Below are 43297 nucleotides of genomic sequence, written 5' to 3'. Positions count from 1 at the left end.
AACCACCACCCGCCCAGGCGAGAGGGACGCGCTGCGGGAGGGGCGGTGGAGGGGGTGGCCCGGAGAGGGGCGTTGCGGGTGATTTTCAGACTGCCGACGGCGCCCAAAACCCCACCCACAGAGTCGGCAGTCGGAAAATCATCCAGCCCCCGGAGCGGCCACCCCCGGAACCGCCCCGGCCACCCACCCTCCCGAGAGCCACCCCCGAACACCAACCCCCACCCCACCCCCGAAAACACCGACGGGGCGGCGACCGAAAACGGCCACCGCCCCACCGAAAATCCCGACCGACCGATCAGACCGCCGGAACCGGGAACGTCGGGTACTCGACACCCGAGATGTACTGCACGACCCGCACGACCTGGCACGAGTAACCGAACTCGTTGTCGTACCACAGGTACAGGATCGCGTTGTCGCCGTCGACCTTGGTCGCGCCGGCGTCCACGATCGAGGCGTGCCGCGAGCCGATGAAGTCGCTGGAGACCGCGTCGGGCGAGTCGATGAAGTCGATCTGGCGCTTCAGCGGCGAGGTCAGCGAGACGTTCCGCAGGTAGTCGAGGACCTCCTCGCGGTTGGTCTCCCGCTTCAGCTGCAGGTTGAGGATCGCGATGGACACGTCCGGCACCGGCACGCGGATCGAGCTGCCGGTGATCTTCGCCTTGAGGTCCGGCAGGGCCTTGGCGACGGCCGAGGCGGCACCGGTCTCGGTGATCACCATGTTCAGCGGCGCCGAGCGGCCGCGGCGGTCGGCCTTGTGGTAGTTGTCCAGCAGGTTCTGGTCGTTGGTGAACGAGTGGACGGTCTCCACGTGGCCGCGCACGACGCCGTACTCGTCCTCCATCGCCTTCAGCGGCGGGACGATGGCGTTGGTGGTGCAGGAGGCGCAGGAGATGATCTGCTCGTCCGGCTTGATCATGTCGTGGTTGACGCCGTGCACGATGTTCGGCACGTCGCCCTTGCCCGGGGCGGTCAGCACGACCTTGGCGATGCCGGGGCGCAGGTGCTTGGACAGGCCCTCGCGGTCACGCCACTTGCCGGTGTTGTCGATCAGGATCGCGTCCTTGATCCCGTACTCCGTGTAGTCGACCTCGCTCGGGTCGTTGGAGTAGATCACCGTGATCTCGTTGCCGTTGACGACGATCTTGTTGTTCGCCTCGTCGACGGTGATCGTGCCCTGGAACTGGCCGTGGATCGAGTCCCGGCGCAGCAGCGAGGCGCGCTTGACCAGGTCGTCGCCGCCGCCGTTGCGCACGACGATGGCCTTCAGCCGCAGGCCGTTGCCGGAGGCCTTCTCGATCAGCAGCCGGGCGACCAGGCGGCCGATCCGGCCGAACCCGTACAGCACGACGTCCTGCGCGGACCGGCGCTCCAGCTTGTTCGCACCGGTGGCACCGGCGACGGCCCGGGCGGTGAACTCCTCCACCGACAGGCCGTGGTCGTCCGCCCGGTAGGTCGAGGCGAGCATCCCGAGGTCGATCTGCGAGGGGCCGAGGTCCAGGGTGGTCAGCGCCTGCAGGAACGGCATGGTCTCGGTGACCGAGAGCTCCTCGCCCGCGATCTGCCGGGCGAAGCGGTGCGTCTTGAGGATGCTGACCACCGACTTGTTCACCAGGGAACGGCTGTGGAGCAGGACGGTCACGTCCTTCTCCCGGTGCAGCCGCCCGATGATCGGGATCATCGACTCCGCGATCTCCTCGCGGTTCTTCCAGTCCGTGAACACGTCGTCGTTGACAGTCACAAGTCCATCTTTCGAGCTGAGGGTGTTGCCCACATGGTAGCTTCGCCCGCCCGCACCCCAACGGCCAGGTCCCACCTTCCCCCACTTCCCCCACCCCTTCCACCTGCGCATCTCCCCACCCCACCGCCCCCGAGGGTGATCACCGCCACCCCGGAAACCCTCCGGCGGCAAGGGGATCCGGACCTTCGCCGTCAGCCCGGAACGACGACGGCGAACGCAACTTCGAGTGATCGCCGGGACCAGTACAGTGCCCCGCCAGCCGCTCCCACCGCCCCGCGCCGAGGATTTGCCGGGGGCCGGGTGGGGTGGGGTAATGAGAGACGGCCGGTGTTTCAACCTGCGTGAGAGACCCGGGAGCTTGCCATGAGCGGTGGGCCGGAACCGATCAGTGCCGAGGGCCTGCGGGCGCTTCGCGAGGAGTTGGCGCAGTTGCGGGCGGAGCGGGGGGAGGTGGCCGCGACGCTGCGCGGGGACGATCCGGTGGGTGATCCGGCGGATGCCGCCGACGAGCTGCAGCGGGCCTCCGACGTGACGAGGCTGGACCGACGGATCGCCGAGCTGGAGGGGCGGCTGCGGGAGGCCGAGGTGGCCGGGGCGCCGTCGACGGAGGTGATCGGGGTGGGCTCGACCGTCACCGTGCGGTTCTCGGACGGCGAGGAGGAGACCGTCGAGATCTCCGAGGTGGCGGAGGAACGGGAGATGACCCTGGTGACCTACGACAGCCCGCTGGGGAAGGCGCTGCTGGGCCGCCACGCCGGGGAGACGGTGACCTACGAGACGCCGGGTGGTGCGGCGAGCGCGGTCGTGCTGGCGGTGGGCAGCGGCGGGTAGGTCACGGTGCGTCGCCGCCACGAGGGAGGATTCATCCGTACCGAATCCGGACCGACCCCCCGAGGAGCCGACGACGATGGGCCGAGTGACCGTTCCGCGCAGGATACTGCGACTGCGCCAGGGCACCCCCTCGCACCGCCCCGACGCCCTGGCCGCCGAGGAGCCGATGGAGATCCGGGTCGGCGGCCGCCCGCTGACCGTGACCATGCGCACCCCCGGCAGCGACTTCGACCTGGCGGCCGGGTTCCTGGTGAGCGAGGGCGTGCTGCACGCCGCCGACCACCTGGCCGGGATCCGCTACTGCGCCGGGGCCACCGCCGACGGCGGCAACACCTACAACGTGGTGGACGTGGTGCTCGCCGCCGGTGTGCCCGCCCCGGACGCCTCGCTGGAGCGCAACTTCTACACCACCTCCTCCTGCGGCCTGTGCGGCAAGGCCAGCCTGGACGCGGTGCGCACCACCGCGCCGTGGAGCGTCGCCGAGGACGGGCTGCGGGTCACCCCCGAGCTGCTGTCCGCGCTGCCCGACCGGCTGCGCGCCGCCCAGAAGGTCTTCGACAGCACCGGCGGCCTGCACGCGGCCGGACTGTTCGACGCCGAGGGCCGGCTGCTCTGCCTGCGCGAGGACGTGGGCCGGCACAACGCGGTGGACAAGGTGGTCGGCCACGCGCTGCGCGAGGGCCTGCTCCCGGCGCGCGGCACGGTGCTGATGGTCAGCGGCCGGGCCTCCTTCGAGCTGGTCCAGAAGGCCGTGATGGCCGGCATCCCGATGCTCGCCGCCGTCTCCGCGCCCTCCTCCCTGGCGGCGGACCTGGCCGAGGAGAGCGGCCTGACCCTGGTCGGCTTCCTGCGCGGCGACTCGATGAACGTCTACACCCGCACGGACCGGATCGACACCGCTCGGGAGGAAGTCGCTCGGGAGGAGAACGCCTAGTCGAGAACCTAGTCGGAGGGCTGGGGCGTCCAGCGGTGCAGACCCTTGCGGTCGTAGTAGCGGGTCATCCCGAAGCCGAAGGCCAGGGCGAGCACCACGCCGACGGCGATCATGATCCAGCCGCGGGCCAGCCCGGCGTCGGCGCGCGCGTCGAAGAAGAGGATCGCCCGGATGCCGTCGCTGAGCTGGCGCATCGGCTCGAAGGCGCCGAGGAAGCGGTAGAACCCGGGCACCGCCTGCAGCGGGACGGTCGCCCCGGAGGACGGCAGGGCCAGCGCGATGAAGACGAACATGGACACCAGCTGCCCGATCCCGCCGAACGCGGCGTTGATCGCCTGCACCCCGAGGCCGACCGCGAGGCTGGCGCAGTAGGCGAACACCCACAGCACCGCCTGGTGCGGGGCGTCCATGCCGAGGACGCCGACCGCGCAGGCCATCACCAGCGAGGTGGTGAGCAGCATGATCCCGGCGGTCATCACCATCTTGAGCAGCAGGGTCTGGGTGCGGTTGATCGGGACGGTCGGGCGGCGGGTGTGCCAGGGGCCGATCTCGCTGTCGCTGTAGCCGAGCGCGCCGTCGACGCCGTTGTGGATGATGTTGCCGCCGATGAAGCCGCTCAGGACGGACAGCAGGGTGTAGTAGAAGGCGCTCAGGCCGAGCCCGCTGTGGCTGCCGATCGGGCCGGTCCGGGTGGTGACGGCGAACGGGTCGGCGAGCAGCAGTCGGGCGGTGGCGCCGCCGTCCGGGCCGGCGGCGTTCGAGGCCGGTACGGCGGCCAGCAGCTGCTTGCCGGCCGCGAGCGAGGCCTGGTGGGCGGCGCCCTGGGCGATCTGCGCGGCCATCGAGGCGCCGAGGCTGCCCAGGCCCGGGTTGGTGAGGATGGTCAGGCTGGGTCGCTCGGTGGCCCCGCCGGTGGCCAGCCTGGTGATGGCGGTGGTGAAGTCCTTGGGGACCAACAGCGCGGCGTACACCTTGCCGGAGGAGATCAGGTCGTGCGCGCCCGCGTCGTCGGTCTGCCGCCAGTGGACGGTGTCGTCGGGCGTGCCGGCCACCATCGCACGGGTCAGCTGGGTGCCGAAGTTCACCGGCTGGCCGGGCGGCGGAGCTCCCTGGTCGGCGTTCACCAGGGCGATCGGCAGCCGGTGCAGGTGGCCGTTCGGGTTGACGATGCCGCCCATGTAGAGCAGCGAGAGCACCACGGCCACCAGGGCGCACAGGATGCTCGGGAAGATCCACAGTTTCGGGTGCCGGGCGAGCGCCAGCGCACTCGCCTGCCGGGGAGCCTCCTGGGAGCCCGTGGTCGCCATGCCACCCCTCGGTTTCGGGCACGGGCCGGTGCCGTGCCGCTGCGGGTACGGCGGGAAGTCGTTCCGTGGCCGCGTCCCGGCCAAACCCGCGTCACCCGGGCGGCGCCACACGACCGGCACACATCCGGGAGGGTAAAGGTTGGTGCGTCGGCCGGGAGGAGGCGAGAGACATGGATTGCAGTAGTCCGGGCCACAGTAGCCCCGGCCCCCGCCTGTCCTCGTACGCCCCTACACCTCCGGCACGTGGTAACAACCTTCCCTGCACGTCGATCTGACGATACGTCAACACCGAAGCGGGGCGGCAGGAGTACCGGCTGGAGGAGGCCCAGCCGGGGACAGTGCCGCGGTAGACCGAACCGCCCTCCGGGCCCCTCGACCGTTCGCGGCACGGCGTTCGGCCATGATCGCTAAGCTTCCCCGAGGTGGAGACGACGGGCGAGGACTGGGGAGGGCGGCTTGCGGGACGGGTGGATCAGGGTGCCGGTCGGTGGCGACGCCGAGCGGTGGGCGACGCGGGGCGGGTGCCGGCGGGTGCTGCTGATCGTGCACAACGTGACGTCGGCGACCCGGCTGCTCGACGTGGTCGGCCTGTTCCGGGACGACCTGCGCGTGCAGCTCCTGGCCACCTGTCCGGGGACGTCTCCGTTCCGCTCCGGAACGTCCGAGCTGCTGGCGGCGCTCGGTGTTCCCGTGCTGCCCTGGGAGCAGGCATTGGACGTCGAGGCGGACCTGGCGATCTCGGCCAGCTTCGGCGGTCAACTCCAGGCGGTCAAGGGCAGGTTGGTCGTGCTCTCGCACGGCGTTGGCTACAATAAGAGGCTGGCCACACCGGACACCGGACACCGGACACCGGACACCGGACACCGGACACCGGGCGCCCGTTGCCCTCGGTGCCCTCGCCGCCGGCCCCGTGTTCGGGCTCTCGCCCGAGTGGGCGCTCGCCGAGGACGGCACCCCCGTCGCCGACGCCATGGTGCTCTCCCACCCCATCCAGCTCGACCGGCTCCGCGAGTCCTGCCCGGAGGCGGCGGGCACGGCGGTGCTCGGCGGTGACCCGTGCTTCGACCGGATCCTGGCAGCACACCCCCGCCGCGAGGCGTTCCGCCGGGCACTGGGAGTCCGACCGGGCCAGCGCCTCGTCCTGCTGAACTCGACCTGGAACCCCACCTCGCTGTTCGGCGACGGCGGCCCCGAGGACGTGTTGCCGCTGCTGCTGTCGCGGCTGCCCGAGCTGCCGGTGGACGAGTACCGGGTCGCCGCCGTGCTGCACCCCAACGTCTGGCACGGCCACGGCCCCGGGCAGATCCGGCTGTGGCTGGACGGCGCCGTCCGGGCCGGTCTGACCCCGGTCGATCCGGTGACGGACTGGCGGCAGGCGCTGATCGCCGCCGACGCCGTCGTGGGCGACTTCGGCTCGGTCAGCTACTATGCCGCCGCGATCGGCACCCCGGTACTGGTCGCCGCGCCCGGCCTCACCGTCGTCGAACAGTCCTCGCAGGTCGCCGAGTTCGTCCGCGAGGCGCCCAGGCTGGACCCGTACGCGCCGCTGCGCCCCCAGCTCGACGCCGTCCTCGCGGACGGCCGCGTCCCGTCCGGCCCGGCGGTCCTCACCACGTCCTGCCCCGGCGAGGCGGCCGAGCGCCTGCGGGCGCTGTTCCACGGGCTGATCGGCATCCCGGAACCGGCCACGCCCGCGCTGCTGGACCCGCTCCCGCTGCCCGCCCACCAGCCGGGCCGGGGCACGGCGCCGCTGCGGGTGCTCACCGAAGTGGACGACGGGACGGTGACGCTACGCCGGTTCGCCGCCGCCCGGTACGAGCCGGACGGGCCCGGCGACGGGCACCTGGCGGTGCACGAGGACACCCTCGATCCCGGCGCGCTGAACCTGGCCGACCTGATCCTCCAGCACACCCCGCCGGACCGGCCCGAGGACCCCCGGCTGGGCCCGCCCCGACAGTGGGCCGCCGAGGTGCTGGGCCGTCACCGCTCCTGCGCGCTGGCCGCCCTGGTCACCGGTCCCGACACCTGCACGGCCTTCGAACGCACCGGACTCGCCTGGGAGTTGACCGTCCACGGCCTCGACCCCGCCGCGGCCGCCTCCGCCCTGCTGGCCTGGCGGGCGGCGCACGGTCGCGCGTCGCCCGTCGAGCTGACGGTACGCAGTGGTGGTGCCGCCCACCGGGTGACGGTCACTCCGTCCCGTTGACGCACAGCGAGCGCAGCACCGCCAGCGGCGCGAGGTGGAACCGTGCGCCCTGCCGCTCCAGCAGGGTGCCCGCCTCGTCGAGCAGTGGCAGCGCCCGGGCGCCGTGCCCCTGCTCGATCAGCGCCTGCGCCAGGTCGGTGAGCGCCCGGGCGGTGTTGTATCCCTCGCCGGTGCCGCGGAAGAACGCCACCGCCTCCTCCAGCGCGGCCCGCGCCTGGTCGAAGCGCCCGAGACCGCGCAGCGCCCGGCCCCGGTGTCGGCTCAACAGGGCACGGGCGCGCGGCAGATCGGCGCTGCCGTCGCCCTCCGGGCCGACCCCGCCGAGCAGGCCGAGCGCCCCGTCGAAGCAGTCCAGGGCCTCGGCGTAGCGCCACTGCCGCAGCCGCAGCAGTCCGAGCGACTCGACGGCGGTGGCCTGGCCGCGCAGGTGCCCGTCCTTCTCCTCGGCCTCCGCCGCCAGCAACAGGTGCCGCTCGGCCTCCTGGTACTCCTGCAACTCGACGAGGGCGAGGGCGAGTTGGCCGTGCATCCGGCCGGCCACCCGCGGGGCCGTCCCGGCTGCGGTGGCGGCCCGGGCACCGGCCCGCAGGGCGGGCAGCAGTTCGTCGTGCCGGCCGGCCTTGAGCTGGACGGCCCAGAGCGCCTCGACCAGTTGGCAGACCAGCTCCGGCGCGGCGAACTCCTCGGCGGTACGGACGGCTTCGACCAGGTTGGGCAGTTCCGCGCCGAGCGCGGCGAGCGCCTGCGCCTCGTCCGGGTGGCCGTTCGGGCCGAGCACGGCGTACAGCGGGCCGAGGTGCCAACGCTGCGGCAGCGCGGTGTAGTCGGCGGCGACGGCGAGGCGCAGCAGCGTCTCGACGGTACGGGAGACGGCGGCGGCGCACGCGGCGAGCCCGTCCTCGCGGACGGCCAGGGCCTCGGCGTGCCGGCGGACCACCGGGCGGTAGTGGTACCGGCCGTCGACCGCGGTCTCCAGCAGGCCGGCGTCGGCGAGTTCGGTGAGCGCGGCGGCCGCGTCCGGCTCGGCGAGCCCGGTGGCGGCCGCGGCGACCCGCGCGGTCAGCCCGGGCCAGGGGCGCAGCGAGCAGCGGCGGTAGGCGAGGGCGGCGTCCGGCGGGAGTCGTCGGTAGCGGTCCTCGGCGGCGGCCTCGGCCGGATCGGCCGGTCGCCCGACGCCCCCGGGTCCCGCGAGCGCGGCTCCGGGTCCCGCGAGCGCGGCCTCGGCGAGGCCGGGGGCGGCGGTACGCAGGGCGAACGGGTAGCCGGCGCAGCGTTCCAGGACGCCGGGCAGGGCGGCCCGGGCGGCGGTGACGGCGTGCTTCCCCGCGACCTCGGTGAGCAGCCGGCGGGCGTCCTTGTCGGCGAGCGGGCCGACCGGGATGTTCACGGCGTCCAGTCCGGCCAGCGGGCGGCGGGCGGTGATCACCGTGAAGACCCCGGCGGCGGAGGTGAGCAACGGCCGGAGCTGGGCGGCGGAGTGGGCGTGGTCGAGGACGACCAGCAGGCGGCGGGTGGCCAGCAGCGCGCCGAACAGGTCGGCGCGGTCCTCGACGGTGGCGGGCACGTGCTCGGCGGGCACGCCGAGGCGGTGCAGGAAGCGGCGCAGCACCGTCGCCGGATCGGCGGCGTCCTGCGGCCCGGCGGCGCGCAGGTCCGCGTAGAGCTGACCGTCCGGGAAACGGGCGGCCTCGCGGCTGCCCCAGTGGATCGCGACCGCGCTGGTGCCGATGCCGTCCGGTCCGTGCAGCAGGGCCTGCCGGGGACGGCCGTCCGGCTTGCGGCCGCCCTCCTTGTCGAGCGCGGCGAGCGGGCCCTTGCGATCGGTGAAGTAACGGGTGGAGGCGGGCAGCAGGCGCGGCACCGCGTCCGCCCCGCCGGGGTCGCCCGGGTGGCCGGACGAGTTGCCGAACGGGAGGCCGGAGGGGACTCCGCTCATCCAGGCGGCCAACGCCCGGGCCTGCGCCGGGTCGTTGCGGGCCCCCTCCACCAGCAGCCGGGCGACGGCCTCGCGCTCAGTGGCCCCGGCGGGTGCCAGGATCTGCCGCCCGGTCGCCCGCTGCACCAGCCCGCCGAACGCCTCCCAGGCCCACTTGCCGGCCTCCCCGGCCATCGACGAACTGACCGCCCCCAACACACCCGAGACCGCCGAGATCGACAGCGGATCGACCATGCCCCACCCCCAGCACCACGCGCGGCAGGCTCCGCCCTCCGCCAACGTCTCCTGACCCGCCCAACGGTAGCGTCTCGGATCAGCTGTGCGGGTCCGGTGCGAACGGTTGGCTCCGCTCAGCCCGCCTGGCCGGCCACGGGACGGTGGCGCACCCCCCGAACGGCGCGGGCGAAGGGCTGCCCTGCCATCGCGGCCACGGGAGCCGCACCGCCGTCACCGTCACCGTGGCCGTGGCCGCGTCCCGGCAGGTCGTTCGCGATCACGGCGGCCTCGGTCAGCAGGCCACGCCCCTCCGTGGCCCGGTAGAAGATCCGGGTGCCCTCCCGACGGGCCACCACCAGGCCGGCCGCCCGAAACTTCGCGAGGTGCTGCGAGGTCGCGGCCCCATGCGCCCCCAGCAGCTCGGCCAGCTCGCTGACCGGCAGCTCCCCGCCGGCTCAGCGCCCACAGCAACCGGTACCGCGACGGGGGTCCGCCACCGCCTTCAACACCGCCACCGCCCGCTCCGCCGCCTCGGTGTCCCAGGCCTCTTCCTCAGCACCACCCGTAGACCGATCGTACCGACGGTCCCCCGGCCCGCCCCGCGCCGGGAACTCCCCACGCCAACCGGTCCGACCGGGCACACGACGGCCCGGCCGCGGCTACCCACCACGGCACCACTCCAAGTGCCCCACCAACACGGTCAGAAGGCCAGAGACACCCACCCGGAACCAGGCACCGAGCCCCACACAGGAAGTCGGCCGACTTCCCACGCCGACCAAGCCCCGCCCAGGCACACGACGGTGGGCCGACCGACGCCCGCATCCTGGGGCCAGCAGGCGGGCAGCCCCGAGGGCCACCACCGGCAGGACGGGCACGGCCGCCCAACGGGCACGCGCCGGGCCGGAGCCGGGCCCGCACAGGAAGTCGGACCGGCCGACTTCCTACGTCGAGCGGGTCCCGTCCAGGTAGGCGAGGACGGCGAGGACGCGGCGGTTGCCGTCGTCGGAGGCGCCGAGGCCGGGTTTGGCGAAGATGTTGGAGGTGTGCTTGCTGACCGCGCCCTCGCTGAAGTGGAGGCGTTGGGCGATGGCGGCGTTGGAGCGGCCTTCGGCCATCATCGTGAGGACCTCGCGTTCGCGCGGGGTGAGCATGGCGAGGGGCTCGTCGTAGGCGTTGCGGGCGAGGAGGCGGGTGATGACCTGGGGGTCCATGACGGTGCCGGCCGGCAGCAACGGTGTGGACGGCGTCGACGAACTGGTCGGCCTTGGAGACCCGGCCCTTGAGCAGGTAGCCGACGCCGCCGGCACCGTCGGCGATGATCGCGCGCACGCCCTGGTGCCGGTGGGCTGCGCGGGGCAGCCGGGTCCGGCCCGTTGGTGCGGTCCCTCCGGACGCTGGCCGGCACGACCCGAAGGCCGTACCGGGGAGGGAGCCTCACGTCGCCTGGGCGTGAGGCGGTTGCTTCGCGGCCGGGTGGGGCCGGTCTTCGACCGGTCCGTCCGGCAGGTCTTCGGGGCGGCCGTGATGACGGCCTTGGCCTCCATCGTGTCCACCACCGTGCGGATCACCATGGTGCCGCCGGCGCGGTCGGAGGCGGTCTTGGTCTGGTGGGCGAGGCCGCGTGCGGCGATTCGCCGCCAGGCACCCTGGTCGCGATCGCCCTGTCACCCGCACTCCCTGCTGGGGCAGATGGCCCATTTCCAGCCCGGTGCGGTGGGCGGGTCGGGGGCCTTGCGATGCCGCAGCGGCGTCAGGCAGCAGGGGCAGTGCCTGGAGGTGTTGCGCGGCGCCACGGTGACCACGGCGATGCCGGCTTCGGCGGCGAGGTGCCGCATGCGCTCGAGGATCTGCCCGCGCACGGTCTGCGACATGCGGGTGTTGTGGGTGCCGCCCATGCCCCCAGCCTCCATCGACCGCAGGTCTTCCAATCGTCCGGAGACCGCCGGGCAGCACGGCGGCAGTGCCTCCGCCCTTCCGGTCCGAGGCCGCACCGAGGGGTGTGCGCACAACGCTCCGGATCCGCGCGGAACGCGCTCACGATCGGGGTGAGGTCTCGGGAACCGGCCGCGAACACCGCGGTGCCCCGCCTCCCTGTGGGAAGGCGGGGCACCGCCGGTCAGGTCCGACCACTCAACACTGAGGGGGCGGGCCGACCTGGTTCATGTTGAGCTCCAGACGCTCCTCGGCCTGGTGACCTCCCCTCTGTACGGCTACCAGGTAATGGCCCCGGAGGTCCTGCGGAATGACGACGGTGTAGATGGTGCGCGTCACGCCGCCGACGCTGGTCGAGTACGCCGTCCGGACCGGAAAGTCCCGGCCTCGGCAGACCAGGTGATCGACCGACTCACCGGTCGCAATGAGCGTCACCGCCCAGAACGCCTGCCCGTGGTCGCTGAACTGCGCGCCGCCCATAAAGACGTCGACCCCGGGCACGTGCTTCGGCGGGATCGATGCGAGCGCCGCACACGTGATACTCGGACCGGCCACCGCCGCAGTGCATATCTCGCCGGTCTTCTCCGTTCGCCAAATCAGCTCCGGCCCGTAGCCGCGGTCGTACTCGGCCAGCGAGAACTCACCGCCGACCGGCATCCTTCCGGCTTCCTCGACCGACCGGACGACCTGGCGCCTGATGTCCTCCGGAAACGTCCGGCTCGAAGTGGCCCGTCCAGCATCCTCCGCAGCCGGCGTCGCCACCATAGACGAGACGGAGGAACCCTTGGCGGAGGAGGAACCATCTCCTGTGGCGTCCGATGCCCCCCTGCCCCCGGGCACCCCACTGCACGCGCAGGCGCCGAGCACCAGGCCCAGGACAACGGCTGCGAACCGCACGGTGATTCCCCTCACTTCGTACGTCATCCTCTCTCCGACGGAACATCGACGCCCTGCGACCGCGACAAGGCCGTCCCGACACTCCTACCTGTCGACGGCTTCGGCCGGCGTGTTTCGTCGGTCCTCGTCTTGGTCTCTTCTCCCCTCACTCGTAGTTGTACTCGACGCTCGCCTCGGCAGTCGTCTTGGACAAACCGAGCAAGTACTCGAAGAACTTCAACAACTGGGCCTTCGTGGCGCCGAGCAACGACAGCATCAACCCCACGGCCTGGTACTCCGCCTACGACCGCACCAGCCGCACCAGCGCCGTGATCGGCCAGTGGACCCACCTGACCGGTACCTTCAACGCCGACAGCTCGATCATCACGCTCTACGTCAACAGGGCAGCCGTCGGCACCGCGCCGATGCCCAGCGGCTGGAAGCCGGCCCCCGGCAGCCTGAACGTCGGGGGCGTCACCTACAACAAGCTCGCCCCCGGTGACCTCCTCAACGGCGCGATCAGCGACGTCCGGGCCTATCCGTACGCGCTGACCGACCAGCAGGCCAACACACTCGCCACCACCGACTCGGCGATCCACATCCGCAGCGCGGTCGACCCCGGCAAGTGCCTGGACAACTGGGGCGGCGCAGCCGGCTCCCAGCTCCGGATCTACGACTGCTGGAACGGCGACAGCCAGCACTTCATGATGACCGAGGACAACCAGATCAAGATCCCGCTGTCCGGGCGCTGCCTGGGCACCGCGGTCGCCACGGCCGTCAACGGCACCGCGGTCGTCGCCCAGGACTGCGGCAACCCCGCCGCCCAGACCTGGGTCCGCCGATACGACAACTCGCTCTACAACCCGGCGTCCTGCCTCTGCCTCGACCTCCACGGCTGGAACACCACCAACGGCCAGGGCCTGGACGTCTGGCAATGCGCCGACCAGGCCAACCACCACTGGATCTTCGAAGCCCAGCAGACGACGTAACGACTGCAGCACCCCGGAGCGACAGTCCGGCCCTTCGTCGAGCCCTCCGCTCGACGAAGGGCCGCTTGCTTTCAAGACCCCGTCGGATCGCCCCGGATTTCCGCCGGTGCAACCCGCTGTGATCATCACGCCTCTCCGAGTAAGGTCCAGCCACGACGACGCGCCCCCGGGACCGAGGAGTGTGACCGTGCCCGACCACGAGCGGCAGGCAGGCCAGTTCGAGCACCTCCGGCCGCGGATACGGGCTCTCGCCCACCCGCTGCTGGGCTCGCGCGCCGAAGCCGAGGACGCCGTGCGGGAGGTCTGGGCCAGGCTCGACCGGATCAATCCGGAGGAGGTGGCGGACCTGGCCGCCTGGCTGACCGTGGTGACCGGGCGGGTCTGCCTGGAGCTGCTGAGCGCCCGGACGGGGCGACCGGGGCTGCCGCCGCGCCTGCCCGACGTGGTCGTCGAGGCCGAACCGTCCAGCGGGGCCGCGGGTGGTGCCCCGGTCGGTCTCACCCTGCTGGTCGCGCTGGACGACCTGGCCCCCGCCGAGCGGATCGCCTACGTGCTGCAGGACCTGTTCCAGCTGCACGTCGACCAGGTCGCGACCGCCCTCGAGCGGACCACGGCGGACACCCGCAAGCTCACCGAGCAGGCCCGCCGCCGGGTGCAGGAGGCGCGCGCGGCGGACGGCGAGGGCAGCCCGGCCGCCCGCCGCAGGCTGGTCGACGCCTTCTGCGCGGCGGCCCTGGACGGCGACCCGGCGGCGCTGGCGGCCGTGCTGGAACCGGGAGCTGAACTGCACGTGGACGGCCGGCCACCGGTCCGCGGCGCCCAAGAGGTGGCGGAGCGCGCCGCCGTGACGCTCTGCCAGGGCGGACCGTCGTTCACCGGGGTGCTGGTCAACGGCACCCCCGGCGCCCTGGTCACCCAGGGCGGCGTGCCGACCGCGGTGCTGGGCTTCGCGGTCCGGGCGGCCCGGATCAGCCGGGTCCACCTGCTGCTGGACCCGGAGCGGCTGGCCGCGATCGACGTCCACGCCCTCTGGTCCTGAGAGGTTCGCGGACGGGCGGCCCTGTCGGCTCGTCAGCGGCAGGGGCGACCGGACGGGCGCAGGGCGCCGTGGCCGGCCGGCGACGCTGGTCCGCGACGAGCACCGGATCCAGGGCGGCCGGCTGCGCGTCGGAGCGGCGGTGGGAGCCGCTGCAGTGGCGCCTCCCGGCCGGAGGTCGGGGGCTGCGCGCCCCTAACGCGCCGTCCAGCGGCGGCCGGCGGCGAGGACGGCGCCGGCGCAGGTGCTGCCCAGGAGGGCGCCGGCCAGGACGTCGCCCGGGTAGTGGACGCCGGTGTGGACCCGGGAGTAGCCGACCGCGCAGGCGAGGAGGGTGAGCGGGGTGGCGGTGACGGGCAGGAGCGTGCCCACCGCCGTGGCCAGGGCGAAGGCCGAGGCGGTGTGGCCGGAGGGGAAGGAGGCCGAGATCGGCATCGGCACGTGGCGGTTCACCACTACCAGGGCGGCTTCGCGGTCCGGGCGCGGGCGGCGGACGAGGTGTTTGCCGAGGACGTTCGCGGTGAAGGAGGCGACGGCGACGGAGGCGGCGCCGGCCTGTCCGGCGCGGCGCCAGCGGCCGGGGGCGAGGGTGAGCGCCGCCGCGATGGACAGGTTGATCTTCGAGTGGTCGGCGGCCCTGGACAGCGCCCGCAGGCCCGCGTCGAGGGCGGGCGTGTCGGTCGCCGCGACGGCGGCGTAGACCGCGCCGTCGAGCGCCGCGAGGTCTCGCACGACGTGGCCGGTCATCAGCGGCCGCCGGTTCGGGAGGAGGCCGTGCGGCCCAGGGCGAGGCGGGCGACGTCGCGCCAGTCCAGCCGGTGGGCGTGGGCCTGTTGGGCCGGGTTCGCGCCGGGTCGGTCGCGCGGGACGCGGACCCGCAGGGCTCGGTGCAGCAGGGTGCAGATGACGGGGGTCGGCAGGGTCAGCGCCTCGCCGTCGACGGCGACCGGGATCTCGGGGACGTCGGCTTCCACCGTGACCCGGCGCGCCGACAGCAGTCGCAGTCCAGCGGCCCGGTCGCCGCGCAGCACGAGTTCGGCGGCCTGGGCGGCGCCGTCGACGCGGATGCCGAGGACGCCCAGCACGCCGCCGTCCAGGCGCGGGCGGCGGCCGAGGTCGACCGGGTCGGGCGCGGCGTACGGGTTGTTGCTGACGAGCAGGGCCTGCGGGGCGTCGATGCGGTGGTCGTCGGCGCGGGCGGTCAGCTTGGCGCCGCTCTCGCCCAGCAGCAGGTCGGGGAGGGTGTCCAGGGCGGTGGCGGTCTTGGCGTCGCGGTACTGCGGGCTCTGCACGATCTGCGCGTACGCGCCGAAGGAGACGGTGTTGACGAAGGTCCGGTCACCCACCCGGCCCAGGTCGACGGCGAGTTCGACGCCGTCGCGCAGGGCGTCCAGGCAGCTCGCGGGGTCGGCGCGGTCGAGGCCGAGGTCCATCGCGAAGTGGTTGCGGGTGCCGGCGGAGACGACCAGGAACGGCAGGTCGTGTTCGGCGGCGACGGCCGCGACCAGGGCCTGGGTGCCGTCGCCGCCGGCCACGCCGAGCAGGTCGGCGCCCTCGGTGACGGCCCGGCGGGCGAGTTCGGCGACGTCCTGCCGCCCGGAGGTGTCCAGCAGCACCACCCGGGCGCCCAGGTCCTCGGCGCGCCGGACCAGGTCGAAGCGTTCGACCTTCCCGCCGCCGGAACTCGGGTTCATGATCAGTACGGGCCGTCGCGGCGGCGGGACCTCCCGCACCGGCATCGGCCGGGGCGGGCGGGCCGCCCGCAGCGCGGCGCGGGCGCAGGCGAGTCCGGCCAGCCACAGGGCCAGGCCGATCGCCGCGAACAGCAGCACCTCGGCGGCGTAGGCCAGCACGATGACGGCGACGGGCGCGCTGACGGCCAGCGCCGCGCCGGCGATCCGCAGCAGGGCCCGACGGGTGATCGCCCACCAGGCGCCGGCGGCCATCAGCGCCAGCCCGACGAACTGGGCGAGCAGCACCAGCAGCCCGTGCGGGCCGGTGAAGGCGACGACCGCCACGGCCGCCAGCGCGCACAGCAGTGCGAGCCGCGCGAGCCGGCGCGGCCGGCGCCCGTCCACCACTTCGCCCATCGGCCAGCCCTCGTCCGCTCGGCCCCTCCGGTTTCGGTCACCGTAACCGGACGGGCCGTCCGGGGCGCGCCGGACGGGTATCCCGGGCTACGCACCGCGCCCGGCGCGGGCGGGCCGGACGGGTCGGCCCGTCGCGCCCGAACGTCCAGAACGATTCCGCGGCGACTGCGCCGCCGGGGCCGATCAATGAGTCCGAGCGACCCTCTCCGGAAGTCGCAGACGCATGCGAAGCACCGGCGTCAGCAATGGTCAGCCCCGGATCGCGCGCGATAGCGGCGGGGCGACCACGCCGAGGCCGCCGGACACCCGTGCCACGCGACGACCCCTGACCTCGGACAGACCCTAGCCCGCCGCCCGGCCGGCCAGCTCGACCAGCTCGGCCAGCTCCGCCGGGGCCAGGCTGCCGGGCTCGCGGCGTTCCCGCGCCCAGCGGTTCACCAGCTCCTGGAACAGCTCGTTCACCGGCGTCGGCACCCCGCAGCGGCGGCCGAGCAGCACGATCTCCCCGTTCAGGTAGTCGACCTCGGCGGATCCGCCGCCCCGCTTGAGGCTCTGCCAGGTCGAGCCGTGCCCCGCCCCGGCGCCGGGCGCCAGCTCGTCGACCGCGCCGCGGCGCAGTTCGGCCAGTTCGGCGGGGGCCGCGTACGCGATGCCCGAGCGCTCCAGCACCGCGACGGCCTCGGTCCGGGCCCGGACGGCCAGTTCGCCGGACTCGGCACCGGGCCGCTGCCCGCACAGCGCGTCGACGGCGTTGGCCAGGTTGTCGACCAGCTTGCCGTACTTCCAGCGCAGTACGTCCTCGGCGACCTCGGCCCGGAAGTCGGCCGCGGTCAGGTCCGCGGCGATGTCCCGGACGGTGTCGTCGGCGCCGCCCGGGTAGCGGCCCAGGACCAGCAGGCCGGTGCGCGGCCCGCGCCAGGTGCGCACCTCGCCGGGGGTGAGGTAGGCGGCCGGCAGAACCACCATGGCGCCGTAGACCCGGCGGAAGTGGCGCAGCGCCAGCCGCTCGTTCTCCACCCCGTTCTGCAGGCAGACCAGCGGCAGCCGGGTGCCGGCCCGGCCGCCGTCCGGCCCGACCGGCTGGTCGGCCCAGGCGCCCAGCGCGGCCGCGGTGTCCTGGGTCTTGACGGCCAGCAGCAGTACGTCGCCGTCGCGCAGTTCGACCTCCTGCGGCCCGGCCGCGACCGGGATCGGGAGGGTGTCCGTCCCGGCCGGGCCGTGCACGGTCAGTCCGCGCTCGCGCAGCGCCGCGCCGTGGTCGCCGCGCGCCACCAGGACGACGCGGTGCCCGGCCCGGTGCAGCCGCGCGCCGACCACGCCGCCGACCGCCCCGGCGCCGATCACGATGTACCGCTTGTCCACTGATCCTCCCAGTTGATCCCGTCCGCGCACCACGCGGCCAACTCCTCGGCGTACGCCGCGATTTCGCCCGCGTCCCGGCCAATGGTCACATAGCCGCCGAGGTGGTCACCGGACTTCTCGCCACCGCGGCGGCGGTGGCCGTTCACGCCCTTGATCCGTTCCTCGACCGCGAACGGCGGCGGGCCGCTGGGAGCGGGGCGCGAAGGGACGTCGAACGGCCCGGCCAGGACAGTATCAGTACTCATACTCAGCTTATGACCCTGCTTCACATCAGGGTTCCCCTTGACGCCCGCCGCGCCGGAGCCGTAGTGTCACCCCGCCATGTATCAGGACCCTGACATCATCCAGGGTTCGCACTCCACGCAGAACTCATCGACATCGGAGTCATCGCCCCATGAAGAGCTACCCACGCACCACGCTCGCCGCGGTGTGCGTTGCCGGCGGGCTGCTCCCCGCCTCGCTCACCGGCGCTTCGGTGGCGCTGCCGAAGATCGCCACCGACCTCGGCGCCGGCCTCGGGCCGCTCCAGTGGGTGGTCAACGGCTACAACCTGACCTTCGCCAGCTTCATGCTCGCCTGCGGCGCCATCGCCGACCTGGTCGGCCGCCGCCGGATGCTGGGCATCGGCATCACACTCTTCGGCCTGTGCTCCCTGGTCAGCGGCCTCAGCAGCGACATCCACCTGCTGGACGGCGCCCGCCTGCTGGCCGGTGCGGCCGCCGCCGCGGTGCTCACCGCCGGCAGCGCCCTGCTCGCCACCGCCTTCTCCGGCCCCGCCCAGGCCAAGGCCTTCGGCATCCTCGGCTCGTCCTTCGGCGTCGGCCTCGCCCTCGGCCCCTCCACCTCCGGCCTGCTGGTCTCCTCCTTCGGCTGGCGCTCGGTCTTCCTGCTGCACGCCGCGATCGACCTGGCGCTGCTGCTCGCCCTGCCGCGCATCGCCGAGTCCCGGGACCCGGGCGCCCGCGGCGTCGACTGGGGCGGCACCGTCACCTTCACCACCAGCCTCGCGCTGGTCACCCTCGCCATGGTCGAAGGCCCCCAGCAGGGCTGGACCAGCCCCGTCGTGCTCGGCCTGCTGGCCGGCTCCGTGCTGCTGCTCGCACTCTTCGTGCTGGTCGAACTGCGCCAGGAGCGCCCGATGTTCGACCTCGCCCTGTTCACCCAGGGCCGCTTCGTGGCGATCTGCTTCGTACCGGTCGCGCTCGCCTTCGGCTTCGTCTGCCTGCTGGTCTTCCTGCCCTCGTACTTCATCGGCGCCAACCGCTTCACCAGCTCCGCAGCCGGCGCCGTGATGCTGCTGCTCACCGCCCCCGTGCTGGTCCTCCCGATCATCGCCGGGCACCTCTCCCGCAGGATCCCGGTCCGCACCCTGCTGGCCGCCAGCCTGCTGCTGGTCGCCGGCGGCGCCGCCTGGCTCACCACCATCCACCCGGGCATCGGCGTGACCGGCCTGGTCGGCCCGTTCCTGACCATCGGCACCGGCGTCGGCATCTCCTTCGGCCTGCTGGACGGCGCCGCGATCGGCTCCGTCCCGCCGGAGCGCGCCGGCATGGCCGCGGGCATGTTCAACACGATGCGCCTGGCCAGCGAGGCGATCGCCATCGCCGGCATGGGCTCCGTCCTGGTCAGCCTGGTCAGCTCCCGCCTCTCCGGGGACCTCGACTCCTACGGCAGCGGCTTCACCGGCAACCCGGACGGGCTCGCCGCCAAGGTCGCCCAGGGCAACCTGGCCGACCCGGAGTCCGGCGTCACCGCGGCCGGCCGCGAGGCCTTCCTCGCCGACGGCTACACCGACGCGCTGCGCACCGTGCTGTGGATCCTGGCCGGCGTGGCCGCGCTCAGCGCCCCGCTGATCGCGATGATGCTCCGCGACCGCAAGGCTCCCGCCGCCGCGGCCGCCACGGAGACCGCGGCGACCGGGGAGACCACGGAGAGCCGCGAGCCCGTCGGCGCCGGGCGCTGACACCCCGACGCACCCGTACCCCCGCCCCCACCCCTTCGAAAGGGCAAGCTCGTGTACAGCCGCCAACTCGGGCCCACCGGCCTCGCCGTCGGGGCCGTCGGCCTCGGCTGCATGGGAATGAACTGGGTGTACACCTCCCAGCTGCAGAGCGCCCGGGAGTCGATCGACGCCATCCGGCACGCCGTCGACCTCGGCATCACCCTGCTCGACACCGCCGACCTCTACGGCCCGTTCACCAACGAGGAGTTGCTCGGCGAGGCGCTCCAGGGCGGCCTGCGCGAGCACGTGGTGCTCGCCACCAAGGGCGGCCTCAAGGCCGGTCCGGAGTCCCGCCTCGGCTCGGTGCGGGTGACCGCCGACGGCCGACCCGCGAGCACGTCGTGCCGATCCCCGGCAGCACCCGCCGGCTCCACATCGAGCAGAACGCCGCGGCCGCCGAGGTACGACTGAACAGCGTCGACCTGGCCGAGCTGGACTCCCTCCCGGCCCCGGTCGGGACCCGCTACTGATCGGCACCGCAGGCGAGTTCCCCAGAGGCGTTCGTGCCTAGCGACTGATCAGCCCACTGATGTACCTTAAAGTCCGAATAGTCCGCAGCGGGGGCAGTCAGGGATGCGATCACTGTGACCGACAACAGTTCCGACCAGCCGGCCTCGGCGCGGCTCGATTTCCACGACCGCCTCGGCCACGCCATCAAGCGGGCCGAGCAGGCGCTGATCGGCGAGAAGAGCCGGGTGCTGCGCACCGTCGACCTGACGGTGCCGCAGTACGTGACCCTCCTGTGCCTCCAGCGGTCGTCCGGGATGTCCGGGGCCCAGCTGGCCCGGGAGTGCATGGTCACGCCGCAGACCATGACGACGATCCTGACCAACCTCGAGAACAAGGGCCTGATCACCCGCGAGACCTCGAGCGTGCACCAGAAGGTCCTCGTGGCCAAGCTCACCCGGACCGGCCGCGCGCTGGCCAAGAAGGCCGACGCACTGGCCCGCGGCGTGGAGCAACGGCTCGCCGACGCCTTCGACGAGAGCGAACAGGCCCAGCTGCGCGAGCTGTTGGAGCGCTCGGTGGCGGCGCTGCGCAAGACCGACTGACCAGCGCGGCAGCGGCACGAGACCGGGCGGAAGGCCTTCCCCCGGACACCCGGTCACCACCCGGGGCGCCCAGGGGGCGGCCTCGCATCCTCCGCACCGGGACCCAGCCGCCCGGTGACCGAGCGACCGACCACCGATCGACACCGAGGAACCCGATGTCCCACACCGCCGCAGCCCTCACCCCCGGCACCGTCCTGGTGCTGGTGGACCTCCAGCAGTGGATCGTCAGCCGCCCCGTCGCCCCGCTGACCGGCCCGGCCGTGGTCCGCTCCGCCGCCCGGCTGAAGACCGCCTTCGAGGCCGCCGGCCTGCCCGTGGTCCTGGTCCGCCACGCCCGCGTGGACGGCAGCGACGGCGGCCCCGACTCCCCCTTCAACCGCTTCGCCCCGGAGCTGGCCGCCCGCCCCGGCGACGAGGTCGTCACCAAGTACGGCATCGACGCCTTCGCCGGCACCGACCTCGCGGACCGCCTGGACCGCCTCGGCGCCACCGCCCTCGTCATCGCCGGCATCGCCACCGAGTACGGCGTCGGCGAAACCGTCCGCACCGCCGTCACGCTCGGCTACCCCACCACCGTCGTCGAGGACGCCGTCGCCGCCCTCTCCACGCCGAGCCACACCGCCGCCCTCGACACCTTCCGCGGCCTCGGTGTCACCCTCACCCACACCGATGCCCTCCTCCCCCCCGAGCCCCTGACCCACCGGGCCCCGCCCGCCCGCGCGGCTTCCACCCCCACCTGACCTGCTGCTCACTCGCGCCCGCCGACCGCCTCGACCGGCGCGGTCCGCAGGGCGAACCGGGTGGCCGTCGCGATCGACCCCCAGGAGAGCGCGGGGGTGGTCGCCACGATCGCGAGGAGACCGAGCGCGGAGAGACTGGGAACCGGCGACCTGGTCGGCCCGAGGCTGACGCCGATCAGCGGCGGGGCCGTCGCCGGCAGTCCGAACAGCAGCGCCGAGAAGACGACGATCCGCGCCGCGCCGTTCATCACCCGGCGGACCTGCTCCCGGCCGGCCCCGCTCAGGCCGGCTCGGTGTACACCGCCAGCGCGGCGTCGCGGACGTCCGGCCGCGGGTCACGGCGCAGCGCGTGCAGCAGTTCCCGCCAGGCGGCGGGCCAGCCGAGCGGTGCCCCGGCCGTGGCCAGCGCGACGGCGAACAGGCCGGGAGCGAGGCCGTCCTCGGCGACCAGGCCGGACAGTTCGGCGAGGCGCTCGCCCAGGTCGGGTGCGTCCGGGTCGAGCGCCGTGACCAGTCGGCGGGTGGCCTCGGGCACCAGCACGGGTTCGGCCAGCAGGAGCGCGGCGACCGCGCGCTGGGTGGCCCGGAACGCCGCCGCGTCGCCGTTCTGGCACCACATCGAGCCGACGAGCGCGGCGATCCGGCGCAGGGCCGGCTGGTCGTGACCGGGGAGGGTCGGTTCCCCCGTGCGCACCACCCCGATCAGCGCGGTCAGGGCGTCGGCCAGGACGCTGCCCGGCGCGCAGCCGCCGAGCGGGTGCGAGGCGTCCGACAGCGCCACCCCGATCAGCACCTGGGCCGCCCCCTTCCAGCGGTCCCGCTCGGCGAGGTCGGTCACCAGCGGGACGAGCGCCCGCACCGCCTCCGGCACGTACCGGCCCCAGGCGACGAGGTGGCCGCGCGCGGGTCCGGCGGAGGCGATGTCGTCGCCGATCGCCAGTCGGGCCATCAGCGCGGCGAAGGTGGGACGGTGCTCGCCGGGCACCCGGTTTCGGCCCGCGCACACCGTCGGCCCCGACTCCGGGAGTCGGGGCCGACGGTGACGAGCGATCGGGTCAGCGGGCCGCGTCGCCGACGGGGGTGCCGAGGGGGGAGAAGCCGTGGAGCCAGTCGACCTTGTCGTAGAGGTCGGTTCGGGAGAAGCCGGAGAGCATCGTGTTGCGGGCCTGGGCCTCGGCGCCGGCCGGGTGGTAGAGCTGGGTGCCCATCTCGCGGGCGAGGAGTTGGGCCTTGGCGGTGCGCTCCTGGCGTTCGGTGGCGTACTTCTCGAGGCTGGGGATCACGGTGTCGGCGTCGCAGGCGAGGAAGCGGCCCAGGACGACGGCGTCTTCCAGGGCCATGCAGGCGCCCTGGGCGGCGTACTGGAGCATGGGGTGGGCGGCGTCGCCGAGGAGGGCGACCCGGCCGTCGGTCCAGGTGGTGACCGGGTCGCGGTCGCACAGCACCCAGGTCCGCCAGTCCTCGCCGAGTTCCAGCAGGCGGCGGGTGGTGTCGCCCAGGCCGGGGAACTCGGACAGGACGTGGGCGCGTTCGACGGGATCGCCGGCCACGGCGACGGTCGCGCCGTCGTCGCGGGTGGCGGCCAGGTTCAGGTAGGTGCCGCCGCCGATGGCGTAGTGGACGAAGTGCCACTTGGGGCCGGCCCAGAGGGTGACCGCGTTCCAGCGCAGGTCTTCGGGGACCTTCTCCATCGGGATGACGGAGCGGTAGATGGTGTGGCCGGAGACGCGGGGTTCGCCGTCGCCGACGAGTTGGGCGCGGATCGCCGAGCGGATGCCGTCCGCGCCGATCAGCACGTCGCCGGTGACCGTGGTGCCGTCGGCCAGGAGGGCCTCGACCCCGGTGGCGTCCTGCCGGTAGCCGGTCACGGACGCGTTCGTGACCAGTTCGACCCGGTCCTCGGCGCGGCAGGCGCGCAGCAGGGGTTCGTACAGGTCGCCGCGGTGCACGACGGCGTACGGGTTGCGGAACCGGTCGCGGTAGGCCTCGGTGAGCGGCATGCTGGCGACGCACGAACCCGAGGTGCCGTCCATGAAGCGCAGTTCGTCGATGAAGACGGCCTTCGCCCGGACGTCCGCGCCCACGCCGAGGTGGTCCAGGGACGAGAAGGCGTTGGGCGCCAGCTGGATGCCCGCGCCGAGTTCCTCGAAGGCCCGGCGGCGTTCCAGCACGACGACGTCGTGGCCCTGTCGTGCGGCGCTGAGCGCGGCGGCCAGTCCGCCGATGCCGCCTCCCGCGACGATGATCCTCACCATGATGTTTCAGCAGTCCCTTTCGTGTGACGGCGGACGGCGGACGGCCAAGCGGCACCGGCGGTACGGGACGCACCGCCGGGAACCGCCGTCTCAGCCCTCCAGCGCGAGGCCGTGGCCGGCCAGGGCGTCGAGGGTGAACAGGCCCTCGACGGTGGCCTCGACGTCGAAGGCGGACACGAACGTCGGTGGGCGGCCGATGAGTTCGACGGCGCGCGCCGGCCTCGGCACGGCGGCGGCCGCCGCGGACTCCCACAGGAACACCGCGCCCCAGCGCTGCCGTTCGGTGTCCGAGATCCAGAACTTCAGGCGCAGTCCGGGGACTTGGCTGAAGCGGTCCACGGCCTCGTCCCGCAGGAACGGGCGCAGCGACTCCACCGTCTGTCCGGTGCCGGCCAGGTCCCACCATGCGATCACCGCGTGCACGAGCGCAGCACCTCCGTCATCAGGGAGGCCGTGATGTCCAGGCCGTGCTGGGAGAGCACCGACTCCGCGTGGAACTGCACGGAGGCGAACCCGGTGCCGCGCATGGCGTGCACCTCTCCGGTCCGCGGGTCGCGGCAGACCTCCACGACGCCCCGGACGGGGTGGTCGGTCTTGTCGTGCTCCGAGCGTGCGGCGAAGGTGTTGTAGAAGCCGACCCGCTCGGTCCGTCCGAAGAAGTCGATCTCGCGCTGCACGCCCTGGTTGGGCACGTCCCGCTGGACCAGCGGCAGCCCGAGCAGGGTGGCGAGCACCTGGTGGCTCAGGCAGACCGCCATGAACGGCCGTCGGCTCTCCAGCAGGCGGCCGATGGTGCCGCGCAGGTGCGCGATCTTCGGGTCGTCGGTGACGCGGGGGTCTCCCGGGCCGGGGCCCATCACGACCAGGTCGTGGGCGTCGGTGTCGTAGGGCTCGTCGAACCGCCGCACGGTCACCGTGAGGCCGAGCGAGGAGAGCTGGTGCCCGATCATGGACGTGAAGGTGTCCTCGGCGTCCACCACCAGGACGCTGCGGCCGGCCAGTTCGGCGGCGCGCCCGGCGGTGTCCTCGGCCGTCCCGGTCAGCCAGAAGTCGGCGATGTTCTCGTTGCGCCGGGCGAGCGCGGTGAGGACCTGCGGGTCGTGGGCGAGCCGGGTGCGGCCGGGGCCTTCCAGCGCCGCGAGCAGGCCGGCCGCCTTGGCGCGGGTCTCGGCGACCTCGGAGGCGGGGTCGGAGTGGCGCACCAGCGTGGCCCCGACGCCGATCCGCAGCCGACCGGAGCGGTCGATGTCGGCGGTGCGGATCAGGATGGCGCTGTCCATCTCGCGGGTGCCGGAGGCGTCCCGGCCGACGAGGGCGGCGACGCCGCTGTAGTAGCCGCGGCCGTCGGGCTCGTACTTGCCGATGACCTTGGTGGCGCTCTCCAGCGGGGAGCCGGTGACGGTCGGCGCGAAGAGCGTCTGGCGCAGGATGTCGCGCACGTCGCGGGTGGTGCGGCCCTCGATGAAGTACTCGGTGTGGGCGAGCCTGGCCATCTCCTTGAGGTGGGGGCCGGTCAGCCGGCCGCCGTCCTCGCAGATCCTGGCCATCATCTTGAGTTCCTCGTCGACGACCATGTACAGCTCGTCGGTCTCCTTCTGGTCGCCGAGGAATTCGAGCACGCCGCTGAGCGCGGGGCCGTCGGCCGGATAGCGGTAGGTGCCGCTGATCGGGTTCATCACGGCGTTGCCGTCGTGCAGGCTGATGTGCCGCTCGGGGGTCGCGCCGACGAAGGTGCGCTCGCCGGTGTGGATCAGGAAGGTCCAGTAGGCGCCGGTCTCGCGCTCCAGCAGCCGCCGGAAGAACGACAGGGCGACGGCGGGGGTGTATCCGGTGACGTCCGCGGTGAACGACCGCTTGATGACGAAGTTGGCGCCCTCGCCGGTGCCGATCTCGTCGGCGATCACCTGGCGCACCACCGAGGCGTAGGTGGCGTCGTCGGGCTCGAAGCGGCTTCCGGTCAGGGAGGTCGGCAGGCTGGGCAGCCGGCGCAGGGTCTCGCCGAGCGGCAGCACGTCCTGCTCGCGCACGGTCAGCACCAGGAGCGGTTCGCCGTCGTCGACGGCGGTGAAGCCGCGCTCGGCGAGCTGCCGGTAGGGCACCAGGACGAGCGTCTCGTGCCCGGTGCCTTCGGGGGCGTCCGTGAGCGGGATGTCCGTCAGCGAGGCGCACTCGGTGACGTCGCCGAGCAGCAGGTCGACGAGGCCGGCACCGGCGGTGTGCGGCCGGTGCAGCAGGGCGAAGGCGGGCGGGTCGCCGTCGAGGATCCGCCCCAGCAGGTCGGCGTGACGGGGGTCGGCGTGGTGCGGATAGGCGTGGTGCGGGTCGGCGTGGTTCGTGCCGGTCACCGGGCGTCCTCCAGCTCGGTCAGCAGTTGCTTGGTGGTGGCCACCCGGGCGCAGCGCTCGGCCGCGTAGGTCAGGGCCTGCCGGTGGTAGGCCGCGGAGAAGTCGGCCACCGCGTCCGCGACCAGGAAGGGCTGGATGTCGTTGGTGAAGGCGTCCACCGTGCTCATCAGCACGCCGATGTGGGCGTAGACGCCGCACAGGATGAGCTGGTCCCGGCCGGCGGCGCGCATCCGCTCCAGCAGGTCGGTGCGGGCGAAGGCGCTGTAGCGCCACTTGGTGAGCACCCAGTCCTCGGGGGCGGGGGCCAGTTCGTCGATCACCTGGCGGTCCTCGGGGGTGGTGCGCATGCCCGGGCCCCAGAAGTCGCGGAGCAGTCCGCGCTGTTCGACGGTCATGTCACCGGGCTGGGCGGTGTAGGCCACCGGGATGCCGGCGGCGGCGCACCGCTCCCGCAGCAGGGCCGCGTTGGCGACCAGCTCCGTCCCGGGGGTGCCGCCCGCGAACGGGCGCAGGAAGAAGCGCTGCATGTCGTGGACCAGCAGCACGGCGCGGCGCGGGTCGGGGGTCCAGGCGACCGGGCCGGCCGGGAGGTCGCCCTCGGTGGGCATGGGGTACGGCTCGATGGGCGGGATGCCGGGGGTGGGCTTGGTCATCGCGCTCTCCTCACTGGACACCGAGGGTCGCCCCACCGTCCACGGTCAGACTGTGCAGAGTGATGTGGCCGGCCTCGTCCGACAGCAGGAAGGCGACCGCTCCGGCGATGTCCTCGGGGCGGGCGACCTTGCCCAGCGGGATGCCGACCTTGTACGCCGAGGGCGTTCCGTTCACCGAGGTGCTGATGGCGCCGTCGTCGTGGTGCATGCCGCGCAGCATGGGCGTGTCGGTGGAGCCGGGCGCCACCACGTTGCAGCGGATGCCGTGGCGGGCGTTCTCCAGTCCGAGGCACTTGGTGAACATGGTGGCCGCGGCCTTGGAGGCGGCGTACGCGGCCATCTCGGTGCGGGCGGTTCCGGCCGCGTTGGAGGCGACCGTGACGACGGCCCCGCCGCCCCGGGGCACCATGCGGTTCACCACCGCGCGGGAGACGTTGAAGACGCCGGTGGTGTTGACGGCGAAGGTGTCGGCCCAGTCCTGGTCGGTCAGCTTGCGGGCCTCGCCCATTCGCAACACACCTGCGGCGTTGACCAGTTGGTCCACCGGGCCGAGGGTGTCCTCGATGGTGGCGACGGCCCGCTCGACGTCCTCGGCCGACGTGACGTCGGCGGGGACGGCGGTGACCTCCAGCCCGCGGGCCGTCAGCCGCTCCACGGATTCCGCCAGCCTGGCGGGGTCGCGGTCCACCGCGGCGACCCGGACGCCGCGTTCGGCGAGCGTGCGCACGACGGCTTCGCCGATGCCCCCGGCCGCCCCGGTGACCAGGGCGATCCTGCCTTCCATGCTTCCTCCGTACTGGGAACGTGGTGGTGCGTTCGGTGCTGCGACCGGGACGTCGGCCCCGGTCAGCCGCGCCAGGCCGAGACCGCCTCGACGGCCTGCGCGGGGTTGAGCCGCGGGTCGCAGAAACTCAGGTACTTCTCGCTGACCCGGTCGAGGTAGGAGGCGTTGCGCACGCACTCGGTGACCGTGTCCGGCGTGGTCTCCAGGTGCAGTCCGCCGGCCGTACCGCCGTTGTCGCGCACCGCCTGCTGGAAGTTCTCGATCTCCCACACGACGGTCTCCACGAAGCGGGTCTTCAGCCCGTTCGGGCCGCTGACCGTGTTGCCGTGCATGGGGTCGCTGAGCCAGATGACGGGGTGACCGGCGGCGGCGACGGCCCGGACCAGTTCCGGCAGCCGCTCCGCCGCGGCGGTGGCGCCCATCCGGGCGATCAGGGTGAGCCGGCCGGGCTTCCGCTCCGGGTCCAACTTCTCGCACAGCGCGAGCAGTTCGTCCACCGTGACGGTCGGGCCGACCTTGCAGGCGACCGGGTTGCTGACCGCGGCGAGCAGCGCGACGTGCGCGCCGTCGATCTGCCGGGTGCGCTCGCCGATCCACGGCCAGTGCGTGGAGGTCAGCAGCAGGGAGCCGTCCGGCTCGCGGCGCAGCAGGGGGAGTTCGTAGTCCAGCAGCAGCGCCTCGTGGCTGGTCCACACGGGCAGTTCGAGGCGGTGCCGCCGGGGCGTGCGCCACCCGAGGTGGTGCATCGCGTCGCTGGCCGCCCGGTAGGCGAACAGCAGGTGGTCGGGGTTGGGCCGGCGGCCGTCCGGGTCCGGCTCGGGCCGGTTGACCGCGTGGCCCCGGTAGACGGGCAGTTCCACGCCGCCGACGGTCTCGGTGGGGTTGGAGCGCGGCTTGCCGAACTGGCCGGCCAGCCGGCCCACCCGCAGCACGGGCTTGCCCGAGGCGAGCTTCATCGTTCCGGCCAGCACGTCCAGCAGTGCGGCCTTGCGGGCGATGTCCGACGGGTTGCACTCCGCCGGGTCCTCGGCGCAGTCGCCGGTCTGGATGATCTGGACGTGTCCGGCGGCGGCTTCCAGCAGCAGTTCGCCGAGCCGGTGCACCGCCTCGAGGTCGACCAGCGGCGGCATGTGCGCCAACGTGTCGCACACCTGGGACACGTGCCGTTCGTCTGACCAGTCGGGCTGCTGGAGCGCGGGCAGGGTACGCAGATTGAGCAACAGGTCGGTCACGGGGTCCCCACTGGTGGTAGGCCGGTGCACCGTCACGGGACGGCATCAGGGAAGGCGGAGCGGTACGGGAGCGTGCGCGCCGGTCAGATCTCGACGCGGACGTCGTAGTCGGACACCCAGGTGTTGAACTCGACCAGGCGTTCCAGGACCGCGCGGGCACTCCAGGGGCCGCCGACCGTGAAGGCGCCGGCGGGCCGGTCGAGCAGTCGGCGCACGTCCTCCTCGGAGACGATGGCGAACACCGGGGCGTCCTCGGTGAGGATCTCCTCGACCTTCTGCCGCAGGGCGAGCTCGTACCGGTGGTCCTGGGTCGAGGGGTACGGGTTCTTCTTGCGGTCGAGGACCGAGTCGGGGAGCACGCCGCGCATCGCCGCGCGCAGCAGGCTCTTCTCCCGGCCGTCGAAGTTCTTCATCGCCCAGGGGGTGTTGTAGACGTACTCGACCAGCCGGTGGTCGGTGAACGGCACCCGGACCTCGAGGCTGACCGCCATGCTGATGCGGTCCTTGCGGTCCAGCAGGAAGTTCTCCCACCGGGTGACGTTGAGGTAGGTCAGCTCGCGCATCCGGGCCTCGAGGCCGCTCTCGCCGGGCAGCCGCGGGACCTCCTCGAGCGCCTCGGTGTACCGCTGCTTGACGTAGTCGGTGAGGCCCAGGCGGTCCCACAGCCCGACGTCGCGCAGCGCGCCGATGCCGCCGGCCTTCTCGAAGGGGTGGTGCCAGGGGAAGCTGTCGAGCTCCACGGCCTCCTGGTCGTGGAACCAGGTGTAGCCGCCGAACAGTTCGTCGGCCGCCTCGCCCGAGAGCGCCACGGTCATGTGCTGCTTCAGGGCCCGGCAGAGCAGGAAGAGGGAGTACTCCATGTCGCCGGTGGAGACCGGCAGGTCCTGGGCGCGCAGCACGGCGCCGCGGACCTCGGGGTCGAGGATGTCCTCGTTGTTCAGCTCGACGATGATGTGCTCGGCGCCGACCTGCTCGGCCACCTCGATGGCGAACGGGGTGTCCGGGTCCTCCCACTGGACGTTGGCCTCGAAGCGCTGCTCGTGGCCCACGAAGTCCACGGAGAAGGCGTGGATCGGCTCGGTGATGCCGCGCCGGGTCCGGGCGGCCGCGGCGAGCGCGGTGACGGCACTGGAGTCGAGGCCGCCGGAGAGCAGGGTGCCGACGGTGACGTCCGCGACGAGCTGCCGGTCGACGATGTCCTCGAGCAGGGACCGCACGTGGGCGATCGTGGTCTCCAGGTCGTCGGTGTGCTCGCGGGCCTCCAGCTTCCAGTAGGTCCGGGTGCTGGTGCCGCTGCGCGAGAACCGGACCGTGGTGGCCGGCAGCACCTCGTGCATGCCCTTGAACACCGCGTGGCCGGGGGTCTTGACGATGCTGAAGATCTCCCGCAGGCCCTCGACGTCGACGACCGCCTCGACCTCGCCCTGGGCCAGGATGGCCTTGGGCTCGGAACCGAAGATCACGCCGTCCGCGGTCGGGTAGTAGTAGAGCGGCTTGACGCCCATCCGGTCGCGGACGAGCAGCAGTTCCTCGGTGCGCGGGTCCCAGATCGCGAAGGCGTAGATGCCGTTGAGGCGCTCGGCGAACTCCTCGCCCCACTCCAGGTAGGCCCGCAGCACCACCTCGGTGTCGCTGGAGGTGCGGAACTCGTGTCCCAGCGCCGCCAGTTCCTCGCGCAGCTCCTGGAAGTTGTACACCTCACCGGTGTACGTGATGACCGGGAGGCCGCCGTCCTCCGCGGCGGCCATGGGCTGCCGGCCACCCTCCAGGTCGATGATCGCGAGCCGACGGTGGACGATGAGCGCGTGCTCCGAGGTCCACACCCCGCCGGCGTCCGGGCCGCGGCAGATCATGGTGTCGTTCATCGCCTCGGCGATGGCGACGGACCCGCGGAGGTCACGCCCGAAACTCACCCATCCGGCCATTCCGCACATTGAATCCAGTTCCTTTCGTCGAAAGCCGGTGGGCGATCAGATATCCGCTGCGTCGTAACACAGGACGTGCCGCGTCAACTGCACCCGACTGGACACGTCGAGTTTCAGGAACGCATTCCTCACGTGGGTGTTGACCGTATGTGGAGAAACCATCAGTTCTGCGGCCACGGCGCGGTTGCTCATTCCGATCGACACCAGACGGGCCACCTGAACTTCAGCCGGCGTCAGCGCTTCCCAGCCTGACTTCGGCCTGCTCGGACGAGCCTTCCCCGTCGCCTTGAGCGTCTGCATCGAATCGCTTTCCGTTTCACTGCTGCGTTACGAGTTCGGCATCGTGGCCTCGCTCTGCTGCCACGCTGACGTCCGCGTTTCGGCGGGCGATCACGGGTACCAGAATGCCCTGCCGCGCGATCCGTCAGCAATCCGTAATGCCATACATCGGCAGAACTGCCGGAGAGTGTCAGATGCCGGGCGCAGCGTCAGGTGTCCGGCGCAGCGTCAGATGCGGGAAAGGTCGTCACGGTCGCGGAATTCCGTCGGGTCCGCCGCACGTCGGCACCTCCGCCGGAATGCGTCGGGTCCGCCGGAATATGTCAGGTCGAGCGAACCGGGCGAACGCGACGGAGGGGGCCGCGGCATCCGCGACCCCCTCCGCACGGCGCGTCACCGCGCCGCGGTTGCCACCCCCGCCTTGGTCAGGCGGTGGCACCGCCGTCGATCACGTGGTCGTGCCCGACGACGTAGCTGGACTCCTCCGAGGCCAGCCACAGCACGGCGTTGGCGATCTCCTGCGGGTCGGCGACCCGGCCCAGCGGCACGGTCGGGGCCAGCCGGGCGTCGCGCTGCTCACGGGTCTCGCCCGGGAGGTAGGACATCGGGGTGTCGATCGGGCCGGGGCTGATCGAGTTGATGCGCACGCCCTCCTTGATGTACTCGAGCGCCGCGGTGCGGGTCAGGAAGCTGACGCCGGCCTTGGAGGTCGAGTAGGCGCTCATGCCGGCCAGACGCCAGTGGGCGCCCAGGTTGGAGGCGGTGTTGACGATGACGCCGCCGCCGTTGGCGGCCATGTGGGCGGTCTCGTGCTTCAGGGCGAGGAAGACGCCCGTCAGGTTGACGGCGAGCACCTTGTTCCAGACGTCCTCGTCGTGCTCCCCGATCGGCGTGCCGCCGCCCAGGATGCCCGCGTTGTTGAAGGCGACGTGCAGACCGCCGTGGCGGGCGACGGTGGTGTCCACCATGGCCTTGACGCTCTCGGAGCTGGTGACGTCGACGAGGACGCCGGAGGCCTTGCCGCCCTCGGCCTCGATCAGCTTGATCGTCTCGTCGACGCCCGCCTGGTTGACGTCGGCGACGACGACGGTCGCGCCCTCCTTGGCGAAGGCCACGGCCGCGGTCCGGCCGAGCACGCCACCGGCGCCGGTGACGAGGACGACCTTGTCGGTGAAGCGGGCACTCATGGGAACTCCCTTGTATCAGTGTGATGTTGCGTGGTGCGTTGGCTTGAGAGGTCAGTGACGCGTCGCGGACGTCAGTGACGGGTGGCGGAACCGGCCGGGCCGTCCGCCGGCCCGGCGCCGGCGGTGTCCCGGGACCGGGAGGAGTCCGTCGCGCGCTGGAGCAGGACCAGCCCGGCGGCGACGGCGAGCGTGACGGCGGCCGTGCCGAAGGCGAAGCCGTACCCGCTCGCGTCCGCCGCGGCCCCGCCGCCGTGGTCGGCGGCGTACGTGGCGGCGAGCGGCACGAGGACGGCCAGGCCGAGCGGGGGCCCGACCTCCATGGCGGTGTTCACGATCCCGCCGACGAGGCCGGCCTCCTCGGGCGCGGTCCGCTCCACGGCCCACACGGTCGCGCCGGAGAAGGTGAGTCCGGCGCCGACCGGGAAGAGCGTGACCCCGGCGAGCAGCGGACCGAAGTACGACGAGTGGGCGTCGAGCGTGCTCAGCAGCCCCATGCCCACCGCCCCCAGGGCGAGCCCGGTGGCCGCCAGCCCACCGGGTCCCAACCGACGCGCGGCCGGGCCGCCGACGACGGCGGTGAACACCACCGCGAGGACGGGCGGGAGGAAGGCCGCCGAGGTGCGCAGCGGTGAGTAGTCCAGCGTCTTCTGGAAGTAGAGCGCCAGGACGAAGAAGTACGTCGCCATCGAGGCGGCCGTCAGGCCGATGGCGAGCAGCGCCGCCAGCCTGCGGGTGGACGCCAGGAGGGCCGGCGGCACCAGCGGCCGGGACGACCGGGCCTGGACCACCGCGAACAGGACCAGGACGACGGCGCCGAGGCCGATCCACAGCCAGTCCGACTCGCCCAGACCGTAGATGAACGCGGTCAGCCCCGCGGTGATGAGCAGGGCGCCCGGCAGGTCGAGCCGTTCGGCCCGGCGGGCGGCGCCGGTGGGCAGCAGCCGCGAGCACAGGACGATCACCGCCGAGACGACGGCGGGCGCGACGAACACCCAGCGCCACTGCACCCAGGAGAGGATCAGTCCGGACAGGACGTTGCCGCTGCTGGCCCCGATGCTGGCCAGCACGCCCCAGACCGCGAGTGCCCGGGTGCGCCGAGCCGAATCGGGGTACACCGCACCGAGCAGGGCCATCGCCGAGGGCGCCGCGAGCGCCGCGCCGACGCCCTGGGCGAACCGGGCCGCCACCAGGACCCAGAGGGTGGTGGCGGTCGCGGCGGCGAGCGAGGCGGCGCCGAAGACGGCCACGCCGGTGACGAACACCCGCCGGTGGCCGAGCAGGTCGGCGAGCCGGCCGCCCAGGACCAGCAGTCCGCCGAACGACAGGCTGTAGGCCGAGGTGGCGAAGACGAGGTCCTGGTCGGTCAGCCCCAGGTCCCGCTGGATCGCCGGCAGCGCCACGGTGATCACGGTGATCGTCGCGATGAGGGTGACCTGGACGGCACCCAGGAGCGCGAAGGAGGGCACAGGTCCCAGCCGGGGTGGAGCTGGTGCCGCGGAGCGGTCCGTAGCAACGGTAACCATAATCGACTACTCATTCCAATATGTGGGCAGAGTGGGCACGAGTTGCCTCGCACTGACGCCGGACAGAAGCTAGCACAGCTTGAACGATCGATCCACTATTCCGCAGGATGCCGCCCTCTCCAGCCGTAACGGGAGGTACCCGGCGCGCCGAACGTGGCGCAGGAAACCGCGCGAGGACATCGCACATTCATGCGATGTCCTCGCGCGGCCGGTCATCGAGACTCGGGGGTGACCCACGCATCAGGGAGGCATTGCCACATGGACACTTTCAGCTGGACGCTCCCCGTCGTCGGCCCGGGCGAGAACCCGGTCCGGCCGAACGCCGACCAGGTCTGGGAAGGACTGGTCCACAAAGCGGAGAACCCCAGCCCGTACGTGCCCGCCGTAACGGCCTGCCGGGTTCTGGAACGCTTCGACGACGGTTTCCTGCGCGAGATCACCGTTCGCGACACCGAGCGGGTGCACGAGCGCGTCACCTTCGAACCCGGTGAGCGTGTGGTCTTCCGCCCGACCGACGACCCCTGCATCGAGCAGATCGTGAACGAGCTCGGCAAGGACGAGAACGGGCACCCCACCCTGACCCTGCGCGTCACCCTCAGCCCCGCCGGGGTCGAGAAGGCCGAGCAGACCCGCTACTTCCTGCACGAGACGAAGCGCTACTTCTCGGACGCGCTGCAGTTCATCGTCGAGGGCCTCGTCGAGCGCCACGGGCGCTGACCCCCCGGACGGGTCCCCCGATCCCTCCCCCACAGGACACCGGAGCACGCGGGCCACGCCCCTCCCGCCCCCCGTGGACCGCGGCCCCACTCGATCTGCCAGCAATCCGGAAGAGGAGAACCACACGATGTCAGGCCACTCCCGTCGCTCGTTCGTCAGAGACGTCGCGCTGGTGGGCGGCGCGGCGGCCGTCCTGCCGGCGGTAGCCGCGATACCGGCCGCCGCCGACCAGACGGACACCCCGGCCACGACCACGGACGTGACCCCGGCCTCGGCCACGACCGCCGAGCCCGTCGTCGCGATCGGCCCCGCCGACCGCCGCTACCCCGACGTGACCTGGGGCAGCAACCGGCGCTGGGTGGGCACCCCGGACACCGTCCAGCTGGTCAGCACGGCGGACCAGGTGCTGGCCGCCGTCCAGCAGGCCGTGAACAGCGGCAAGGGCTTCGCGGTGCGCAGCGGTGGCCACTGCTACGAGGACTTCGTCACCAACAACGGCGTCCGCACGGTCATCGACCTGGGCGGCCTGAACTCGGTCGGCTACGACGCGACCCGCCGGGTGTTCTGGGTCGAGCCCGGTGCCCGCCTCGGCGAGGTGTACAAGAAGCTGTACCGCCAGTGGGGCGTCACCCTGCCCGGTGGCAGCTGCCCGACCGTGGGCGTCGGCGGCCACGTCGCGGGCGGCGGCTACGGTCCGCTGTCCCGCAAGCACGGCCTCATCGTCGACCACCTGTGGGGCGTCGAGGTCGTCGTCGTCGACGCGTACGGCCGGGCGTCCAAGGTCGTCGCCACCCGCGAGGCCAACGACCCCAACCGCAGCCTGTGGTGGGCCCACACCGGCGGTGGCGGCGGCAGCTTCGGCGTGGTCACCCGCTACCTGTTCCGCTCGCCCGACGCCACCGGCACCAACCCGGCCGACCAGCTGCCCAAGCCGCCGTCCGAGGTGCTGATCGCGAACGTCACCTGGAACTGGGCCGACCTGAACGAGACCTCGTTCTCCCGCATCCTGCGCAACTTCGGCCAGTGGTACGAGGCCAACAGCGCGCCGGACTCCCCGTACGCCACGCTCTTCAGCCAGCTCAAGCCGCAGCACATCTCGGCCGGTTCGTTCTCCATGACGACCCAGATCGACGCCTCGGTGCCGAACGCCGACGCGCTGCTCGACGCCTACCTGGCCGCCGTCAACGCGGGCACCGGTGTCAACTACCAGGTGACCGACCGCCGCAAGATCTCCTGGCTGCACGCGGTCACCCAGTGGCCCGGCTTCACCGGCACCGACACCTCCACCCGCTTCAAGGCCAAGTCGGCCTACATGCGGCGCGGGTTCACCGACGCCAACCTCCAGGCGTTCTGGACCAACATGACGCGCAGCGACTACTCGGGCCCCGCGTCGCTCGTCATGATCACCGCGTTCGGCGGCAAGATCAACACCGTCGGGACCTCGGACACCGCGACCGCGCAGCGCGACTCGATCCTCAAGCTGCACTACGTCAGCTTCTGGACCGACGCCGCCGAGGACGACGCGCACGTGGGCTGGGTGCGGTCCCTCTACCAGGACGTGTACGCGGCCTCCGGCGGTGTGCCGGCCTCCAACGCGGACACCGACGGCTGCTTCATCAACTACGCCGACGCGGACCTCGTGGACCCGCGCTACAACGCCTCCGGCATCCCGTGGTCCGAGCTGTACTTCAAGGGCAACTACCGGCAGCTGCAGTCGGTCAAGGCCCAGTGGGACCCGAAGAACCTGTTCAGCCACTCGCTGTCGATCAAGGCGGTGTGACCATGGCGTCGCGCGTTCCGTCGTCCGACGACCGCGCCGGCGCCGCCTCGGGCGCCGAGTGGTCACGTCGGCGACTGGTGGCGGGCGCGGCGGCGCTGGCCGGCGCCGCCTCGCTCCCGGTCGGCGCCGGTGTCGCCGCGGCCTCCCCGGCCACGGGCGGCGAGGCCGCGGCCGCCGGAACGGCGCAGCCGGCGCCGTTCCCGGCCACCTCCGTCCGCCCCGCCGACGCCCGCTACCCCGACCTGGTCCGCGGCATGAACCAGCGCTGGTCGGCCCGGCCGGACAGCGTGCGGCTGGTGGCCGACACCGAACAGGTCCGCGACGCGGTCCAGCAGGCGCTCGACGCCGGCCAGCGGCTCACCGTGCGCAGCGGCGGCCACTGCTACGAGGACTTCGTCTACAACGACGCCGTCAAGACGGTCATCGACCTCTCCGAGATGACCGAGGTGCGCTACGACGAACAGCGCCGCGCCTTCGAGGTCCAGGCCGGCGCCACCCTCACCCACGTCTACGAGCGGCTCTACAAGGCCTACGGCGTCATCGCCCCGGGCGGCGTGTGCTACTCGGTGGGTGTGGGCGGGCACGTCAGCGGCGGCGGCTGGGGCATGCTCTGCCGCCGCGACGGCCTGATCGTGGACCACCTGTACGCCGTCGAGGTGGTCGTCGTGGACGCCCGGCGCCGGGCGCGGGTCGTGGTCGCCACCCGGGAACCGGACGACCCCAACCGCGGGCTGTGGTGGGCGCACACCGGCGGTGGCGGCGGCAACTTCGGAGTGGTGACGCGCTACTGGTTCCGCTCGCCGGGCGCGACCGGCAGCACGCCCGGCGCGCTGCTGCCCAAGCCGCCGGCCGAGGTGCTGCTCAGCGCGGTCTCCTGGTCCTGGGCGGACCTCACGGAGCAGTCCTTCGTCCGGCTGGTGCGCAACTACGGTGCCTGGCACGAGGCGCACGCCACGGCCGGCGGCCCGTACGACGGGCTGTCCGCCAACCTGAGCCTGAACCACCGTTCCAACGGTCAGATCGGTCTGCTGACCCAGATGGACGCGACCGTGCCGAACGCCCGCGGTCTGCTGGACGCGTTCCTGCAGGCGGTCTCGGACGGCGTGGACGCTCCTCGCGGCGCGGTCACCCGCCCGCTGGGCGAGCACGGACCGATGCCGGAGTTCGCGACCCCCCGGGTGCTGCCCTGGCTGCAGGCCACCCGGTACCTGGGAGTCACCAACGCGGTCCTGGTGGACCCGACCCTGCGCGGCGACCAGAAGTCCGCCTACGTGCGGCGCAACCTGCCCGAGCAGCAGATCTCCACCATCTACCGGCACCTGACCCGGACCGACTTCGCCAACCCGAACGCCATGGTGCTGTTCAGCTCCTACGGCGCGGCGGTGAACTCCGTCCCGCGGGACGCCACCGCCCAGGTGCACCGCGACTCGGCGTTCAAGCTGCTGTACCAGACGTACTGGCACCCGGCCGAGGAGGACGACGCCAACATCGGCTGGCTGCGCGACCTCTACGAGGACGTGTACGCCGACACCGGTGGCGTGCCGGTGTCCGACCGGAACACCGACGGCTGTTACGTCAACTACCCGGACATCGACCTGAACGACCCGAAGCACAACCGGTCGGGCCTGCCCTACACCACGCTCTACTACGGCGAGAACTACCCGCGCCTGCAGCGCGTGAAGGCCGCCTGGGACCCGACCGACTTCTTCCGGCACGACCAGTCCGTCAAGCTGCCGGGCTGACCCCGGAAGGCTGTTCCGGAAAGACGATCCGGAAAGGCGCTGCCCCCCGCTTCCCGAAGCGGGGGCAGCACCTTTCTGGATTGTTTGGTCCATTTGCTGTTAGCCTCATCGCATGGCCAGAACCAAGGAATTCGATCCCGACGTGGTGCTGCAGCGCGCGATGGACCTGTTCTGGGAACGCGGCTACGAGGCGACCTCGATGGCCAACCTCGTCGAGCACCTGGGCATCGGCCGGGCCAGTCTGTACGACACCTTCGGCAGCAAGCACGACCTGTACCTGGCCGCCATGCGGCGGTACCTGCGGGGCAGCGAGGCCGGCTTCGTCACCGCGCTGGCCCAGCCGGGCCCCGCGCTGCCGGCCGTGCGCGCCTTCGTGGAGAGCTGGGTCCGGGACGCCCTGACCGATCCGAACCGCCGGGGCTGCCTGGTGGTGAACGCGGCGGTGGAGCTCTCCCCCCGCGACCCGGAGGTCGCCCGCCAGGTCGAGGTGAGCTGGAGCGTCGTGGAGACGTCCCTGGTGTCCTCCCTGCTGCGGGCCCAGGCCCAGGGCGAGCTCGCCGCCGAGAAGGACCCGTACGAGATCGCCCACTTCCTGCTCGTGGTGATGCAGGGGGTGCGGGTGATCGCGCGGGGCGCGCCGGACGCCGAGCGGCTGGGCGCGGCCGCCCGGCTCGCACTGGCCGCGCTGGACTGACCGCCCCTGGCCGCTCCCACGCTCGCATGCCGAAGCCGGTGCCCGCTGACCACCGTCAGCGGGCACCGGCTTCGGGTTTCGGTCAGGCGGCCCCGGCACCCTCCGCCGGTTCACCGAACCAGCGCCGCAGCGCCTCGGGCAGCCCCTCGGTGCCCGATCCGCCGAACGAGCTCCAGGCCGCGTAGCCGTCGGGACGCAGCAGGATGGCGTCCACGGGCAGTTCCTCCTCCGGGTGGGCCGTCACGACGTCCACCCGCCCGGCCCATCCCGCGGCGGCCCGCCGCACCTCGGGCCGGTCCGCCAGGTCGAGCAATACCGGCCGGCCGGTCCACAACAGCGCCGCCAGGGTGGTCTCGCCGTCGGCCGTCTTCAGCCGCGTCTCGGGGATGAAGCGCCCCGCCAGCCGGTCCGTCGCGGGCCGCCCGACGTCGTAGCCGATGTCCGCGCCGCTGACCATGCCGGCCAGGTAGGCGTTGACCTCCGGCACGCTCATCAGATCGCCGAACAGCCGGCGCAGGGAGTCGGTGGCCGGGCCGGGGTGCATCAGTGCCACCTGGGCGCGGACGTTCTCCAGCACCCGGGCGGCCACCGGGTGCCGCTCCGTGTGGTAGGTGTCGAGCAGCCCGGCGGGCGCCTCTCCCCGTACGTGTGCGGCCAGCTTCCACGCCAGGTTGACCGCGTCCTGCAGGCCGGTGTTGAGCCCCTGGCCGCCGGCCGGGAAGTGCACGTGCGCACTGTCCCCGGCCAGCAGGACCCGCCCCGCGCGGTAGCGCTCCGCCTGCAGCGCGGCGTCGCTGAACCGGGAGAGGTAGCGGGGCTCCGACATCTCGACGGGGTGGCCGACGATCCGCTCGACCTCCGACCTGAACTCCTCGAAGGTGACCGGGGAGGAGCGGTCGGGATGCGGGCCGCGGAAGTCGTACGTGCCGACCCGGCTGTGACCCGAGGGGCTCACCCAGAAGATGGTCCAGCCCCGCGGGGTGCGCTGCCAGCCGCTCGGCGCACCGAGCGGATCGGCCAGCACGACCTCCCCCATCAGGCAGGAGATCGTCGGCAGGGTGCCGACGAAGTCGATGCCGGCCCGCTTGCGCACCACGCTGCGGGCCCCGTCGCAGCCCACCACCCAGCTCGCCCGCAGAATGTCTTCCGCACCGCTCTTCTGACGGACCGTCAGTTCCACCAGGCGGTCCGACTGCGCCACGTCGGTCACCTCGGCGCCCCGCACGATCCGCACGCCGGACAGCGTGGCGCGCCGCGCGAAGACCTCCTCCGCGTAGGCCTGCGGGCTGCCGACCAGCGCGGGGAACTCCTCGATCACCGGGGCCAGATCCAGCTGCGGCAGACCGCCGAAGTGGAACGGCACGTGCCGCTGCGGGCTCCGCCCGGCCACGTACCGGCCCGGCTGCACGGCCTCCAGCAGTCCCCGCCGGTGCAGCGTCTGCGCGGTCCTGGCGTGCAGGGTCCCCGCCTTCGACTCGCCCGAGGGTTCCGACTCCTTCTCCAGCACGGTCGTACGGATCCCGTACAGCGCCAGTTCGCCGGCCAGCAGCATGCCGACCGGACCGCCGCCCACGATCACCACGTCCGCGTCCACGCCATCGGCCGTGTCCTGTGCCAAACCCGTGTTCACGGCCTTTGGACTCCTGTTCATCTAGCAGTTCGCTCCCGAGGAGCCGTCCGAATCGGTCAGGCGAGCAGGCGAGCAGACCATCAGGCGATCTGCAGGTGGTCGCCGATCGACAGCTCCACTTCCTGGTCGTGCACCGCGGACAGGGTCACGATGCTGTGGGCCACCGCGCTGAGGGTGGTGTGCCGGTGCCAGCCCCCGTAGGTGCGGCCCTTGAAGTCCATCGCACCGACCTTGGTGCTGATGTCGGCGAAGTCCTGTTCGACGCGTTCGGTCAGGCGCCCCAGTCGCGCGACGTGGACGGCCGGCGCGTCGGTCATGTTCGACAGCCACAGCTCGCGCGCCTTGCGCTCCCTGGTGCACTGCGCGCCGACCAGTCGCAGCGGCAGGCCGGCCCCGGGCAGCGCGACGTCGACGCTGCTGATCTGCGCGGTGCGCTCGCCCGGAGCGGTACGGCCCACCCAGCGGACCGGACGGCCGCCGAGCTCCGTCCCCTCGGCGAGGTGCTGCGCCGCCAGCGGCCGGACCGCCCGGCCGTCCCGCACCGCGTTGTACGGGACCAGCCGGGTGGCGCCACTGATCCGCAGCACGAAGCGGACCTTCGCCGCCGACAGGTGGCACACCAGCGCCCGGGCGTCCTCCTCGCGCGCCTCCACCACCACCGGGCGGGCCTGCAGTCGCCAGCCCCTGGCCAGCTCCAGCACGGCCGCCGCCGCGGTCGGGACGTCCCCGTCGTCGATGCCCGCCGACTCCGGGATCTTCGCGCGCCGCTTGCGCTCGGCGTCGGCGAGCCACTCCCCGGTCAGCGCCAGCCGTGAACTGACCGGCGCGCTCCGGGTGTCGTTGGCCAGCCAGACGCCGTACGACCGCTGACTGTTGACGACCCGGCCGAGCTGCAGGTCGAAGGACTCGGTCACCCCGACGGTGTGTTCGCCGGCCTTGAGGACCACCATCGGCTTCACCACCCACGCCAGCGGATCCAGGGCCTCCTCGAGGTCGGCGGCCAGCGCCCTGCGCACCGGCCGCCAGTCCCACGACGACTTGCTGATGAAGTGGTGCAGCCGCTGCTCGACCGCGGCACCGCCGCCGGCGATCGACGCGATCGACCGCATCGACTTGCGCGTGGTGGGCGACAGTAGTCCCGAGATGTACAGTTCGCCGTTCTCCCGCTGGTCGCGGCGCGGCAGCGACATCAGCATGCGTCGGCTGTACTCGGTGACGAAGTCGTCGGCGACCTCGTGCCAGACGATCTCGCGCGCATGCTGAGACATGTGGATGTGCATGTTCATGCCAAGTATCCCCCTCCGCAGAACACCGGACCGCGCCACCGCCGCACGATTCCCGGAGCCCCCCCATCATCGGCAGGCCTATTTGAACATACATTCTTGTTTAGTCGCCATGATAGGCCCGTCACACACCTCTTGACGAACCCCGTACGACCAGGAGGTGCCGGCTCGTCCCGCTCCCCCGGCATCGACTTAACGCCTAATCAGGGGCACTTGACGACCTCACAGCCGAAACAGCCCTGCGGCGGCGCCCCGTCGGCAGACCCGCCGCCGGTCCGTTCGAGGGCGCCTCGAAAGCCCATTATCAAACCGACCGTTCAACTCAGAATAGGGTTCGCGAAGTTGTCAGCGAGCGTTCACGCTGGGCAACAATCCGGGCCCGGCGGTCACCCCCGACCGACCCAGGCCCCACCTCCGGACCATCAGCCCCCACCGGCCGCCCACCACCACCCACCTCCCCTTTCCGGGTTCGGAGCCGACCGAATCATCCAGGGCGAGTGGGTCGACACCCAGCCACCCATCGCTCACGGCAAGTCACCGATCTCCACCTGCAGGCGCCACCGGATCACCTGACGCCCCGGCCGGATTCGCCAGGTATCGCTCAACTCGCCCAGCGCACAGAACAATTGCGGGACAGGGTGGTGAAATCTACGAGAACGCCCCGAGATTGGTCACTTTCCGTGGTGAAGTCATTACCCTGGTCGGGCCATTTCGCGCCGCTCCACCCTGGCCGACCAACCCCGAGACACCCCTGGGGGAATCTCGGATCCCGGCGACCATCCAGGCATTTCCGGCCGGTTCGCATTCGACCGTTCCACCCGGTCACGGAAGGCCGGAAGTCGGCACGCCGGCGGTCGAAACGATGGATCGGTCGGTCTCGTTCGCCCGCTGCCCCGGCGGCGGTGCCGGCCGCGCATGCTCCCCCGCTCCTGGCCGGTGCGAGCGCACCACTCGCGGACGCGGCCGCGTACCGTACGGTGTGGGTCCATGGACCAGATAGCTCCCCTTGACGCCCGCCGGTGCTACACGGCGCATCATCCGGTGCACGCCGCCTACTACTTCGCCCCGGAGCACGACGACTGGTACGGCCTGCTGGGCCTGGACCGCGGTCCGATGGCGTACCTGGCCGGGCGCTCGGCGCCGTTGGGGAGGCCCGGTCCGGGCCTGGTCAGCGCGGTGTTCTACAACTTCAGCCCGGAGCTGATCGCCCGCTGTCTGCCGCGCGCGTGGGAGGCGGCGGCGCCCGAGCGGGTGTTGGAGACCAGGCTGCGGATCGTGGACGCCTGCCTCACCCGGCTGCTGGGCCCGGAGGCGGTGGCCTCGGCCGCGATGGTGGAGGCGGCGGAGCTGGCGATGCGGGCGGTCGAGGGCTGCACCGGGGCGGGCCGGCCGATGTTCGCCGCCAACGCGGACCTGCCGGTCCCGGACCGGCCGCACCTGCGGCTGTGGCACGCGGCGACGCTGCTGCGCGAGCACCGCGGCGACGGACACATCGGCCTGCTGGTCGATGCCGAACTCGACGGCCTGGAAGCGCTCGTGACGCACAGTGCGACCGGCGCGCACTGGAAGCCCTCCTTCCTCCAGCCCCAGCGCGGCTGGTCGGCGCGCGACTGGGCGGCCGCCCAGCAGCGGTTGCGGGCGCGCGGACTGCTGGACGAGAACGACGAGCTGACCGCGCGGGGGCAGGAGCTGCGACGCACCCTGGAGGCCGAGACCGACCGGCTGGACCTGGCGCCGTACCGCCGTCTCGGCGCCGATGGCACCCGGCGGTTGACCGAACTGGCCGGGGCGTTCTCCCGCACGGTGCTCGCCCGCGACGGCATGCCGCTGGCGCAGATCGGCAAGCGCTGAGCGCGGATCGCTGAACGCGGATCGCTGAGCGCTCAGCGCGGATCGGGCAGCAGAACACGGACGGCGGCGGCCCCCGGACCGTTCCAGCTTCGAGTCGGTGGGCTGGCTCGGCGAGGACGTCTGGATGGCGCACTGCGTCCACATGAACGACTCCGACATCGCCAAGTTCG

Annotated in this window: 38 protein-coding genes and 1 pseudogene; 14 read left to right on the top strand and 25 right to left on the bottom strand. The window is 72.7% G+C overall.

Annotated elements, in window-relative coordinates:
• Positions 1-295: 295 nt before the first annotated feature.
• Complete coding sequence (locus ACWCYO_RS29325) at positions 296-1738, bottom strand: glyceraldehyde-3-phosphate dehydrogenase (RefSeq protein WP_270142549.1); 1443 nt, start codon at positions 1736-1738, stop codon at positions 296-298.
• A gap of 363 nt (positions 1739-2101) precedes the next feature.
• Here ACWCYO_RS29325 and ACWCYO_RS29320 point away from each other — a divergent pair, with 363 nt between their 5' ends.
• Positions 2102-2569, top strand: a complete 468-nt coding sequence (locus ACWCYO_RS29320; protein WP_270142551.1) for a GreA/GreB family elongation factor — start codon at positions 2102-2104, stop codon at positions 2567-2569.
• 76 nt (positions 2570-2645) lie between these two features.
• Complete coding sequence (fdhD, locus tag ACWCYO_RS29315; protein WP_270142552.1) at positions 2646-3503, top strand: formate dehydrogenase accessory sulfurtransferase FdhD; 858 nt, start codon at positions 2646-2648, stop codon at positions 3501-3503.
• Positions 3504-3511: 8 nt separating this feature from the next.
• Here the strand turns inward: fdhD and ACWCYO_RS29310 are convergent, their stop codons facing one another.
• Positions 3512-4810 (bottom strand): YhgE/Pip domain-containing protein, encoded by a 1299-nt coding sequence (locus ACWCYO_RS29310; RefSeq protein WP_449785888.1) that lies wholly within the window; start codon positions 4808-4810, stop codon positions 3512-3514.
• Positions 4811-5720: 910 nt separating this feature from the next.
• Between ACWCYO_RS29310 and ACWCYO_RS29305 the strand changes: the two genes are divergently transcribed.
• Entirely contained in the window at positions 5721-7016 is a 1296-nt protein-coding gene (locus ACWCYO_RS29305) for a hypothetical protein (RefSeq protein WP_449785887.1), read from the top strand.
• Here ACWCYO_RS29305 and ACWCYO_RS29300 read toward each other — a convergent pair.
• From ACWCYO_RS29300 to ACWCYO_RS29280, 5 genes and pseudogenes are all read right to left on the bottom strand, one after another.
• Positions 7000-9186: a tetratricopeptide repeat protein gene (locus ACWCYO_RS29300; RefSeq protein ID WP_449785886.1), complete on the bottom strand. Its 2187-nt coding sequence runs from the start codon at positions 9184-9186 to the stop codon at positions 7000-7002. The genes ACWCYO_RS29305 and ACWCYO_RS29300 overlap by 17 nt on opposite strands.
• A gap of 116 nt (positions 9187-9302) precedes the next feature.
• Positions 9303-9524 carry a hypothetical protein gene (locus ACWCYO_RS29295; protein WP_449785885.1) on the bottom strand — a complete coding sequence of 74 codons (222 nt, stop codon included), beginning with the start codon at positions 9522-9524 and terminating at the stop codon, positions 9303-9305.
• Positions 9525-10109: 585 nt separating this feature from the next.
• Positions 10110-10494, bottom strand: a pseudogene (locus tag ACWCYO_RS29290) (response regulator transcription factor); the annotation flags it as partial.
• 338 nt (positions 10495-10832) lie between these two features.
• On the bottom strand, positions 10833-11063 hold the full coding sequence (locus tag ACWCYO_RS29285; protein WP_449785884.1) for a zinc ribbon domain-containing protein: 231 nt from the start codon (positions 11061-11063) through the stop codon (positions 10833-10835).
• A gap of 235 nt (positions 11064-11298) precedes the next feature.
• Entirely contained in the window at positions 11299-12024 is a 726-nt protein-coding gene (locus ACWCYO_RS29280) for a hypothetical protein (RefSeq protein ID WP_449785883.1), read from the bottom strand.
• A gap of 158 nt (positions 12025-12182) precedes the next feature.
• Here ACWCYO_RS29280 and ACWCYO_RS29275 point away from each other — a divergent pair, with 158 nt between their 5' ends.
• Complete coding sequence (locus tag ACWCYO_RS29275; RefSeq protein ID WP_449785882.1) at positions 12183-12965, top strand: ricin-type beta-trefoil lectin domain protein; 783 nt, start codon at positions 12183-12185, stop codon at positions 12963-12965.
• Positions 12966-13152: 187 nt separating this feature from the next.
• Positions 13153-14004, top strand: a complete 852-nt coding sequence (locus tag ACWCYO_RS29270; RefSeq protein ID WP_449785881.1) for a sigma factor — start codon at positions 13153-13155, stop codon at positions 14002-14004.
• Between the two features lie 192 nt (positions 14005-14196).
• Here ACWCYO_RS29270 and ACWCYO_RS29265 read toward each other — a convergent pair whose 3' ends face one another.
• The 4 genes from ACWCYO_RS29265 to ACWCYO_RS29250 form a co-directional block, all read right to left on the bottom strand.
• Entirely contained in the window at positions 14197-14748 is a 552-nt protein-coding gene (locus tag ACWCYO_RS29265; RefSeq protein ID WP_449785880.1) for a phosphatase PAP2 family protein, read from the bottom strand.
• Entirely contained in the window at positions 14748-16091 is a 1344-nt protein-coding gene (locus ACWCYO_RS29260) for a diacylglycerol/lipid kinase family protein (RefSeq protein WP_449785879.1), read from the bottom strand. The genes ACWCYO_RS29265 and ACWCYO_RS29260 overlap by 1 nt, the downstream gene beginning before the upstream one ends.
• A 342-nt stretch (positions 16092-16433) precedes the next feature.
• Positions 16434-17453, bottom strand: coding sequence for a ketopantoate reductase family protein (locus tag ACWCYO_RS29255; protein ID WP_449785878.1), 1020 nt, complete (start codon positions 17451-17453; stop codon positions 16434-16436).
• Positions 17432-17698: a hypothetical protein gene (locus ACWCYO_RS29250; protein WP_449785877.1), complete on the bottom strand. Its 267-nt coding sequence runs from the start codon at positions 17696-17698 to the stop codon at positions 17432-17434. The genes ACWCYO_RS29255 and ACWCYO_RS29250 overlap by 22 nt, the downstream gene beginning before the upstream one ends.
• Before the next feature lie 149 nt (positions 17699-17847).
• Here ACWCYO_RS29250 and ACWCYO_RS29245 point away from each other — a divergent pair, with 149 nt between their 5' ends.
• From ACWCYO_RS29245 to ACWCYO_RS29230, 4 genes are all read left to right on the top strand, one after another.
• A complete protein-coding gene (locus ACWCYO_RS29245) occupies positions 17848-19416 on the top strand; it encodes an MFS transporter (protein WP_449785876.1) in 1569 nt (522 codons plus the stop codon).
• Positions 19417-19467: 51 nt separating this feature from the next.
• Positions 19468-19866 (top strand): aldo/keto reductase, encoded by a 399-nt coding sequence (locus ACWCYO_RS29240; RefSeq protein ID WP_449785875.1) that lies wholly within the window; start codon positions 19468-19470, stop codon positions 19864-19866.
• Between the two features lie 173 nt (positions 19867-20039).
• A complete protein-coding gene (locus ACWCYO_RS29235) occupies positions 20040-20507 on the top strand; it encodes a MarR family winged helix-turn-helix transcriptional regulator (protein WP_449785874.1) in 468 nt (155 codons plus the stop codon).
• A 155-nt stretch (positions 20508-20662) separates the two neighbouring features.
• Complete coding sequence (locus ACWCYO_RS29230) at positions 20663-21247, top strand: cysteine hydrolase family protein (protein ID WP_449785873.1); 585 nt, start codon at positions 20663-20665, stop codon at positions 21245-21247.
• Between the two features lie 8 nt (positions 21248-21255).
• Here the strand turns inward: ACWCYO_RS29230 and ACWCYO_RS29225 are convergent, their stop codons facing one another.
• The 12 genes from ACWCYO_RS29225 to ACWCYO_RS29170 all read right to left on the bottom strand — a co-directional run bounded on the left by ACWCYO_RS29225 (position 21256) and on the right by ACWCYO_RS29170 (position 33373).
• The gene (locus tag ACWCYO_RS29225) at positions 21256-21495 is read right to left on the bottom strand and encodes a hypothetical protein (protein WP_449785872.1); all 240 of its coding nucleotides are present in this window, start codon (positions 21493-21495) and stop codon (positions 21256-21258) included.
• Between the two features lie 32 nt (positions 21496-21527).
• On the bottom strand, positions 21528-22253 hold the full coding sequence (locus ACWCYO_RS29220) for a hypothetical protein (RefSeq protein ID WP_449785871.1): 726 nt from the start codon (positions 22251-22253) through the stop codon (positions 21528-21530).
• A gap of 49 nt (positions 22254-22302) precedes the next feature.
• Positions 22303-23502: a 3-hydroxybenzoate 6-monooxygenase gene (locus ACWCYO_RS29215; RefSeq protein WP_449785870.1), complete on the bottom strand. Its 1200-nt coding sequence runs from the start codon at positions 23500-23502 to the stop codon at positions 22303-22305.
• 90 nt (positions 23503-23592) lie between these two features.
• Positions 23593-23925, bottom strand: coding sequence for a hypothetical protein (locus ACWCYO_RS29210; RefSeq protein ID WP_270142598.1), 333 nt, complete (start codon positions 23923-23925; stop codon positions 23593-23595).
• Positions 23913-25847 (bottom strand): anthranilate synthase family protein, encoded by a 1935-nt coding sequence (locus ACWCYO_RS29205; protein ID WP_449785869.1) that lies wholly within the window; start codon positions 25845-25847, stop codon positions 23913-23915. The genes ACWCYO_RS29210 and ACWCYO_RS29205 overlap by 13 nt, the downstream gene beginning before the upstream one ends.
• Positions 25844-26500 carry an isochorismatase family protein gene (locus ACWCYO_RS29200; protein ID WP_449785868.1) on the bottom strand — a complete coding sequence of 219 codons (657 nt, stop codon included), beginning with the start codon at positions 26498-26500 and terminating at the stop codon, positions 25844-25846. Before ACWCYO_RS29200 ends, ACWCYO_RS29205 begins: the two co-directional genes overlap by 4 nt.
• A gap of 10 nt (positions 26501-26510) precedes the next feature.
• A complete protein-coding gene (locus ACWCYO_RS29195; RefSeq protein ID WP_270142600.1) occupies positions 26511-27284 on the bottom strand; it encodes a 2,3-dihydro-2,3-dihydroxybenzoate dehydrogenase in 774 nt (257 codons plus the stop codon).
• 62 nt (positions 27285-27346) lie between these two features.
• On the bottom strand, positions 27347-28516 hold the full coding sequence (locus ACWCYO_RS29190; protein ID WP_270142601.1) for a 3-deoxy-7-phosphoheptulonate synthase: 1170 nt from the start codon (positions 28514-28516) through the stop codon (positions 27347-27349).
• A gap of 83 nt (positions 28517-28599) precedes the next feature.
• Positions 28600-30450, bottom strand: coding sequence for an asparagine synthase (glutamine-hydrolyzing) (gene asnB, locus ACWCYO_RS29185; protein ID WP_270142603.1), 1851 nt, complete (start codon positions 30448-30450; stop codon positions 28600-28602).
• Positions 30451-30486: 36 nt separating this feature from the next.
• A complete protein-coding gene (locus ACWCYO_RS29180; RefSeq protein ID WP_449785867.1) occupies positions 30487-30741 on the bottom strand; it encodes a helix-turn-helix domain-containing protein in 255 nt (84 codons plus the stop codon).
• A gap of 404 nt (positions 30742-31145) precedes the next feature.
• Entirely contained in the window at positions 31146-31907 is a 762-nt protein-coding gene (locus tag ACWCYO_RS29175; protein WP_449785866.1) for an SDR family NAD(P)-dependent oxidoreductase, read from the bottom strand.
• Between the two features lie 71 nt (positions 31908-31978).
• Complete coding sequence (locus ACWCYO_RS29170; RefSeq protein ID WP_449785865.1) at positions 31979-33373, bottom strand: MFS transporter; 1395 nt, start codon at positions 33371-33373, stop codon at positions 31979-31981.
• Between the two features lie 315 nt (positions 33374-33688).
• Between ACWCYO_RS29170 and ACWCYO_RS29165 the strand changes: the two genes are divergently transcribed.
• From ACWCYO_RS29165 to ACWCYO_RS29150, 4 genes are all read left to right on the top strand, one after another.
• On the top strand, positions 33689-34147 hold the full coding sequence (locus ACWCYO_RS29165; protein ID WP_270142610.1) for an SRPBCC family protein: 459 nt from the start codon (positions 33689-33691) through the stop codon (positions 34145-34147).
• 127 nt (positions 34148-34274) lie between these two features.
• On the top strand, positions 34275-35927 hold the full coding sequence (locus ACWCYO_RS29160; protein WP_449785864.1) for an FAD-binding oxidoreductase: 1653 nt from the start codon (positions 34275-34277) through the stop codon (positions 35925-35927).
• A gap of 2 nt (positions 35928-35929) precedes the next feature.
• A complete protein-coding gene (locus tag ACWCYO_RS29155) occupies positions 35930-37669 on the top strand; it encodes an FAD-binding protein (RefSeq protein ID WP_449785863.1) in 1740 nt (579 codons plus the stop codon).
• A 112-nt stretch (positions 37670-37781) separates the two neighbouring features.
• Entirely contained in the window at positions 37782-38363 is a 582-nt protein-coding gene (locus ACWCYO_RS29150) for a TetR/AcrR family transcriptional regulator (RefSeq protein ID WP_270142614.1), read from the top strand.
• 82 nt (positions 38364-38445) lie between these two features.
• Here the strand turns inward: ACWCYO_RS29150 and ACWCYO_RS29145 are convergent, their stop codons facing one another.
• Both ACWCYO_RS29145 and ACWCYO_RS29140 read right to left on the bottom strand, forming a co-directional pair.
• Positions 38446-39993: an FAD-dependent oxidoreductase gene (locus ACWCYO_RS29145; RefSeq protein WP_449785862.1), complete on the bottom strand. Its 1548-nt coding sequence runs from the start codon at positions 39991-39993 to the stop codon at positions 38446-38448.
• Positions 39994-40073: 80 nt separating this feature from the next.
• Positions 40074-41261 (bottom strand): IS701 family transposase, encoded by a 1188-nt coding sequence (locus ACWCYO_RS29140; protein WP_270142617.1) that lies wholly within the window; start codon positions 41259-41261, stop codon positions 40074-40076.
• A 1002-nt stretch (positions 41262-42263) separates the two neighbouring features.
• Here ACWCYO_RS29140 and ACWCYO_RS29135 point away from each other — a divergent pair.
• Complete coding sequence (locus ACWCYO_RS29135; RefSeq protein WP_449785861.1) at positions 42264-43127, top strand: SCO6745 family protein; 864 nt, start codon at positions 42264-42266, stop codon at positions 43125-43127.
• Positions 43128-43297: the final 170 nt, after the last annotated feature.

This window comes from Kitasatospora sp. NPDC001683 (assembly GCF_053596495.1).
This window is presented reverse-complemented; position numbering and strand designations above follow the sequence as displayed.

Bases quoted from the DNA above. Each gene is read 5' to 3' on its own strand.
- ACWCYO_RS29175 (WP_449785866.1), bottom strand. From the start codon at position 31,907: ATGAGTGCCCGCTTCACCGACAAGGTCGTCCTCGTCACCGGCGCCGGT.
- asnB (WP_270142603.1), bottom strand. From the start codon at position 30,450: ATGTGCGGAATGGCCGGATGGGTGAGTTTCGGGCGTGACCTCCGCGGG.
- ACWCYO_RS29215 (WP_449785870.1), bottom strand. From the start codon at position 23,502: ATGGTGAGGATCATCGTCGCGGGAGGCGGCATCGGCGGACTGGCCGCC.
- ACWCYO_RS29195 (WP_270142600.1), bottom strand. From the start codon at position 27,284: ATGGAAGGCAGGATCGCCCTGGTCACCGGGGCGGCCGGGGGCATCGGC.
- ACWCYO_RS29285 (WP_449785884.1), bottom strand. From the start codon at position 11,063: ATGGGCGGCACCCACAACACCCGCATGTCGCAGACCGTGCGCGGGCAG.
- fdhD (WP_270142552.1), top strand. From the start codon at position 2,646: ATGGGCCGAGTGACCGTTCCGCGCAGGATACTGCGACTGCGCCAGGGC.
- ACWCYO_RS29150 (WP_270142614.1), top strand. From the start codon at position 37,782: ATGGCCAGAACCAAGGAATTCGATCCCGACGTGGTGCTGCAGCGCGCG.
- ACWCYO_RS29140 (WP_270142617.1), bottom strand. From the start codon at position 41,261: ATGTCTCAGCATGCGCGCGAGATCGTCTGGCACGAGGTCGCCGACGAC.
- ACWCYO_RS29230 (WP_449785873.1), top strand. From the start codon at position 20,663: ATGTCCCACACCGCCGCAGCCCTCACCCCCGGCACCGTCCTGGTGCTG.
- ACWCYO_RS29245 (WP_449785876.1), top strand. From the start codon at position 17,848: ATGAAGAGCTACCCACGCACCACGCTCGCCGCGGTGTGCGTTGCCGGC.
- ACWCYO_RS29300 (WP_449785886.1), bottom strand. From the start codon at position 9,186: ATGGTCGATCCGCTGTCGATCTCGGCGGTCTCGGGTGTGTTGGGGGCG.
- ACWCYO_RS29260 (WP_449785879.1), bottom strand. From the start codon at position 16,091: ATGGGCGAAGTGGTGGACGGGCGCCGGCCGCGCCGGCTCGCGCGGCTC.
- ACWCYO_RS29320 (WP_270142551.1), top strand. From the start codon at position 2,102: ATGAGCGGTGGGCCGGAACCGATCAGTGCCGAGGGCCTGCGGGCGCTT.
- ACWCYO_RS29310 (WP_449785888.1), bottom strand. From the start codon at position 4,810: ATGGCGACCACGGGCTCCCAGGAGGCTCCCCGGCAGGCGAGTGCGCTG.
- ACWCYO_RS29225 (WP_449785872.1), bottom strand. From the start codon at position 21,495: ATGAACGGCGCGGCGCGGATCGTCGTCTTCTCGGCGCTGCTGTTCGGA.
- ACWCYO_RS29165 (WP_270142610.1), top strand. From the start codon at position 33,689: ATGGACACTTTCAGCTGGACGCTCCCCGTCGTCGGCCCGGGCGAGAAC.
- ACWCYO_RS29180 (WP_449785867.1), bottom strand. From the start codon at position 30,741: ATGCAGACGCTCAAGGCGACGGGGAAGGCTCGTCCGAGCAGGCCGAAG.
- ACWCYO_RS29265 (WP_449785880.1), bottom strand. From the start codon at position 14,748: ATGACCGGCCACGTCGTGCGAGACCTCGCGGCGCTCGACGGCGCGGTC.
- ACWCYO_RS29135 (WP_449785861.1), top strand. From the start codon at position 42,264: ATGGACCAGATAGCTCCCCTTGACGCCCGCCGGTGCTACACGGCGCAT.
- ACWCYO_RS29280 (WP_449785883.1), bottom strand. From the start codon at position 12,024: ATGACGTACGAAGTGAGGGGAATCACCGTGCGGTTCGCAGCCGTTGTC.
- ACWCYO_RS29160 (WP_449785864.1), top strand. From the start codon at position 34,275: ATGTCAGGCCACTCCCGTCGCTCGTTCGTCAGAGACGTCGCGCTGGTG.
- ACWCYO_RS29250 (WP_449785877.1), bottom strand. From the start codon at position 17,698: ATGAGTACTGATACTGTCCTGGCCGGGCCGTTCGACGTCCCTTCGCGC.
- ACWCYO_RS29200 (WP_449785868.1), bottom strand. From the start codon at position 26,500: ATGACCAAGCCCACCCCCGGCATCCCGCCCATCGAGCCGTACCCCATG.
- ACWCYO_RS29155 (WP_449785863.1), top strand. From the start codon at position 35,930: ATGGCGTCGCGCGTTCCGTCGTCCGACGACCGCGCCGGCGCCGCCTCG.